The organism is Acinetobacter sp. COS3, assembly GCF_000475335.1.
GTDB classification, from domain to species: domain Bacteria; phylum Pseudomonadota; class Gammaproteobacteria; order Pseudomonadales; family Moraxellaceae; genus Acinetobacter; species Acinetobacter venetianus.
In genome coordinates this window covers 1-57,671 of the sequence record NZ_AXCD01000014.1, presented here as the reverse complement: position 1 = coordinate 57,671, position 57,671 = coordinate 1, and the positions used below count along the sequence as shown (strand labels likewise).

45 protein-coding genes and 7 pseudogenes (1 of these 52 running past the window's edge) are annotated in these 57,671 nt (G+C 36.3%); 26 read left to right on the top strand and 26 right to left on the bottom strand.

Annotated features, from left to right (window positions below; all coding sequences use genetic code 11):
• A protein-coding gene (gene putA / locus IO68_RS24740; RefSeq protein ID WP_023013272.1) for a trifunctional transcriptional regulator/proline dehydrogenase/L-glutamate gamma-semialdehyde dehydrogenase crosses the window boundary here: on the top strand, positions 1-1,206 show its 3' portion. Its footprint begins 2,559 nt before the window's first position; only the last 1,206 of its 3,765 coding nucleotides appear in the window; the start codon falls outside the window, past its left edge; the stop codon is at positions 1,204-1,206.
• Positions 1,207-1,304: 98 nt separating this feature from the next.
• On the opposite strand, the gene IO68_RS24735 is transcribed toward putA, so the two are convergent.
• Complete coding sequence (locus tag IO68_RS24735; RefSeq protein WP_023013271.1) at positions 1,305-1,565, bottom strand: DUF2164 domain-containing protein; 261 nt, start codon at positions 1,563-1,565, stop codon at positions 1,305-1,307.
• Between the two features lie 175 nt (positions 1,566-1,740).
• On the opposite strand from IO68_RS24735, the gene IO68_RS24730 reads away from it, so the two are divergent.
• From IO68_RS24730 to IO68_RS24720, 3 genes are all read left to right on the top strand, one after another.
• Complete coding sequence (locus IO68_RS24730; RefSeq protein WP_023013270.1) at positions 1,741-2,220, top strand: GrpB family protein; 480 nt, start codon at positions 1,741-1,743, stop codon at positions 2,218-2,220.
• A gap of 93 nt (positions 2,221-2,313) precedes the next feature.
• Positions 2,314-3,399: a tRNA (uridine(54)-C5)-methyltransferase TrmA gene (gene trmA, locus IO68_RS24725; RefSeq protein WP_019384309.1), complete on the top strand. Its 1,086-nt coding sequence runs from the start codon at positions 2,314-2,316 to the stop codon at positions 3,397-3,399.
• A gap of 260 nt (positions 3,400-3,659) precedes the next feature.
• Positions 3,660-3,887 (top strand): hypothetical protein, encoded by a 228-nt coding sequence (locus tag IO68_RS24720; protein WP_004879177.1) that lies wholly within the window; start codon positions 3,660-3,662, stop codon positions 3,885-3,887.
• A gap of 43 nt (positions 3,888-3,930) precedes the next feature.
• On the opposite strand, the gene IO68_RS24715 is transcribed toward IO68_RS24720, so the two are convergent.
• A complete protein-coding gene (locus tag IO68_RS24715; protein WP_031234785.1) occupies positions 3,931-4,665 on the bottom strand; it encodes a phosphodiester glycosidase family protein in 735 nt (244 codons plus the stop codon).
• 172 nt (positions 4,666-4,837) lie between these two features.
• On the opposite strand from IO68_RS24715, the gene IO68_RS24710 reads away from it, so the two are divergent.
• Positions 4,838-5,371 carry a lecithin retinol acyltransferase family protein gene (locus tag IO68_RS24710; RefSeq protein ID WP_007482380.1) on the top strand — a complete coding sequence of 178 codons (534 nt, stop codon included), beginning with the start codon at positions 4,838-4,840 and terminating at the stop codon, positions 5,369-5,371.
• 28 nt (positions 5,372-5,399) lie between these two features.
• Here the strand turns inward: IO68_RS24710 and IO68_RS24705 are convergent, their stop codons facing one another.
• Positions 5,400-5,861 (bottom strand): nucleoside deaminase, encoded by a 462-nt coding sequence (locus IO68_RS24705; protein ID WP_023013268.1) that lies wholly within the window; start codon positions 5,859-5,861, stop codon positions 5,400-5,402.
• 333 nt (positions 5,862-6,194) lie between these two features.
• Here IO68_RS24705 and IO68_RS0116905 point away from each other — a divergent pair, with 333 nt between their 5' ends.
• Together IO68_RS0116905 and IO68_RS24700 are read left to right on the top strand one after the other, a co-directional pair.
• Positions 6,195-6,452, top strand: a complete 258-nt coding sequence (locus IO68_RS0116905) for a YjhX family toxin (protein WP_031234784.1) — start codon at positions 6,195-6,197, stop codon at positions 6,450-6,452.
• 78 nt (positions 6,453-6,530) lie between these two features.
• Complete coding sequence (locus tag IO68_RS24700) at positions 6,531-7,037, top strand: GNAT family N-acetyltransferase (RefSeq protein WP_023013266.1); 507 nt, start codon at positions 6,531-6,533, stop codon at positions 7,035-7,037.
• A gap of 81 nt (positions 7,038-7,118) precedes the next feature.
• Here the strand turns inward: IO68_RS24700 and IO68_RS24695 are convergent, their stop codons facing one another.
• A complete protein-coding gene (locus IO68_RS24695) occupies positions 7,119-7,697 on the bottom strand; it encodes a YceI family protein (RefSeq protein WP_023013265.1) in 579 nt (192 codons plus the stop codon).
• Between the two features lie 222 nt (positions 7,698-7,919).
• Between IO68_RS24695 and IO68_RS24690 the strand changes: the two genes are divergently transcribed.
• Positions 7,920-8,330 carry an OsmC family protein gene (locus tag IO68_RS24690; protein ID WP_023013264.1) on the top strand — a complete coding sequence of 137 codons (411 nt, stop codon included), beginning with the start codon at positions 7,920-7,922 and terminating at the stop codon, positions 8,328-8,330.
• A gap of 15 nt (positions 8,331-8,345) precedes the next feature.
• On the opposite strand, the gene IO68_RS24685 is transcribed toward IO68_RS24690, so the two are convergent.
• Both IO68_RS24685 and tkt read right to left on the bottom strand, forming a co-directional pair.
• The gene (locus IO68_RS24685) at positions 8,346-9,107 is read right to left on the bottom strand and encodes a hypothetical protein (protein WP_023013263.1); all 762 of its coding nucleotides are present in this window, start codon (positions 9,105-9,107) and stop codon (positions 8,346-8,348) included.
• Positions 9,108-9,234: 127 nt separating this feature from the next.
• Complete coding sequence (gene tkt, locus IO68_RS24680) at positions 9,235-11,223, bottom strand: transketolase (RefSeq protein WP_023013262.1); 1,989 nt, start codon at positions 11,221-11,223, stop codon at positions 9,235-9,237.
• 382 nt (positions 11,224-11,605) lie between these two features.
• On the opposite strand from tkt, the gene metK reads away from it, so the two are divergent.
• A complete protein-coding gene (gene metK / locus IO68_RS24675; RefSeq protein WP_004879155.1) occupies positions 11,606-12,772 on the top strand; it encodes a methionine adenosyltransferase in 1,167 nt (388 codons plus the stop codon).
• A 58-nt stretch (positions 12,773-12,830) separates the two neighbouring features.
• Here metK and IO68_RS24670 read toward each other — a convergent pair whose 3' ends face one another.
• The gene (locus IO68_RS24670; protein WP_004879152.1) at positions 12,831-13,088 is read right to left on the bottom strand and encodes a hypothetical protein; all 258 of its coding nucleotides are present in this window, start codon (positions 13,086-13,088) and stop codon (positions 12,831-12,833) included.
• A gap of 243 nt (positions 13,089-13,331) precedes the next feature.
• Between IO68_RS24670 and IO68_RS24665 the strand changes: the two genes are divergently transcribed.
• Positions 13,332-13,514 carry a hypothetical protein gene (locus IO68_RS24665; RefSeq protein ID WP_023013260.1) on the top strand — a complete coding sequence of 61 codons (183 nt, stop codon included), beginning with the start codon at positions 13,332-13,334 and terminating at the stop codon, positions 13,512-13,514.
• Between the two features lie 45 nt (positions 13,515-13,559).
• On the opposite strand, the gene IO68_RS24660 is transcribed toward IO68_RS24665, so the two are convergent.
• The 5 genes from IO68_RS24660 to IO68_RS24645 all read right to left on the bottom strand — a co-directional run bounded on the left by IO68_RS24660 (position 13,560) and on the right by IO68_RS24645 (position 16,793).
• A complete protein-coding gene (locus tag IO68_RS24660; protein ID WP_023013259.1) occupies positions 13,560-14,117 on the bottom strand; it encodes an FxsA family protein in 558 nt (185 codons plus the stop codon).
• A 185-nt stretch (positions 14,118-14,302) separates the two neighbouring features.
• The gene (locus IO68_RS24655; protein WP_023013258.1) at positions 14,303-14,737 is read right to left on the bottom strand and encodes a DUF333 domain-containing protein; all 435 of its coding nucleotides are present in this window, start codon (positions 14,735-14,737) and stop codon (positions 14,303-14,305) included.
• Between the two features lie 120 nt (positions 14,738-14,857).
• Entirely contained in the window at positions 14,858-15,019 is a 162-nt protein-coding gene (locus IO68_RS33995; protein WP_007482405.1) for a hypothetical protein, read from the bottom strand.
• 500 nt (positions 15,020-15,519) lie between these two features.
• Positions 15,520-15,738, bottom strand: a complete 219-nt coding sequence (locus IO68_RS24650) for a cold-shock protein (protein WP_004879138.1) — start codon at positions 15,736-15,738, stop codon at positions 15,520-15,522.
• A gap of 458 nt (positions 15,739-16,196) precedes the next feature.
• Entirely contained in the window at positions 16,197-16,793 is a 597-nt protein-coding gene (locus IO68_RS24645) for a LysE/ArgO family amino acid transporter (protein WP_023013257.1), read from the bottom strand.
• Positions 16,794-16,941: 148 nt separating this feature from the next.
• Between IO68_RS24645 and IO68_RS24640 the strand changes: the two genes are divergently transcribed.
• Together IO68_RS24640 and ruvC are read left to right on the top strand one after the other, a co-directional pair.
• Positions 16,942-17,829, top strand: coding sequence for a LysR family transcriptional regulator ArgP (locus IO68_RS24640; RefSeq protein WP_023013256.1), 888 nt, complete (start codon positions 16,942-16,944; stop codon positions 17,827-17,829).
• A gap of 124 nt (positions 17,830-17,953) precedes the next feature.
• Positions 17,954-18,499, top strand: coding sequence for a crossover junction endodeoxyribonuclease RuvC (gene ruvC / locus IO68_RS24635; RefSeq protein ID WP_004879133.1), 546 nt, complete (start codon positions 17,954-17,956; stop codon positions 18,497-18,499).
• 2 nt (positions 18,500-18,501) lie between these two features.
• Here ruvC and IO68_RS24630 read toward each other — a convergent pair whose 3' ends face one another.
• Entirely contained in the window at positions 18,502-20,058 is a 1,557-nt protein-coding gene (locus tag IO68_RS24630) for a bifunctional ADP-dependent NAD(P)H-hydrate dehydratase/NAD(P)H-hydrate epimerase (RefSeq protein WP_023013255.1), read from the bottom strand.
• Positions 20,059-20,079: 21 nt separating this feature from the next.
• Here IO68_RS24630 and queG point away from each other — a divergent pair, with 21 nt between their 5' ends.
• A complete protein-coding gene (queG, locus tag IO68_RS24625; protein ID WP_023013254.1) occupies positions 20,080-21,189 on the top strand; it encodes a tRNA epoxyqueuosine(34) reductase QueG in 1,110 nt (369 codons plus the stop codon).
• A 94-nt stretch (positions 21,190-21,283) separates the two neighbouring features.
• Positions 21,284-22,273 carry a biotin synthase BioB gene (bioB, locus tag IO68_RS24620; protein WP_007482417.1) on the top strand — a complete coding sequence of 330 codons (990 nt, stop codon included), beginning with the start codon at positions 21,284-21,286 and terminating at the stop codon, positions 22,271-22,273.
• A 50-nt stretch (positions 22,274-22,323) separates the two neighbouring features.
• Here bioB and IO68_RS24615 read toward each other — a convergent pair whose 3' ends face one another.
• Positions 22,324-22,536, bottom strand: coding sequence for a hypothetical protein (locus IO68_RS24615; protein WP_007482418.1), 213 nt, complete (start codon positions 22,534-22,536; stop codon positions 22,324-22,326).
• Positions 22,537-22,661: 125 nt separating this feature from the next.
• On the bottom strand, positions 22,662-23,009 hold the full coding sequence (locus tag IO68_RS24610; protein WP_004879121.1) for a hypothetical protein: 348 nt from the start codon (positions 23,007-23,009) through the stop codon (positions 22,662-22,664).
• Between the two features lie 488 nt (positions 23,010-23,497).
• Between IO68_RS24610 and IO68_RS24605 the strand changes: the two genes are divergently transcribed.
• From IO68_RS24605 to IO68_RS24570, 8 genes and pseudogenes are all read left to right on the top strand, one after another.
• Positions 23,498-24,031: a fimbrial protein gene (locus tag IO68_RS24605; protein ID WP_004879120.1), complete on the top strand. Its 534-nt coding sequence runs from the start codon at positions 23,498-23,500 to the stop codon at positions 24,029-24,031.
• An 84-nt stretch (positions 24,032-24,115) separates the two neighbouring features.
• Positions 24,116-24,847, top strand: coding sequence for a molecular chaperone (locus IO68_RS24600; protein WP_023013253.1), 732 nt, complete (start codon positions 24,116-24,118; stop codon positions 24,845-24,847).
• A 61-nt stretch (positions 24,848-24,908) separates the two neighbouring features.
• Positions 24,909-27,461 (top strand): fimbria/pilus outer membrane usher protein, encoded by a 2,553-nt coding sequence (locus IO68_RS24595; RefSeq protein WP_023013252.1) that lies wholly within the window; start codon positions 24,909-24,911, stop codon positions 27,459-27,461.
• Positions 27,458-28,492, top strand: a complete 1,035-nt coding sequence (locus tag IO68_RS24590) for a fimbrial protein (protein WP_023013251.1) — start codon at positions 27,458-27,460, stop codon at positions 28,490-28,492. The genes IO68_RS24595 and IO68_RS24590 overlap by 4 nt, the downstream gene beginning before the upstream one ends.
• Before the next feature lie 138 nt (positions 28,493-28,630).
• A pseudogene (locus IO68_RS24585) lies at positions 28,631-29,596 on the top strand (DUF4882 family protein).
• A 230-nt stretch (positions 29,597-29,826) separates the two neighbouring features.
• A complete protein-coding gene (locus IO68_RS24580) occupies positions 29,827-30,120 on the top strand; it encodes a type 1 fimbrial protein (protein ID WP_023013249.1) in 294 nt (97 codons plus the stop codon).
• 204 nt (positions 30,121-30,324) lie between these two features.
• Positions 30,325-33,351, top strand: coding sequence for a LodA/GoxA family CTQ-dependent oxidase (locus IO68_RS24575; protein WP_023013248.1), 3,027 nt, complete (start codon positions 30,325-30,327; stop codon positions 33,349-33,351).
• Entirely contained in the window at positions 33,352-34,455 is a 1,104-nt protein-coding gene (locus tag IO68_RS24570; protein WP_023013247.1) for an FAD-dependent monooxygenase, read from the top strand.
• 224 nt (positions 34,456-34,679) lie between these two features.
• On the opposite strand, the gene IO68_RS24565 is transcribed toward IO68_RS24570, so the two are convergent.
• Positions 34,680-35,027 (bottom strand): hypothetical protein, encoded by a 348-nt coding sequence (locus tag IO68_RS24565; RefSeq protein WP_023013246.1) that lies wholly within the window; start codon positions 35,025-35,027, stop codon positions 34,680-34,682.
• Between the two features lie 150 nt (positions 35,028-35,177).
• A complete protein-coding gene (locus tag IO68_RS24560) occupies positions 35,178-36,110 on the bottom strand; it encodes an IS5 family transposase (protein WP_023013245.1) in 933 nt (310 codons plus the stop codon).
• Between the two features lie 72 nt (positions 36,111-36,182).
• Between IO68_RS24560 and IO68_RS34355 the strand changes: the two are divergent.
• Together IO68_RS34355 and IO68_RS24555 are read left to right on the top strand one after the other, a co-directional pair.
• Positions 36,183-36,663, top strand: a pseudogene (locus IO68_RS34355) (type I restriction enzyme endonuclease domain-containing protein); the annotation flags it as partial.
• A 322-nt stretch (positions 36,664-36,985) separates the two neighbouring features.
• Complete coding sequence (locus tag IO68_RS24555) at positions 36,986-38,233, top strand: tyrosine-type recombinase/integrase (RefSeq protein WP_019384262.1); 1,248 nt, start codon at positions 36,986-36,988, stop codon at positions 38,231-38,233.
• 155 nt (positions 38,234-38,388) lie between these two features.
• On the opposite strand, the pseudogene IO68_RS33595 reads toward IO68_RS24555, so the two are convergent.
• The 6 genes and pseudogenes from IO68_RS33595 to IO68_RS24525 form a co-directional block, all read right to left on the bottom strand.
• A pseudogene (locus IO68_RS33595) lies at positions 38,389-39,526 on the bottom strand (IS3 family transposase).
• 104 nt (positions 39,527-39,630) lie between these two features.
• A pseudogene (locus IO68_RS34350) lies at positions 39,631-39,726 on the bottom strand (transposase); the annotation flags it as partial.
• A 117-nt stretch (positions 39,727-39,843) separates the two neighbouring features.
• Positions 39,844-41,106 carry a 5-methylcytosine restriction system specificity protein McrC gene (locus tag IO68_RS24540; RefSeq protein WP_026094078.1) on the bottom strand — a complete coding sequence of 421 codons (1,263 nt, stop codon included), beginning with the start codon at positions 41,104-41,106 and terminating at the stop codon, positions 39,844-39,846.
• A 1-nt stretch (position 41,107) separates the two neighbouring features.
• Positions 41,108-42,985, bottom strand: a complete 1,878-nt coding sequence (locus IO68_RS24535) for an AAA family ATPase (protein WP_227500149.1) — start codon at positions 42,983-42,985, stop codon at positions 41,108-41,110.
• 125 nt (positions 42,986-43,110) lie between these two features.
• Positions 43,111-43,896 carry a hypothetical protein gene (locus IO68_RS24530; protein WP_023013243.1) on the bottom strand — a complete coding sequence of 262 codons (786 nt, stop codon included), beginning with the start codon at positions 43,894-43,896 and terminating at the stop codon, positions 43,111-43,113.
• A gap of 10 nt (positions 43,897-43,906) precedes the next feature.
• Positions 43,907-45,958: a hypothetical protein gene (locus IO68_RS24525; RefSeq protein WP_019384255.1), complete on the bottom strand. Its 2,052-nt coding sequence runs from the start codon at positions 45,956-45,958 to the stop codon at positions 43,907-43,909.
• Positions 45,959-46,120: 162 nt separating this feature from the next.
• Here IO68_RS24525 and IO68_RS33590 point away from each other — a divergent pair.
• Together IO68_RS33590 and IO68_RS33585 are read left to right on the top strand one after the other, a co-directional pair.
• Positions 46,121-46,622, top strand: a pseudogene (locus IO68_RS33590) (transposase); the annotation flags it as partial.
• Positions 46,623-46,711: 89 nt separating this feature from the next.
• Positions 46,712-47,821: pseudogene (locus IO68_RS33585) on the top strand (IS3 family transposase).
• 330 nt (positions 47,822-48,151) lie between these two features.
• On the opposite strand, the gene IO68_RS24505 reads toward IO68_RS33585, so the two are convergent.
• The 3 genes and pseudogenes from IO68_RS24505 to IO68_RS24495 all read right to left on the bottom strand — a co-directional run.
• Entirely contained in the window at positions 48,152-49,534 is a 1,383-nt protein-coding gene (locus tag IO68_RS24505) for a hypothetical protein (protein WP_023013241.1), read from the bottom strand.
• Positions 49,527-54,539, bottom strand: coding sequence for an AAA domain-containing protein (locus tag IO68_RS24500; RefSeq protein ID WP_023013240.1), 5,013 nt, complete (start codon positions 54,537-54,539; stop codon positions 49,527-49,529). The genes IO68_RS24505 and IO68_RS24500 overlap by 8 nt, the downstream gene beginning before the upstream one ends.
• 476 nt (positions 54,540-55,015) lie before the next feature.
• Positions 55,016-57,652, bottom strand: a pseudogene (locus IO68_RS24495) (AAA domain-containing protein); the annotation flags it as partial.
• Positions 57,653-57,671 lie beyond the last annotated feature (19 nt).

The following is a 57,671-nucleotide window of genomic DNA, read 5'->3' as shown; positions in this document are numbered from 1 at the left end:
GCTGGTCAACGTTGTTCTGCACTTCGTATCTTATGTGTACAACAAGACAGTGCAGCGACAGTCGTTAAGATGTTGAAAGGTGCAATGCAGCAATTGATCGTTGGGAATCCAGCAATCTTAAAAACTGATATTGGTCCTGTTATCGATCAAGAAGCAAAACAAACGATTGATAATCACATTCAAAAGATGAAATCTAAGGGCTACCCTGTTCATCAATTGATGTTCAATGATGCTGCAAGCCAACAAGCACTTGCACAAGGTACTTTCGTTCCGCCTACAGCGATCGAACTTCCAAACCTTGATGATCTTGAACGTGAAGTATTTGGTCCTGTGTTGCACATCATCACGTATAAATACGGTGAACTTGAGCAACTGATCGACCGCATCAACGCCAAAGGTTATGGCTTAACAATGGGTCTCCATACTCGTATTGATGAAACGATTAATACAGTCATTCAACGTGCAGAAGTGGGTAACTTGTATATTAACCGCAACATCGTTGGTGCAGTTGTTGGTGTACAACCATTTGGTGGTGAAGGCTTATCTGGTACTGGTCCAAAAGCAGGTGGTCCACTTTATATGTATCGTTTGATGGAACATTGTTCTGAGAAAGTTTTAGCAACACCGTTTGCTGTTAAATCTGAACTCTCTCAGTTTGATGCAGTATCAAATGTTGCATATCAAAACTTGTTAACTTGGGCACAAAAACATATGGCTCAAGCAATTCCAGAAACCCCAGCATTCGGTGTTGGCAAATTCTACGAGTTGCAAGGCCCTACTGGTGAGAGCAACCAATACATCATCTTACCTCGCCATTGTGTACTTTCAATTGCAAACGATGAACGTGGTCAATTGCAACAACTCCTCGCAGTTTTTGCAGTAGGTAGTTCAGCAGCTGTGTTAAAAGACAATATGTTCTTAGCAAAACATCAAGCTTCATTACCTAAAGAAGTTTTAGCGGCAATCAAAGTTATTTCTAATGTTGAAACTGACCAGTTTGATGCTGTACTTCATCATGGTTCTGTTGAGCAATTATCAGATCTTCAAAACAAAATTGCGAACCGTTCTGGAGCAATCGTGGGCATTACTCATCTTCAAACAGATGAGCAGATTCCTTTAGAACGTCTAGTCATTGAACGCGCTATTAGCGTAAATACTGCTGCTGCCGGTGGTAATGCGAGTTTAATGACTTTATCTGAAGACTAATTTAAGTCTTCAATCTCCCAGCCCGAATCATGTTCTACATGGTTCGGGTTTTTCATTTTTAGAGATTATTGTCCCAGAGTACTGTGCCTTTTCAGTATTTAAGCTTTCGACTTTTCTTTTGTTAAAACAAAAAGGTCATCATTCAAATAAGCAAAACGCTCTGCCAACCATTCATGTGTATCATTCAAAGCTTGGTTGTAAAAATAAGGCCCGAACTCCTCAACAATAAAGTCCAATAAAAACTGTGCAGGTAAATTCCCTAAATCTACATCTAACTCTTTCAGCACATATTTTTTCAATGCGTGCAGCAATTGCTCATGAGTTAACTCATCAAATTCAATAGTTTTCTTTTTCACCATGAGTTTATCTCTCATCTCGTCCAAATATAATTACAGTCAATTTAACAGCATCGTGCAATCACATAACGTCGTAAAATGACGCATAAACCTATTCTTTTCTTATTTTTAAATATATACGTTCAAAACTAGGTACATAACTTGCTGCGTTTTTATATAAATTTTTAGAGGAAGAATAATGCAGTTTTTTCCAGCAATTGAATATCAGCAGAAAGCTGCTGAGCTTTTTGAAAAATATAAAAGTGAAATACTTTCGCTAACCCCAAATGCGATTGTTGAACATATTGGTTCTTCAGCAATCCCTCATGCAATTTCAAAGGGTGACTTAGATATCTATATAGAGGTGCCCGCTCAGCAATTTTCACGAACAATAGAGCAACTTAAAACATTAGGATTTAAAGAAAAATTCAATACTTTACGCACTGACGAACTGTGTATACTTGAAAGCCAAGCATCTGATGAGGATGTTGCCTTCCAAATAGTGGTCACTGGATCAAAATTTACTAATTTTCTCATTTTTAGAGATCGCTTGAGGAATTCAGCTCAGCTAGTACACCAATATAATGAGTTAAAACAAAACTGTATGGGTTTATCGCCAGATGAATATCGACAAATCAAAGCTGAATTTATTGATCGAGTTTTAAGTACAAATCTATGAGATAAACATATGAATTTGATAATTTCCATCCACCTCATACGCCTTTTTTGATACCATGCCTTGTTTAAATTTCACCTATAGTTTTCATTATTTATGACTGTATCTTACCAACAGCAACTTCAAGAGAAAGTTGAACGAATTACCGCACAATTTGCACCGTTCAATCCACCAGCTTTAGAAGTGTTTCAATCACCAGAACAACATTTCCGTATGCGTGCTGAGTTTCGTATCTGGCACACTGAAGAAGATTTGTTCTATGCAATGTTTGAACGTGCTGAAGACGGTAAGCAAAAACAAGTCATTCGTGTAGATGAGTTTCCAATCGCAGATCGTCACATTAATGATTTAATGCCACGCTTATTAGAAGAATTAAAAGCAAACCCTATTTTATCTCAGCGTATTTTTGAAGCTGATTTTCTGTCGACACTGAGTGGAGAAATGCTTGTCACGCTGATTTATCACCGTAAATTAGATGCTGAATGGGAAGTTGCAGCAAAAGCGCTAGCTGAAAAACTAAATATTAAAATTATGGGCCGTAGCCGCGGTCAAAAAGTAATTATTGGTGACGACTACGTGGTTGAACAACTGAATGTTCATGGTCGTACATTTAAATACAAACAAATTGAAAGTAGCTTTACTCAGCCAAATGCGCAAGTGTGCCAACATATGCTTGAATGGGCATGTGATGCCGCTGAAGGAGCTCAAAAAGATTTACTGGAGTTGTACTGTGGAAATGGGAATTTCACCCTACCACTCTCATTAAAATTCAAACGTGTACTTGCGACTGAGCTTGCAAAATCATCTGTTTACGCCGCGCAATGGAATATCGAACAGAACCAAATCGAAAATATTCAAGTTGCACGTTTATCTGCTGAGGAATTCACGCAAGCTTATCAAGGTGAGCGTGAGTTTAGGCGTTTACAAGAAGCAGAGATCGACATCAAAAGTTATGCGTTCGATACTGTTTTTGTCGATCCACCGCGTGCGGGGATTGATGATGAAACGCTTAAACTGTTACAAGGCTTTGAACGTATTATTTATATCTCATGTAACCCAGATACGCTACATGATAACTTAGGGACACTAGCACAAACGCATCGCATCACAAAGTTTGCTATGTTTGACCAGTTCCCTTTTACTCATCATGTTGAATCTGGTGTTTTACTTGAAAAGATTTAAACAAATTATTTCAACGTAAATTTTATATATAAAGGGTTGCAATAACCCTTTATTTTTTCAGCAAGTTTAAATATTAAATCCGAGTAAAAAAGTCATATATATCAAAGATCAAGTCATCAAATCGTCATAATTTCGTTTATCTTCCAAATGTTTATCGAAAAAATTGAAGTTCGATTGCTGCTTTTATCACTTTAGCTGACTTGTTTTTTATTTTAAAGCGGCTATATTTCGATCTATGTTAGTTTGTGAATGAAGGCTCTATGAGTTTTTGGCAAAAAATGTTCAGTGCAGATCAACAGTATAACGAACAGAAGAATCAAACTTCTTGCGTTGAAAATGATTGTTCTTGCAAATCAAATGAACAACTATTGGATGCTTTAGTAAAAGCAACTGATGAAGATGTCATTAAGGGCATCAAGAAAGTACTAATTTCTCGCGGCTACAGCCGCAAAGAGTTACTGGCGATGATCAATCCACCAGTACAATAAGAAAGAAAGCCTTAATCTCTCCTTGAAAGATTAGGGCTTTTTACTATTTACAGGCTTTTCTATCTATTTCCGCAACAATTGGCCCTAAATTCGATCTTTTATCATGTCGTTTAGTTTTATCTAAATATAAGCTTGAAATTGAACCATCCAAATACAAAGCCTGATCAATCTGCAATTGCTGTTTAAAAAATTGGGCAAACTGATAAAAACTGACTCTCTGTTGTGAAATTACGAAATACAATTGATTATCTTTGATCCCTACACCATTTCTAATTTTTAAAGAATTTGAGTTTGGCAAAAATTGGGGATTGATCTTTCCATCATTGATTAACATCGGTCCTGATTGTGTCGCAAAAAGCGCCCTAAATTTACTTTTCTTATAATCTGCCGTGGTTTGAATCACAGCTTTTTGATGATTCCATGCCAGTACGCCATTGGGTTGCATAAAGAAGTTCCCAAAGCCAGTATCCTCATTTAACTGAGATGTTTGTTTGGCATGCTCTACATACAAACCGACAGGCCGAAAGTCCCCATGATACATTCCTGCGTTCATTGCAAAACTCATTTGAGCACAAGCTGAAAGGTCTGCTTGAAGACGAGAAAAACTTTGATAATAACGATCTAAATTTTTATTTTTTAAAAATAATTCTAACTGATCTAGTTTTTCAACTTTAATCACGTCATACGTGATCTGATCGACCCGAATACTTTGATATTGTGCTGCATGTAATTCAGCTACCGAGTACATTGATAAAAAAGCTAAAAGCCAAATCTTCATCGTCATTTTATATATGAAGCCAATTTTTATTATTTTCACATAGCAAAATCAATCCTGAAAACAGCAGATACAAACTCAACACATAATCATAGGATTCTATGTCTAAATATGCTCGATTGATTCATTATTTTTCACTAAAATAACACTGTAAATACAATATTTTTGTATCAGCATGCAGCAAAAACATCAACGCTTCCCTCTTGGTGCACACCTGATCGTAAAACACTTTGGTTATAGCCATCATGGAATTTATGCAGGTCGTGGACGGGTCATCCATTACTCAGGTTTTGCTCATATTTTCAAAAAGCATCCGATTGAAATGACCTCTATCCAACGTTTCGCACGTGGAAAAACGATCTACACAAGAGACTACCAATCACCACGCTACAAAGCAAAGGCTGTTGTTCGGCGTATGCGCTCACGTATGCATGAAAACCATTACCATTTGATTATTAATAATTGTGAACATCTCTGTACGTGGGCAATTACAGGTATAGAATCCAGTACTCAAGTTGAACGAATGCAAAGGCGTTTGGCAACAATTGGTTATGTCAGCTCAATTATGAGTTATATGAATAGTATTATGCTTACGGTTGCTACAGCATGTTTTGCTATCGTGTTATACATCAAAATCATGCTCCGTCGTCAAGCCAAGAAATCCACACCAGCATATTTATTACTGAAAGAGAAACAGACTAAAAAGTGATAATAGTAAGGTTCAAGTGCACATAAAGTTATTTCTCTTGATAGCTTTGCCATAACTTATATAAATCTAAGTTCTGCAACGGCGTAATTTGTTTAAATATTAATCCCTCTTGTTTTTCAGGCGGCATTCTCAGCATTTCAGCAAGATTTGCTGTCGATAATGAAAATGGTTCTGCATCAGCATTGGAAAATGCATAACGCACTTGGTTAATTCCTGCCATACGCATCGCAGCTAAACACATCGGACAAGGCTGCCCACTTGCATAGACGATACAACCCTCTAAATTAGGATTACCCAAAATTTTGCCAGCTTCCCGTAATGCTGATAGCTCAGCATGTGCTGTAGGATCATTGGTTAATTTGATTTGGTTGACACCTGTAGCAATGATTTCACCATTTCTCACAACCAATGCTGCAAAAGGTCTACCACCTGATTTTGCATTTTCTAATGCTAAATCTACTGCTTTCTGTATAAACAGTTGATCATCCATCTTTGTCTTACCTTAATAATAAAATTCAAGCTATATGTTTAAAGGCTTTTAATAAATAATGCTTTTATTATAAATTGATCAAGAAAATCAGACTACACATGATCATAACCACATTACAAATAAAGTAAAATTCACATAATCCTTTACTTTAAATATAAGCACCTATATATTCAAATCATATATTTCATATCCAATCTACATCGAGGATTTTATGTTGGAGATAGCAGTAATCTGATAACCATATTTCAATGAAAATTTGAAATGGGTTATCAACGCGAATTTTCAGGCTGCATGCCTATCTTTGCTTTTGATTACTTATATCAGGATTCCAACATGAACCTATCCAAGCCTGAACAACGGACTTTACACGTCTTAGCCAAAGGCGGAAAAATAGTAAAACTCAAAAATGAATCTGGACAACTCATCGCTGTAGAATGCTATAGCCGTAAAGGTTTTGTCTTATCCGATTGCACACTCGATGTTTTTCAAAAACTTAAAAAGAAACGATTGATCAAATCACAGGAAGGACAACCCTATCAAATCAATTTGAATGGGCTTAGAAACGTACGACCTCAATTCGATAATCAATAAACATCCTTAACAATCATCTGATGAAGCAACAACACAATTTTGCTTCGTCAGTAATTTAAAAACATATAGGCAATTAAAATGAATATTCATATCCGTGATGAACAAAACACTGACATCCAAGCAATTTTTGATTTAACCACAGCAGCATTTAATGATGAAGAATACTCTAGCCATACAGAGCAATTTATCGTAAATGCGCTTAGAGCAGCCAAACAACTTACTGTCTCTTTAGTTGCTGAAACTCATGGCAAAATCGTTGGTCATATCGCCTTTTCACCTGTCTCCATTTCCGATGGTACGACAGACTGGTATGGCTTAGGTCCTATTTCCGTTATTCCTGAATATCAAAGAAAAGGTATAGGCTCTGAACTTATGAAAGAAGGTTTGAATAGAATCAAGGCACTAAATGCAAAAGGATGCGTATTACTCGGTGATCCTAATTATTATGGAAAATTTGGGTTTAAGGCAGATGCTAATTTAATCTTAGAAGGTGTTCCAGCAGAGTATTTTCAAATTCTTGCTTTTACCGACCATATACCAAGTGGCTATGTCATCTATTCAGATGCATTTAATGTAACATCATAGTTATTCGCTTTAATGACATTATAAATAAAAAAGCTCACGAATATTCATCGTGAGCTTTTTTAACATTTAAGTGTATAACTATTACTTCGCTACTGTTGCTTCAGTCGTAATATTTACAGTGATCTTATCGCCAACGTTTGGTACATAGTTTCCGATACCAAATGCAGAACGATCAAATGAAGTTGTTGCATTAAATCCAATCGCAGGTACTTTTGCCATTGGGTGCTCACCCTGCTTATTCAATACTGCATCCAATACAACTGGCTTAGTAATACCCTTAACAGTTAAGTCACCTGTAATTTTGAAATGCTTTTTATCTTTGGTTTCTACTTTAGTACTTTTAAAAGTAATGTTTGGGTACTTAGCTGCATTAAACCAAGCTTCTTCTTGGAACTCTTTATCTAAAGCCGCTACGTTAGTATTTACGCTGCTTAAAGGAATTGTCACTTCTACTGATGAATTTGCAGGTTTCGCATTATCAACTTTAATAACACCTTGAATATCAGTGAAGTTAGCGCTTGGTGTAGAAAAACCAAAGTGATTCCAACTAAATACTGTTGCTGTATGTGTTGGGTCAATTTTATAGTCTACTGGGGCAGCTAATGTTACAGAACTTGCTAAAGCGAATGCTAAACCGAGGCTTAATGTTTTGAATTGCATTTTTGGTATCCTTGTTTGATATGAGTATTAGTGTATACATCAAGTATTTTTATTCACTATTCTTTATAAAACGATATGTTTCATCGGTGCAACAATAAAAGTATTACGCAGCCCAGCTAAACAACATATGATTAGACTATTCGATACTACACAATCAGTAGTGAACACTGCATGATTAGGTACAATCCTTTTTATTTTTAAAGATAAACAATAAGGTAAAACATGACTCATTCAGCACAAGCATTAAGTACAGCAACTCCCTATCGTGTAACACTTACAGATACTTCTGGTCATACATGGTATGCAGATGAGCCTATGGACAAAGGTGGGCAAGATACTGCACCAAATCCAATACAACTTGTTCTTTCCGCTCTTGGAGCATGTACCACGATTACGTTAGAAATGTATGCAAATCACAAAGGTATTAAGCTTGAGCATGTTCAAGTTGATTTAGCATTAAACCCAAATGTTGATCCTGAATCAGGACAAAATAATATTGAACGCAAGATTATACTAAAAGGTGAATTTACCGAAGATCAACATAAACGATTACTCAAAGTTGCTGAGAGCTGCCCTGTTCATAAACTACTAACTTCTAATATTTCGATTCAGAGTGAATTAAGTATCGGGTAAAATTTAAGGTGTTGCTCAATAGATCCCCTGATCAACACCCTTTTTCCATTCCAGCACATAATTGCTATTACCTCGATCAAAAGTATACCCTTTTTTCTTTAATTCATAATATTTATCAATAAAATATTGTCGAATATTTTCATCAACATTCCAAATGGATACTATCTGTTTTACTCTATGGCATCGTAATTCATTTTCTGCCAAATAATCATCATAACCACCTGTTATTTTCTGAGTTGCATAATCAATCAGACTATATGAGGATGGATGCTCTATACACAGTTTTGATAAAAGTTCAGTATCAAACAATTCATACTGAAACATTTCCAAGAAATCTTGTATATATTTTAAAGAAGTATTTTCTTCATTCCATAAACTATATTGAATATAATTTTGAGCAAATAAATTTAAAAACAATACTTCTTGCCACCCCCAATCATCTACTTTTGATTTTTCAATCATATGAAAAATATCAATATGATAATTAACATGTTCTTCTACTAATAAATCAAGAAATCGAGGTAAAAAATATTTAAACTCTTCTAATGAAATATTAGATATACAACCACCCACTCCATATCTTCTTAGTAAAATTTTAGACTTAAGATTTTTAAGTGGTGTTTCTACAAGGTATTTAAGCGTATCCATTTCATATTGGTCACATATTCGACAAATATTTATTTGATTTATTGAGATAGTCCCCCTATCAAATAATTTATAGGCGTCAATTACCAACAAACGAAGCAAGTCCAATTCTTTTTGTTGTTCAGTTCTCATCTTTTTCCATGTAAATAGCTTTTTTATAATATATTTTGAACTATTTGGCCCAATTATTCACTTATTAGATATCTTAAATACAAAAAAGCGCCCTAATTAGAACGCTTTTTTATACCACTTAATTTGATTAAGCAGTCAGTTCTTTAACCGCAGCAACAACCGCTTCAGTCGTAATACCGAAGAATTGGAACAAGTCTTTTGCTGGTGCAGATTCGCCGTAAGTGGTCATACCGATCACTTTGCCGTCTAAACCAACAAACTTCCACCAGTAATCAACATGAGCCGCTTCAACCGCTACACGCGCCCGGATGTGTGCAGGCAATACCGCTTCACGATATGCAGCATCTTGCTTCATGAATTCTTCAGCACATGGCATAGACACTACACGCACACCTTCAAGTTGTGCATATGCTTCCATTGCCAATGAAACTTCTGAACCTGTTGCAATGATGATTGCCTTCAATTCACCTTTCTCTTCAGCAAGTACATAACCACCTTTTGCAACGTTTTGAATTTGAGCTTCATTACGCGCTTGGAATGGTAAGTTTTGACGAGAGAAAATTAATGCTGATGGGCCATCTTTACGTTGAAGTGCCGATTTCCAAGAAACAGCTGCTTCAACTGTGTCACATGGACGCCAAGTATTTAAGTTTGGTGTACCGCGTAACGATGCAATTTGTTCAATTGGTTGATGCGTAGGACCATCTTCACCTAAACCAATCGAGTCATGTGTATAAACATGAATCACACGTTGCTTCATTAATGCAGACATACGTACTGCATTACGCGCATATTCCATAAACATCAAGAATGTTGCAACGTAAGGAACAAAGCCACCGTGTAAAGCCACACCATTCGCAATTGCGGTCATACCGAATTCACGAACGCCGTAATACACATAGTTACCCGCTGGGTTTTCTTGTACGCCTTGGCAACCTTTCCAAAGTGTTAAGTTAGAACCCGCCAAGTCAGCAGAACCACCTAATAATTCAGGCAGTAATGGACCAAATGCTTGTAATGTATTTTGGCTTGCTTTACGTGTAGCAATGGTTTCAGCTTTAGCATTTGTTTCAGCAATGAAAGCATCTGCTTGTGCAGCAAATTCAGCAGGTAAATCACCATTGATACGGCGTAATAATTCAGCCGCCTCAGTTGGATATTTTGCTTGATATTGAGCAAACAATTCATTCCACGCAGCTTCAGAGGTTTGACCTTTTGCTTTTGCATCCCAAGCTGCATATACATCTTCAGGGATAACAAAGGAATCTTCTTTCCAACCTAATGCTTCGCGAGTTAAAACGATTTCGTCTTTACCCAAAGGCGCACCATGGCAATCTTCTTTACCTTGTTTGTTTGGTGAACCTAGACCGATAATCGTTTTACAGATAATAATGGTTGGCTTATTAGTTTCAGCTTTTGCTTCTACAGTCGCTTGGCGAATTGCATCTGCATCATGACCATCTACACGAAGTACTTGCCAGCCATAAGCGTTAAAACGTTGCTCAGTGTCATCACTGAACCAACCTTCTACTTCACCATCAATCGAGATACCGTTGTCATCATAATAAACAACAAGCTTACCTAAACCTAAAGTACCTGCAAGTGAACATACTTCGTGAGAAATACCTTCCATTAAGCAGCCATCACCCAAGAAACAATAAGTGAAGTGATCAATAACGTTTAAGTCATCTTTGTTGAACTGAGCAGCTAATGTTTTTTCAGCTAAAGCGAAGCCAACAGCATTGGCGATACCTTGACCTAATGGACCTGTCGTTGTTTCGATACCCGGTGCATAACCATATTCTGGGTGACCTGGTGTTTTAGAATGTAACTGACGGAATTGCTTTAAATCTTCAATAGATAAGTCATAACCTGTTAAATGCAATAAAGCATATTGCAACATAGAACCATGACCATTTGACAATACAAAGCGGTCGCGGTTCGCCCATTGTGGGTTTGTTGGGTTATGATTTAAAAACTCACGCCATACGACGTCAGCGATATCTGCCATCCCCATTGGTGCACCTGGATGCCCTGAGTTTGCCTGTTGCACAGCATCCATTGCCAAGACACGAATTGCGTTAGCAATACGACGTTCATTTAAAGGGGTTGTCATAAGTCAGAATCCGATTAAATCAATGTGATAAAGAAGACGAGAAATCATCTTTCAAAAATTGAGACTATTGTCTTAAAAAAACGACATGGGGTAAAGTCTAATACACGATATTTCTTATATTTCGATCATTCATTTTCAATTATGTGAACAAATGTTCACAGCGTAAGCAAAAGTAAATATCTCTGGTTTGTAGAATCTATTCGCTTATTCAGAAAAATATTAAAAATCAATCCTCACATATAAGCTTTACTGATACACATATCAATAAAAACACAATGAAAATGCAATAAATTTATGGTTTTTAGTCAGCTTGTGCTAGTCCTATGAGCCAAGTCGATGTAACATACTCTGTCTTTTTGAAAATAACCATGATAGGACGTTCATGCGCGAGTATGCTGTTTTTACTTCAGAATCTGTAAGCGAAGGTCATCCAGACAAAATGGCTGACCAAATTAGTGATGCGATTTTAGATGCAATCCTAAGAGAAGACCCGTATGCACGTGTCGCTTGTGAAACATTAGTAAAAACAGGCGCGGTTGTTCTTGCTGGTGAAATCACAACAACGGCTAACGTTGATTTTGAAGCGATCGTACGTCAAACCGTAAATGGTATTGGCTACCACCACTCTGACTTAGGTTTTGATGGTTCAACTTGTGCCGTAATCAATATGATCGGAAAACAATCTCCTGAGATTGCACAAGGTGTAGATCGTCAAAAACCTGAAGATCAAGGTGCTGGTGACCAAGGTCTAATGTTCGGTTATGCAAGCCGTGAGACAGATGTGCTTATGCCTGCACCGATTTCTTACGCACACCGTTTAATGGAGCGTCAAGCAGAGTTACGTCGTTCAGGTGCTTTACCTTGGTTACGTCCAGATGCAAAAAGCCAAGTTACTTTTGCTTATGAAAATGGCAAACCTGTTCGCTTAGATGCTGTCGTGCTTTCGACTCAACATGACCCAGAAATTACTCAAGCTCAGTTGAAAGAAGCTGTGATTGAAGAGATTGTTAAGCCAATCATTCCTGCTGAAATGTTCCATGCAGGCACAAAATTCCATATCAACCCAACAGGTATGTTTGTAATCGGCGGCCCTGTAGGTGACTGTGGTTTAACTGGTCGTAAAATTATCGTTGATACATACGGCGGTATGGCGCGTCACGGTGGTGGTGCATTCTCTGGTAAAGACCCATCTAAAGTTGACCGTTCAGCTGCATATGCTGGTCGTTATGTCGCCAAAAATATTGTTGCTGCTGGCCTTGCTGATAAATGTGAAATCCAAGTGAGCTATGCAATTGGTGTTGCTGAACCAACCTCAATTTCAATCAATACCTTCAATACTGGTAAAGTATCTGATGAGTTGATCATTCAACTTGTTCGTGAACATTTTGACTTACGTCCATATGGCATCACACGCATGCTTAACCTTATTCAACCTATGTATAAGCAAACAGCTGCTTATGGTCACTTTGGCCGTGAAGGTTCAGATACAGCATTTACTTGGGAAAAAACTGACAAAGTTGAAATCCTTAAGGATGCAGCAGGTCTTTAATTGCTCTGCATCAATTAGTAAAAAGCTCGCATTTTGCGAGCTTTTTTTATTCCCCAATCTAATTTCCCGAATTCATATTGTCTTGCTTTAAAACTTCAAAAATAGACGTATTTTGAACAGGTTGCTCTTCTTGATGATGTTGCGAATACAAATGTGCAAGTTTTACGATAACCACAACAGCTAAACACGCAGCAACACAGAACATCCACATACCGTAAGGGCTGCGAATATGTTGAGAACCACAGTAAGGACATTCCTTATCTGTAGACGCGACCACCTTGTCGCAACATGCACAATGATATTGATATAACATCATTTGTTCCTCCCACTCGTTATTTTTTATTTTCTTTTTACAACAATTTTCACCGTTGTACTTTTATCCTATGAAAAAAAAAACGAGATTACAATGCAGTTATATGACCGATTCTTTCAAATTTACAAAGTTTTTATGTCAATTTAATGAACTACGAGTATTTTTAATTTTTTCTACAGAAGCGTATTATTTTGATCTTTCACATAATTTGCTAAAATATTGCTTTAAATTTATGGAAATAGCAGCATGACTCAATTAATCAACAAAGGTGGATTTCGTGAACGTGCCAACCGTAGTCGAAAATACAAACAGTCAGAAAATGAGGTGACCACTTTGCCACCGAGCCAATACCAACCCCAAGATAAAGAAACAGGTACGGTTCAGAAAATTAAAAACAGTCAAAATGACGAGACAAACATCAAGCCATAAAAAAAGCACACTTTTGATTGTGTGCTTTTCTATAACTAAACCGAATTAGTTTACATCTTTAAATTCAATTTTCTTTTGATCTGGTTTTACTTCACGCGCTTCACCATCAATCACCGTTGAGTCACGATATTGCCCGCCTTGTTGGTTTTGCATTTCTTGCATCTGACGCATTAAATCAGCAAATGGACTTTGTCCTGAAGCACCACCGCCCATACCACCCATCATTTGGTCCATCATCGCTTGTTGACGCTTTGCCATTGTTTTCATCAATGCATTGCGGAAAGCTGTTTGTACCGATGGGATTAACACTAAAACGGCGATCACATCAGAAATCAAACCTGGTAGCATTAAAAAGAAACCAGACATCGCTATTGCTAGTTTCTTAGTTACCGCTGGATCAGCACCTAACTGCCCTGTCATTTGCATTTGTTGTAACTGAGGCATGATACCTGACGTGCTTGAACGCAGCATATTTAAGCCAATGAAAAATGCGATAATAAACCAGAAGAATACATACCACATACTTCCAACGAGATCGCCCACGCCGATCCAAACCAACACTTCAGCAATTGTGCCAAAAACCACGATAAGAAGTAGATTCATGTTAAATCTCAAAATAAAACAATGTGCATATTGATAAAACAATGCTGACACATTTAATAAAATAAACTCAATAAATTATTTGATGGGTTCTTTTCTAAATTTATCAAGTCTGATGTTTATGTTTATTACATAAAAAAGCTCTCAGTTGAAATCAATCAATTGAGAGCCTAGAAAGAATTTATAAATTAACCACAAGTTGCATTGGTAAACTTTTTAGATTGTGGATCAATCGTTACTGTAACGCGGTTCTCTCGATAATCCATAGTTACAGGTTGATTAGGCCCAACACTACGCACGATCTCAGACTTGGTTTTTTGCTTAATTTGTTCTTCGCTAAGTCCTGATTGACCAATTAACTTTTTTGCCTCATCAGCAACACATTTCGGTTGGCTAGCACGGAATAGCTCCCACTCCTCCACCACCTGACCATTTGGCAACGTGCAGTATCCAACCTGACCATTTGTTTCATTTCTAATTTCCAACTGACCACCTTGCTCAACGCAATATTTACTTGCTGGATTCGCCATACCAATTTTTGGTGGCATATCGTCTTTATTTGGAGTTGAAGAACACGCTGCCAATGACATAACAACTGCACCTAAAAGTAAGATCTTTTTCATATTTTTGAATTCTTGCAAAAAAATTTAATATAGCAAACAAATGATAAATTTATGTCTATGAATTGAAACAAAGAACTCCAGTTATGATTAACTCATCGTTTAGTTCAACGAATTAAATCATCATTGAATAATGATGTACTCAAGCCGAATAGCCTGATCAACCAAATAATGATCTTTGATAATATAAAAATATGGTCTCGTGTTTACCCACTCATCCATTTCCAAAATGGCTTCTGTATAACCCATCACTGCTGAAAAATCTTTTACTTGTAAAATATCCATAGGCTTATCCCTTTTCTTATAGATATAAGCCTAACATAGAGTAAATATTTCCTTGTAGCTCAAAGCTCAATCTTGCCAGTCATTTTATATTTTTATAATTTGTTTTGGCTAAATTTCAAACATTAAAAAAGCACCCGAAGGTGCTTTCTTTCTCTTATAAGCCTGTTGCGATCAGAACCACAAAACTGAACAACAACGAACCTAAAGATCTTTTACAATGTACATGAACTTCTTGCTCAAACCCTTGAGAGTATCGCTCTAAGTTTTCCATAACCTAATGCTCATTTAATGTACTGCAATTATTAATTTGCCTAAATAATGTATGAAATGAAATTAGCAAAAAGTCGTAGATCAAGCTAGGGTAAAAATTTAAACATATGGTCAATTAGTGACAAAATTAAGCAATTTCACTTAAATTTCTAATGGTTTTTTGCAATTTTTCTAAATTATTAATATTCAAATAAAAAAGCCCACCAAAGTGAGCTTTTTTATATTTATTCTTAGTTTTGAGCAACTACAGTAATAGCAGTTGCTTGAGGTCCTTTTTTACCTTCAGCTACAGTAAAAGATACACGTTGTCCTTCATGAAGAACTCTAAAGCCGTTGCTTTGGATTTCGCTAAAGTGAGCAAAAACATCTTGTCCAGAATCAGCATGAATAAAACCAAAACCTTTAGTTTCATTGAACCATTTAACTGTACCAGTCACAGTGTTAGACATAAATTTAACCTATTTGAAAATTCGTAATACTTAGCAGCAAATAACTTGGAATAATAAAACTATGACACTAAAATCTGATAAAACGAGAAGTTTGGACAAACATACGAAATTAGAGATTTGCTGAATCAACAGAGTTATTCTTCTAGTTAACTATCACTATACACGACTTTACTTTTTATAAGCAATCCCTATTGCTTCAACCACTCATATAAATGGATGACATAACATTCAAAAACTAAGATTGAGCTACGAAAACCATTTCCAAAATTATTTAACTTCAATACTTTTCAATAATATAGATTAAGAAAAACAAGTCAAATAGATAAGATTTTCAATTAAATTCTCTTACATTTTTCTTCTTATGCAATTGATCAAGTTTCAGCAACCTATTTTGAATAACGAAAAAGTAAATATGATTAAAAATCATCCCACACATCAATTTTTAACCCGTTCCAATTTTAAATAATTAACATCGTAGCAATTGTCCACATTGTGATCCCAATTAAAACGTCTAAAATTTTCCAAGATGTCGCTCTTTTAAATAAAGGAAGTAACATCTTAGCCCCGTAGCCTACTGAAAAGAAAAATATCCAAGAAGCGAGTATTGTGCCTGCCGCAAACTGATACAGTTGATCCGAAAATTGCACTGAAATTGATCCGATCAAGATAATCGCATCCAAATACACATGTGGGTTTAACCAAGTGAATGCTAAGCATATTCCGATACTTTTGAGTAACGAATCTTTTTCAATATCACTTGGGTTTAGCGAAGAAGAATTTTTTATAGCTGAATAGAAATTACGCAATCCGTAAAAGAATAAAAATGCTGCACCAAAATATTTGCTCACGGTAAGGAGAAGTGGAAAGTTAGCAATAACTTTGGAGAATCCTGTTACGCCGAAGTAAATCAAAATAGAATCAGATAATGCACAGATAAAACAAACCCAGAATACATACTGCTGCTTTAAACCTTGTTTTAATACGAATGCATTTTGCGCCCCTATTGCTAAAATCAGAGAGAAGCCAATTCCAAGCCCATATACAAATGCACTCATTCAATTTTTCCACAAACTAAAAATATTAAAGGGATTTATTTCTTTACACATTCAGATCACGCTGAAAGATTGTTATTATCTTTTTTTTAATTTTTAATTCAGTAAAATTAAGTTTCTTTCAGTTCAACTAAGTTTTTTTAAGGAAATTATGCTCGATAGCAAACAATGTGAAGCTTTCTTTGCTGTTGCAGAGACAGGTAGCTTTGAACATGCAGGCCAAAGACTGTGTATTACCCCATCTGCTGTGACATTGAGGGTTCAAGCACTTGAGAAGCATTTAGGTCAGCTCTTGCTGGTACGTGGCAGACCTTGCGTTTTAACTCAATCAGGTCTACATCTATTTGAATATTTACAACATAGTCGGCGTTTAGAACAAAATTTGTTATATAGTCTCACAGGCAAATCTGAATCTAATTATTTTAAAATGACAATCGCAACGAACGCTGATTCATTAGCAACGTGGTTGCTTCCCACACTGAAAGATGTGCTCATCCAAGAAAAAATTATGGTTGAATTTAATTGTGCCGATCAGTCGCATACTTATTCATTACTGGAAAATGGAACAGTCAATGCATGTATTTCTATCGAAAGTGCAGCCATGAAGGGTTGTAATGCCATATATTTGGGATCTATGCGCTATAAAATGGTTTCAACGCCATTGTTTCAAAAAAAATGGTTTAAGAATGGAATCACGAGAGAAAGCTTAAGGACTGCCCCTGCAATTATTTTCAATCACAAAGATCACACCCATTTTGACGTACTTGAAAAAATGTTTGGGTTAACAAAAGGCACTTATCCATGTCACCTTATCCCATCTTCAGAATCCTTTGTCACGGCAATCCAGCTTGGCTTGGGATATGGCATGGTTCCAGAACTTCAACTCGAACAATCCCTTAAAGATAAAATTTTAGTCGAGATTTTACCCGAAGCTGAAACAGATATTGCTTTATATTGGCACCATTGGAATCAACAATCTGCTCCTCTTCAAGCCTTAACGACACATATTGTCCAAAAAGCGAAAATAGTTTTGAGGTAGCTCAAAATATGAGCTGCCTACAAAACTACCTATTTCTTTAAAATTCAAAATAATACAAAAAAAATATACAGCTAAAAGCCTTATATGTAACAATATCAACAATCTTTTATTCTTATAGTGCTGCATGTCATTAATTATTGGTATTGACCCTGGTTCACGCTTAACAGGTTACGGAATTATTGAGAAAGATGGCAACAAGTTACGTTTTGTCGATGCAGGCACGATTCGTACTGAAACACAGGAAATGCCCGAACGTTTGAAACGTATTTTTGCAGGTGTAGAGCGTATCGTTAAATTTCACGGGCCAACAGAAGCTGCGGTAGAGCAAGTCTTCATGGCACAAAATCCTGATTCTGCACTAAAGCTTGGTCAAGCGCGTGGTGCAGCCATCGCGGCATTGGTGAATTTGGATTTACAAGTGGCAGAATACACAGCGCGTCAGATTAAACAATCTGTCGTGGGTTATGGCGCGGCAGATAAAGAACAAGTCCAAATGATGGTGATGCGCTTGTTAAACTTGAGCATTAAACCCCAAGCAGATGCGGCCGATGCCCTTGCTGCTGCTATTTGTCATGCACACGCTTCAGGAAGTATGAGCAAAATGGCTGTGCTGAATGCTTTAGGTGGGATGGCAAGAGGAAGAAGCCGCTCCAGTACTAGAAGGCGTTAATATTAATGATTAACGACTTCACAAATCACTTTCCCCATATCATGCGCTTGCAAACCCCTCATACCTTTTTCAGCCAGTAAATCTCCTGCCTGTGCATGTAAGCTAACAATTGCATGTAATGCAATTTGTTCATGAAATTGAGCTTTTAAACTCGCAATCATGCCAGCCAATACATCTCCCATGCCTCCTGTCCCCATACCTGCATTACCTTGAGTACAGATAAATAATTCGCTTTCCAAGATTAAACTACCAGCACCTTTTAGCACCCATTGCCCGGCATATTTTTGCTGTAGTTGGTGAATCGCTGCAATGCGATCTTGTTCAATCTCTGCTGCTGTACAATCTAATAAAGTTGCTGCTTCGCCTGAATGTGGAGTCGCATAGATATGATCATTTAATTGTTGCGGATGCTTTGCCAAAAACCAAAGTCCATCTGCATCAAGCACAACTTCTAAATGTGTGTTTTGATTGAGTAAATCGAACCATTGCTGATAAATCCGCTCTGCCCATTGATCACGTCCTAAGCCCATTCCAAAACAGACCGCATCGACTTGCTTTAATAGTTGTTGAATCAGGTCTTGATCTAACGCATTAATATCTCGAACCATAATATTGGGCGAACGTGACAAAATCGCTTGATGATGTTTGCTATGACAAATCACAGTCACTTTGCCAGCACCTGCATGAAAAGCGGCTTCAGCTGACATAATCACTGCTCCGCCCATATCCGCATGACCGCCAACAACGAGTACATGCCCGTAACTGCCTTTGTGACCAAATGCCTGACGTTTCGGCAATACAATTTTTTCAGGTGATAAATAGGCAAGTGGTTTTAATGCTGTATCAATTGGAATCAGGCTGACTAAGTGCAATTGACCGACATATTCTTTGCCTTGTCCCGTAAATAAGCCTGCTTTATACCCCAAAATGGTAAAGGTATGATCCGCTTGTATTGCACAAGGTAAAACTTGTCCTGTATTGGCATGTAGTCCACTGGGAATATCAATCGAGATTTTTAAACCTGTTTGTGCATTAAAACACTGAATAATTTTTTGCCAACCTTCATTTAGCGCTCTATTTAAGCCAATCCCAAATAACGCATCGATATGACAATCAACCTTTCTTAGCATCTCCTTATAGGGATGAGGGGTATACTCCACAAGATCACCAATGACATTGCTATTTAAATCTGTAGACGACTCGTTCTGAAAAATAGAAGCTGCAATATCATTTATTGGCTTCATTTCAACTTGCTGAGATTCAGCATACGCATAGGCATGTTTTAAATCAGTAGAACTTCCCATTTCAGTTGAGAGTACCGTTACATCGAAACCTGATTGCTTTAAAAATGCAGCAATATAATAACCATCACCAGCATTGTTCCCCTGCCCACACCACACAGCGATATTTTGGATATTTTGTTGATGAAATTGCTCAATCAGTTGCTGCGATATTGACCAAGCTGCTTGTTGCATTAATCCTAAAGAGGAATTTTGCTGAGCAAACCAACGCTGCTCCCATGCTTGAATACTTTGGCTATGGTAAACTGAACGTTGCATATTATCCCCTATTATTGGTTTATGGCTTCATCCACACCTTCAGGAAAATCGCTTGATAAAATCGAGCTGCAACAGCTTGATCCTCAAGAACTTAAAACATGGATAAAAGCTCAGGCTTTGGACTTGGGCTTTTCTGATTGTGTCATTGCCAAACCAGATGCTCAAGATCAAATGCCTCGTTTTAAAGAATATTTAGAACGCGGCTATCATGCAGATATGCACTATTTAGAAGAAAACTTAGAAAAACGTGCTAATCCAACTTTATTAGTTCCAGGAACTAAAAGCATTATTTGTGTGCGCATGAACTATCTTGTTGCGTCCCCCCAGCCCCGTTATGTACCATTTGAACCAAATTCTGCCATTATTGCTCGCTACGCACGCGGTCGTGATTATCACAAAGTGATGCGTGGGCGGCTCAAAACGTTAGCAAGCCGAATTAAAGAAAAAGTGGGCGATTTTGAGTCACGCCCATTTGCTGATTCAGCACCTATTTTTGAAAAATCCCTAGCTGAAAGCGCAGGTATGGGGTGGACAGGAAAACATACTTTACTGATTCATAAAAAATCAGGTTCTTTCTTTGTATTGGGGGAGCTATTTACCTCTCTCGAACTTCCTTTTGATCAGCCTGCAACGGCACACTGCGGTTCATGTACAGCCTGTATTGATATTTGCCCAACACAAGCGATCGTTGAACCTTATATGTTAGATGCAAGGAAATGCATTGCATATTTGACCATTGAATATAAAGGCATTATTCCAGAAGAACTCCGCCAAGGTATTGGCAATCGTATATTTGGTTGTGATGATTGTCAGTTGATTTGCCCTTGGAATAGTTTTGCTAAAATGGCAACAATCCCTGATTTTGATGCGAGACATGGCTTAGATAACATAAGTTTGCTCGATATTTGGCAATGGGATGAAGTAACTTTTTTGGCCAATACCGAAGGCAGTCCGATTCGTAGAACTGGCTACCAATCTTTTAAACGCAATATTGCAATCGGGCTTGGAAATGCGCCATACTCGGTTGATGTAGTCACACAATTGCAAGAAGCAAAACCTTTGCACGATGAGATTGTCAATGTACACATTGATTGGGCAATTCAACAACAATTGCAACGAGCCAATGTATAACAAATAGAAAATTGATGTTTTTTGCCCTTTGGCTTTGGCACGATTTCTGTATGATTAATCTCAATGTTTGTAATCAATCATCATGGATATAACAATGACCTTACGTAATGACTGGACTCGTGATGAAATCCAAGCTTTATATGATCAACCTTTTTTAGACTTAGTATTTGAAGCGCAAAGCGTTCATCGTCAACATTTCCAAGCAAATACGATTCAGGTCAGCACCCTTCTTTCGATTAAAACGGGTAAATGTCCAGAAGATTGTAAATATTGCTCTCAGTCAGCACATTACGACTCAAAATTAGAAGCAGAAAAACGTATTGCGGTTGATAAAGTGATTAGCGAAGCACAAGCTGCAAAAGAATCAGGTTCATCTCGTTTCTGTATGGGTGCTGCATGGCGCAACCCACATGAAAGAGATATGCCTTATGTCTTAGAAATGGTTCGTGAAGTAAAAGCCTTAGGTCTAGAAACTTGCATGACGTTAGGTATGCTCAACCAATCGCAAGCTGAGCGTTTGAAAGATGCTGGTTTGGATTATTACAACCACAACTTAGATACATCACGCGAGTATTATTCGCATATCATTAGCACTCGTACTTTTGATGATCGTTTAAATACACTTGATCATGTACGTCAAGCGGGTATGAAAGTGTGTAGCGGCGGTATTGTCGGTTTAGGTGAAAGTCGTAATGACCGTATTGGTCTATTGCAAGAGCTTGCTACGATGCCAGTACACCCTGAGTCTGTGCCGATCAACATGCTTGTACCGATTGAAGGCACACCACTCGCTGAAGTGGAAAAATTAGATGTGACCGAGTGGATTCGTACAATTGCTGTCGCACGTATCATCATGCCACATAGCTATATTCGATTATCAGCAGGTCGTGAATCCCTTAGTGACTCGGATCAAGCACTTGCATTTATGGCTGGTGCAAACTCATTGTTCTCTGGTGAAAAACTGTTAACAACTCCAAATGCTGGTGAAGGCAAAGATCAAATTTTATTTGCTAAACTCGGCTTAACTGCTGAAAAAGCAAAGCCTACAGTTGCAGAACTCTCAGTAGATGCCATGAGCGCATAAATATAAAAGCCTTGTCGATTGACAAGGCTTTTTTCTTGGAATAATTACACTTATATAGATGTGACTAAAATCCCATATTTGGCAGTAAGAAACATTCCAATTCTAATCACATCCACTCCAGCTGCATGCGTAACAGATAGCTCCTGCGTATGTACATCAAAATGGAATGAATCAAATATCTCTTGATGATGCATTAACCATAAAATGGTATCAGCGACATGCTCATCAACTGTATACGTTTCCGACTTAAAATCCTTATCCATAATGCTTTATTGAGATAAATTGATTTAAACATCATAACCAAATCATCTATCAAAAGCAGTAGGATAAAAAAACACTTAGTCAAAGGAGATAACTAAGTGTATTAACGAGGAATAAAACTTAGCGATTAGGCAGCTTTAGGATTAATCAATGTCTGACCTGCTTTTAAGCTATTTATGGCCTTTGGATTAAACTCTAATGTCAGGACGTGATTGTCTAAATGAACATGATAAGAACGAATCAATGACTGTGGTCCATCTTCTGTATCTAACACATACTCATCCGCGATATTTAGGATACCTTCGAGATTGGTTGTACTAGACGCACGATCATGGCTGAACAAGTCGTAGATTGTCTGTAAATTAAAACTTGTATGTTGTTCTGTAGGATGACTTTTTAAGTGTTGCTCTAAGAACAATACAAATTTATGTGCGAAGAAATAATAGTTAGGTTTATGTGTATAAAGCATGTTCATTTATAGCTCCTTTAGATGATTTTTTCATCAAATCATGACTAAAACACTAAGGATTGAATCTTAAAAAAATCTTAAAAAAAGTTTGGCGTTTTTGTTAACGAACTTAAAAATCTTCTGCTTTTATTTTTAACAAAGGTTCAATTTTTTGATGATTACTGAAGTCTTGTCACAAAAACTTCATATAAAAAAACCACTATTTTGTATAAAAAATAAACAAACAATCCACTATTTCTTAAAAAATAAATCTTAAGAACAACATTTTTTGTTGAAAATTCACATAATCAGGAAAGCAATTTCAGAAAAACTAAAAAATAAACAACAAGTTATTTCAGCCAGCTTAATAATTATTTAAGAATTACTAAAAATGTGATGAAGTTTGCATTTTATTTATTAACTGGTATATTTCGCACATTACTTATTCAGCGCAAAAACTTAACTGGAAAAGTAATCTAATTCAAACTTTTAGCTGATGTCTTAGAGAAATTATTATGAAAAAACTTGCTTTGCTCGCTACTCTTTCAGTTGTTGGTATTGCTAGCGCTCACGCTGCAGATGGTACTATCACAATCAATGGTTTAGTGACTGATAAAACTTGTAACATCGTTACTCCAGCGGGTAAAGATTTTACAGTTACGCTTCCAACAGTTTCTAGACAAACTCTTGCGAATGCAGGTGATGTTGCTGGCCGTACACCATTCCAAATCAACTTAGAAGATTGTTCAGAAGGTAAAGTTGCAACTTACTTCGAACCAGGTGCAACTGTTGATTTCAACACTGGTCGTTTAATCAACCAAGCTGCTAGCGGTGCTCAAAACGTTGACGTTCAACTTTTAGGTAGCAACAACCAAGTAATCCCAGTTTTAGCTGCTGGTGCTTCTGGTGCTCAAGCGAACTCTCAATGGGTTGACGTTGTTGACGGCGGTAGTGCAGATCTTAACTACTACGCTGAATACTATGCAACTGGCGCATCTACTGCTGGTGAAGTAACAACTAACGTTCAATACACAATTATTTATCAATAATTTGTTGATCGCTGAGTTTCTATGTTCTAGAGCATAGAAACTCTTTTTATTTAAATTCATCTGCCTTTTTTGAGAATGTTGAGCATGTCATTTAACGGTCGTAAATTTTTGTCTGGTTTAGCACTTTGTTCAGTTATGGCGACTGCCGCTAACGCTGAGATAATCATTCATGGCACACGCGTGATCTACCCTTCTGATGCACGTGAAGTAACTTTACAACTAAGCAATAATGGCTCAAAACCTGCTCTCGTCCAAGCTTGGATCGATGAAGGTGATCCTAAAAGCACACCAGACCAATCTAAAGTGCCTTTTATGATTACACCACCTATTTCCCGTGTAGAGCCAACTAAAAGTCAAACACTTCGTATTACGGCTTTACCAAATGCGTTACAACTAGATCAAAAACAAGAAACTGTACTTTGGTTAAACGTTTTGGATATTCCACCGAGACCAACAGGCAAAGGTACAGAAACTGTTCCAGATAACTTTTTGCAACTTGCAATTCGTTCAAGAATTAAATTTTTCTATCGTCCAGCAAGTATCAAAGAAGATGCCAACTTAGCTGCTGACAAATTGCAATGGCGTCGTGTTGGTCAAAACATTGTTGTTAAAAACCCAACCCCTTTTCATATCACGATGACTTCAATTTATCAGGCCAATGGTGATAAGAAAGTTGATTTATTGCCTAAAGGTTTAATGTTAAAGCCTTTTTCTGAAGATCAAGTTCAGTTAAAAACATCGAACACTGAAAAAATGAGTTTTATTAATGTTAATGATTACGGTGGCCGTGTCGAAAGACCGATCAAATTCCAATAATCATTATTCGTTTAGATAATCAATAATTTTAAGTACCTATACCATATAGGCGATTTTTAATATGTCAAAACAGCACGCAACATACAGATTATTAAAGCGTCATATTTGCTTTTACCTTACCTCAGGCATGATCAGCATGACCCTGCCTGTAATGGTACATGCAGATGAATCTACACAAAAAAAAGCTGTAGAAGCTGAGTTTGACTCTTCTTTTTTAATCGGTGATGCACAGAAAATCGATATTTCACGATTCAAATACGGTAACCCTGTTTTACCGGGTGAATATAACGTCGACGTATATGTAAATGGTCAGTGGTTCGGCAAACGTCGAATGATGTTTAAAGCTGTAGACCCAAAAGAAAATGCAACAACCTGTTTTAATTCAAGCACCTTACTTGAGTATGGTGTAAAGCAAGACGTTCTTTCGCAACATATTGCGAATCAATCAAAAAACAGTTGTTTAAAAATTGAAGATTGGATTGAAGATTCTTTCTATGAATTTGACACTTCAAAATTACGTATTGATATTTCAATTCCTCAAGTTGCTTTACAAAAAAATGCGCAAGGTTATGTCGATCCAAGTATTTGGGATCGCGGTATCAATGCTGGCTTTTTATCGTATAGTGGTAGCGCCTATAAAACATTTAATACAACTGGCGATAATAAAGAAACAACCAATGCATTTATGGCAGTTACTGCTGGGGCAAATATTGCAGGCTGGCAATTACGCCATAATGGTCAATGGCAGTGGCAAGACAATCCGACTGAAAACCAAAGTAAGTCAAACTATCAGTCAACAAGTACCTATTTACAACGTGCATTCCCACAGTATCGTAGTGTATTGACACTAGGTGACAGCTTTACCAATGGCGAAATTTTCGACTCTTTTGGTTATCGTGGTGTTGATTTTTCTAGTGATGACCGCATGTTGCCAAATAGTATGTTGGGCTATGCCCCACGCATCCGTGGTAATGCAAAAACCAATGCGAAAGTTGAAGTTCGCCAACAAGGTCAATTAATTTATCAAACCACGGTTGCTCCGGGTAGCTTTGAAATTAATGATCTCTATCCAACAGGTTTCGGTGGTGAACTTGAGGTTTCTGTAATCGAATCAAATGGTGAGATTCAGAAATTTGCTATTCCTTATGCATCTGTGGTTCAAATGCTCAGACCTGGTATGAGCCGATACTCATTAACTGCTGGTGAATTCCGCGATCGTGATATCGAGTTAGATCCGTGGGTTGTACAAGGTAAATATCAACGAGGAATTAACAACTACCTCACAGGTTATACTGGCTTTCAAGCCACTGAGAAATACACTTCGGTTTTGGCTGGTGCTGCTTTTGCAACACCAATCGGTGCGATCTCGTTAGACGTAACACATTCAGAAGCTGATTTTGAAAGAAAAGAATCTCAATCAGGTCAAAGTTACCGTTTAAGTTATAGCAAATTAATTACACCAACAAATACCAACTTAACCTTAGCAGCTTATCGCTACTCGACTGAAAATTATTACAAATTACGTGATGCGATTTTAATTCGTGATTTAGAAGATCGTGGTATGAATAGTTACGCTGTAGGTAAGCAACGTAGTGAATTCCAAATTACCTTAAACCAAGGTTTACCTGATGGTTGGGGTAATTTCTATATGGTCGGCTCTTGGGTTGACTATTGGAATCGCAATGAAAGTACTAAACAATACCAAATTGGTTATAGTAACAATTACCATGGTTTAACCTACGGCCTATCGGCGATCAATCGCCAAGTTGATTATGGATCAAGTAATCAAACACGTGATACTGAATATTTGATGACATTGTCATTCCCGCTCAGCTTTAAAAAGCATTCTATGAATGTGAATGCCAATGCATCTCAAGACAGTAGAACAGTTGGTGTAAGTGGAACTGTAGGTGATCGTTTCAGTTATGGTTCATCAGTAACACATCAAGATCGCAGTAATCCAACCTTCAACGTCAATGGACGCTACCGCACAAACTACACAACTGTTGGTGGCTCATATAGTGTTGCCGATTCTTATCAACAAGCCATGGTTAGCTTAACTGGTAATATCGTTGCTCATAAAGACGGTATTTTATTCGGCCCAGAGCAAGGTCAAACGATGGTGCTGGTATATGCACCTGATGCCGCAGGCGCCAAGGTAAATAACACAACTGGTTTAAGTGTAAACAAAGACGGTTATGCTGTTATTCCATATGTAACGCCATATCGTTTAAATGACATTACTTTAGATCCTCAAGAAATGTCGACAAATGTTGAATTAGAAGAAACAAGTCAACGTATCGCACCTTATGCTGGTGCGATTGCTAAAGTCGATTTTTCTACGAAAACAGGTTATGCAATTTATATTGCTACAAAAACAGCAAATGGTGAAAACCTACCTTTTGCAGCACAAGTATTTGACCAAAATAATGAAGCTGTAGGTATTGTTGCTCAGGGTAGTATGGTCTATCTCCGTACCCAGAAAGCACAAGATCATCTCGTTGTGAAATGGGGTGACGATAGTGCTGAACAATGTGCAATCTCATATGATGTCACAGCTGAATTGGCTAAAGATCAACAGAACTTAATAATGACTGAGGCGGTTTGTAAATGAAGAAAATACTAATAACTGGTGCTTTATTCACAGCTGGTCTTGGAGTCCATAACGAGGCTAATGCTGCTTGTGCACCAACTTCCGGGTTCACAACAAAAGTAATCAGTATGGCTGTTGGTCGAGTTGTAGTGCGTCCAAGTGATGAGGTTGGAAAAATCCTACGTAAAGCAACTTTTTCAATTGACCCAAACAACTCAACAATTAACTGTACAAGATATTCCACAGGCACAGTTCGGGCAGATTTAACTCAGAGCTATCCTGTCAGTTCACTTGGTAACAATATTTATAGTACTAATATTCCTGGTATTGGTATTCGTTTATATCGTGAGGCACAAAATAACTCCAACTTTTCAGGGTATTACCCATATTCTCGAAATATTAGCGGTGGCTCTGGTTGGGGTGGTACAAACTATTCATTAGATACTGGCTATTTTGTTGTTGAAATAGTTAAAACTGCTTCACAAACAGGTTCAGGCGCTTTAGTACCAGGACAATATAGTAGTTATTATCTTACCTCACATCCCAATCAACCTATTTTAACTAGCTTTGTATATGGAAATGCCATCACGATTGCTTCTTCTTCATGTGAATTGCAAGGTGATATTAATAAGGTCGTAACTTTACCAACAGTAACAAAATCAGGATTCTCTGGAGTAGGCTCGACACAAGGAGCACAAAGATTTGATCTAAATATTTTATGTAATGGAGGCCAAAATCCTACAGGATATGAGGAAAAGAATCTTATTAGTCTAAGTTACGATTACATTCAGGATGGCTCCAATAACCAAGTATTATCAAACATTGCTCCAGCTTCAACCAAAGCAAATGGTGTTGGTGTTCAACTACTGTGGAACTACAACAATAAAAATCAAGTCATTAAAAAAGGCGATAAATTAGAGCTGGGTACAGTAAGCTCCAATAATACCGTTCAATACAATGTTCCAATGACCGCACAATACTATCAAACTGCAACGAATGTTACCGCTGGTACTGTACGAGCAATGGCAACCGTTACGATCGAATATGACTAATCATAAATAATGGGTCTCCTAAAAATAGGAGGCCTCTTTTATATATAGCTGAATAATAAGATTTTTAAATTACTTTTTCAAAATAAGTAAATACTTTTTGATTAACAAAACTCAAATCACAATACAGAGGATCAATCAATGAAAAAACTGAGCATACTTACAGTCAGCTTAGCATTATTTGGTTGCGGAGACGATTACAATCCTTCGTAAAGTAATGATAGTAGTACTCAAACAGCAGAAACAAATGCGAGAACTTTAAACTTAAAAACTTTTAATCAATCACAAGTTTGTCAATACAATTTTGATGCAACTCAGGAAGATTATGATGTTTTATGGAACAATCATAATCCTGAGTATTTGATTAGATCATTCCCTTCTATAGATGGGCAAAAGTTTAATTTTACTGTCACCCCTCCCTATTTTTCTAATAATGATCCTGAATATGGCTCAGTCAATTATTTACAATACTTAGCTTCTAGTAAATCTAGACTATATGCTGCAAAGGATTTTTTTGACTTTCCGTCACTGCAAAACAGTTTAGGTGATTTTATTCTACCTATTACAGGTATTCTTGTTTTTGAAATGCAATTAGATATTCCTGACTCACCATTAAATGGTGGTTACTATGGAGATCCTGCTTCTTCGTATATTACAGACATCAATTTCAGTGGCGTAACTAGCAGTGGTAATATGGTCAATGCTCTATACTCCTACGGAGCAGGAACAGCTGATCCTGATTTTGGAGAAACCCCTCCTTATGTACTCTACACAGTTAATTACCAAAATAATAATGGTGAACATAATTCTGTGGCTTATTACTACAACCAAATGGATGGCTATCAAAACAAAGTACATCGACTAGGTATTTACATAAACCAAGCCACAAAACAAGTTGGTTATATTTTCAATGGAGTCGATCAAGGATATCAGTCTAGTTTACCTGCTGCATTACAAAAACTGAGTTTTACTATATCAAGTGGAGTCGCAATATATTCAAATCATCTTAGTGGACAAGAATTATCATCTGAGCTAATCACAGACAGAGGCTCTCTACAATTCAACTATCCTCAAGGCACAACGGACATATGTGGCAACACAATCTAGAATCAATAACTCTATTGAGCCTAATCTTTTGATTAGGCTTTTTTATATCTTCTTCCAAAAATGTTAACTAGTTAACAAACCAAAACAATAAATTAATCATCAATTTTAAAATAAAACAAAAACCACATCACATTTTAAAAAAATATTTTAATCAAAACCAGTATAAATATTGCCTTAATAATAATTTTCATGCAGATTAATAATAATTACATTAAATAAAGGTAATAATCATGCATAAAAATCTTTATAAATTCATATTACTTTCATCATTAATGGCTATTGCTTCGGTGAGTTATTCATCGGGTACAATTCAAATTAATGGAAATATTGTTGAAGATACCTGTTCAACAATCCATTCAGACAAAGACTGCCAAGTAATCAACACTATAAAACAAAACATTGAATCAAAAAGCGTATCTTTAGAAGATTTGAGAAACAGCCCACAAAATAACAATGTAACCGAAATTAGTATTGAGAAAATTCCTGAACATAACAGTGCTGTAATTATTGCCAGTTATTATTAATATTTTTACTCACCATAGATTATTTTTTAATAGCATTTAATCTATGGTGTTATTAAATTATGATTAAAAAAATATTTAACTAAATTTAAAATACATTCTTTTAAAAAAATAAATTTAAGCATAAATATTGACCAGACATTTTATTTTCTATAGTTTTATATCCGTTGTAAAAATTAAAAAACTTTAAAATAATAAGGACAAAAAATGGATCATATGAATTCAGACTCACCCACAAATAAAATTTGTGTTGATTGCAGTACTGATCCCATCGAATCGCTAAAAACAATGTTTGTCGATATGGTACAAGCGGGGAGAATCGGCAAAGGTCAGTGCCCTGCTATGCGACCTGTTTTTTTAAAACCACATGGCATAGCTGCTGCTGAATTTATTATTCGAGAAGATTTACCAGAAAACTTACGTATTGGATTATTTGCTCATTTAGGTAAGCGCTATCCAACATGGATTCGATTCTCATCAGATACTACGCCTACCAGTACTGATTTCAAATCTACTTTAGGGGTAGGCATTAAACTATTTGAAGTTGATGGTAAAAAGCTACTAGGAAATCCCGATGCAGGTACTTTTGACTTCCTCATGCAGAACTTCGATGCATTCTTCGTCGATACGGCTAAAGACATGTGTGAATTCACGAAGGCTGGCGTTGTTGATGGCAACTATGATCCCTACTTAAAAGATCATCCAAAAACCTCTGAATTACTTGATGCAATGGCAAAACCAGTTGCCAGTGTTTTATCTTCGGCATATTGGAGTGGCTTACCTTTTAAATTTGGTGAGAGCCAGTTCGTTAAATATAAATTAGAACCCAACTTTTATCTTGATCCACCAAATCACTCTCCCAATGACCCTTCTTATTTAGGTGCAGATTTAGTTGCTCGGTTAAAAAAAACAGAAGCGCGATTCCGCTTTATGATTCAATTAAGAACCGATCCAGACCAAATGCCATTAGATGAAGCAACTGTTGTCTGGTCAGAAGATTTGAGTCCGCCTATTCATGTCGCAGATATTGTTATCCCTATTCAAGATATAGAAGCTCGTGGTCAAGCTGAGTATGGTGAAAATCTTGCCATGAACATATGGCACGTAACAGCCGATCATGAACCTGTTGGTTCTATTGCCGATGCTAGGCGTGAGGTTTATGCGGCTTCTGCTGAATTAAGACGTAATGTAAATGGAATACCTTTAGGTGAACCAAACTCCCCTCGTCCACTTATTTCACCTGCTGCCTGTGTCGATACTCATATTGTCCGTGCAGCAATACATCCAGCGATTGGTATCGCTCGAGTAGGTGATAGTGAAAATGAGTTTTTCATTGGGCCTGAAATAGTTGATGCCCCTGCTGATCTTACTCAGCAACCAAATTTTTACCGAGACTCAACAGGTGCTATTAAAAGACAAGCAGCTCGTTTTCGACTCTATGGATACAATGCAGCTGGTAAAGTTGTCCGTGAACTGACCCCAGATAATGCAGATATCGTTTGGACCGTGCATGTCGCCAACCGCAAATCTCAATGGTATGAGTTTCAATATGCGCTAGATATCCCTGAGGCTGTCAATGCACCAGACAATGCATTTGCTTTACGCAACCCTAAAGTCAAAGCAGAAAATCGAATTAAATTAGCAATTGATCCAGGTCCAAGAAGTATTTGTGGTCGAAATATTTCAGGTGGTGCTGAGCATCGCTTTGATACAGGAACATTTCAAGCTGCATCTGATCGGCCTGTTACTGTGCTCTTAGGTGAAATACAAACTGATGAAAATGGGCGACTATTATTTTTAGGTGGCCATGGAAAGTCTGCATCACCAACCAATGCACCAGTATTCGATCCAGATAATCCGCCAGGCTTTAATAATGCAAATGATTGGTACGATGACACCTCAGATGGTACTGTTGATGCGACCGTAAAAATCAATGGCGTAAGTATCCCTGTTGAATCTGCTTGGGTTGTTGTCGCACCACCCAATTATGCACCTGATGTCGTCAGTTGGCGTACAATGTATGACTTAATGTGCGATGTATACGTAAATGCTGGCTGGATGACAATGCCAGAAAAACCATCATTTACCCATGATATTTTGCCATTATTAAATCGTTTGGGCGGGCTGCAATGGGTGAATAAAGGTTTTGCAGCTTATTTTGGTAAAGGCTGCCCTATGGATTTTAGCAATCCGCAGTTACTCGCCAAGTTGTCATACAAACCCAAAGATCTAAATCAAGCAGATCCTTATAGCGAACTTCGCCGAGCAATCTTTCATAACTTCAGACCATCAAGACCAGTTGTAGCAGAGCCAGTTCAATGGCCACATATTTGGCCTTGGATTTATGGTGATGCTTTTGGTAGTTTTCCAGAAAATGGTACAGGTAATATGTTGACCATGACTGGGCTACAAGAAGGCTTACTACATCATTGGGTTGAAGGGAACTTCATTGATGATTGGTCAGATCAAGAGCTAAAAGGCTTCAGCTCTTTTGACCAAGTTCCATTAAAAGACCAACCACATACGCTCGATAAAGCAGCATTGCATTATTGTTTAGCTGACACTTTCCATCCTGGATGTGAAATGACATGGCCTATGCGTCACGCCAGTATGTATAGTTCACCTTTTAGAATCAGACGACGTTCAGATTCTGATCCTGAACCAGATTATGGTGCTACGATGACACCTATCAAAGTTCAACAAGTAGATGGGCCACTTTATGCTCAAATACCAGGAAGTATCACTCGTTGGATGGCAATTCCTTGGCAAGGAGATACAGCATTCTGCCGTTCGGGCTATGATCCTGACTTTGATCCTTATCTACCTACATTCTGGGCTGCCCGTGTTCCCAATCAAGTGTTAACAGAACAAGATTATCAAAAGGTTATTAATCTAGATTTGCCTAGAGAAGAACGGATTGCAGCCTTTAATCAACGACGTAGTTGGTTAAGAGCTATTCAAGATGCAAATACGGCAGACGTTATGATGCGTATGGTTGCACACTTCAATGAACTTGGTATTGTTGAGGTTCGTGAAGGTATTAAAGATGATACAGATATTCCCGAATATCTATATGTTGAAACGTTGATAGCAGGAAAATTAAAAGCTGCTGCTGAATATGCAACACATTTACTCGAAAGTAGCACTGAACCACTGACAAATCTCGATAAAGCAGGTTGGGCTAGTCATGAACAACTGCTCGCGTTTAGAGCAGTAAGAGTTCAGAAACGTTAAATGCTCAATTATGATTTTGATGTGTGCGTAGCTGGTAACGGCCCTGCTGGTATGATTGCAGCAAGGCAGCTCTCTTTAGCTGGGCTATCAGTAATTATAATTGGTAGCCCAAATCATCAAATGCATAAATTTGGTGAAACCTTAGCTGGGGCAGCAATTCGACTACTTCTGAAGTTAGGTCTTAAAGAACTGGTCGAAACACTACACAATACTTCAAATGGCGATAATTCTTTTCCCCCAAAAGTCACAGGAAATATGGCTTTTTGGGGAACTGAACAAGCATCTATAACAGATGCTATTCATGATCCTTATGGCTTAGGTCTTCGAATTGATCGTCAACGATTTGATACGCTCTTAAAACAATATATTCAACTGAAAAACATTACACATCTGAACGCGAGTATCACAAATTTAAACAAACAGAATGGTCTATGGAAAATTACCTTAGACGGTAAAATGCTTATTACTTCAAAATGGATTATCGATGCGACAGGCCGCAGTGCCAAAATTCTTAAATTACTGGGTGTTCAACGTTATCGAGGAGCTCCATTAGTAGCCCTTTATCGTACCTGTGTACCTGAGAAAAACATATCACTGAATAAAACAATAATTTCATCCAATGAAAGTGGATGGCTATATGCAGGAAAAATCTCTGAGGAAAAATGGGTATTAGGTTTTCATACTCTTCCTAAGTTTGCATTTAATCTAAGGAATCACGCATCGCATTGGGATGATGTAATTAATAAAAAAAGTGGTATTACGGATCTTCTAGGTCAATTAGAGTTAAGCGCTGATATTTACACTCATGATGTCCGCACAACATGGTCATCCAATAGCTTTGGTGAAGGTTGGGTTGCTTGTGGTGATGCGTTATTGGCTTTTGATCCAATCGCAGGACAAGGCCTATTCAATGCAATTTATACTGCAATAAAAGCTTCTGAACATATTTTATCTGCTGAGCAAAAAATAATGCTAGAAAGTAATTATTTAAGAGAAATTCAAAAGATTATTAAAGTATATGAACACCGAAGATATTCATTATATAAAGAGGAACAACGATGGTTAGATAATGCTTTTTGGAAAGTACATCAGTATTATCAATGACGAATGATATAAGGCTCATGCAACAATCTTTTCAGTTGTATTTTGAAGCATTAGAGCCTACTTTCGCTATCAAATTCTTGTTAAACGACAATCAAACTTAAAACAATTATTTCATTAATCTAAACTTATTTTAGAGCATAGATTCTGAAAAAATTCTAAACCTTCTTAAAACCATACCGAAATAGTTCTTACCTAATTAAGGCTAAATCAGCTATTTCTAAACATTAATAATCAGAATCATAGAAATATCTTAAAGATTCCTGTTCCATTAAATGCCGATTTTCTGAATATCCATCTTCTTCAGCTTGCCGTTCATATTGCATGTATTTTTCTGATTCACGTTTAGCCTTAGCATTTTCATCTACACGTTGTCGCTCTTTTCTTTCTCTATCGATAGCTTCCTGAGCTAGTTTTGCTCGGCGTTCAGTCTCAAGTTCAGCCATTTTTTGCATATGTTGTAAAGCTTTTTGTTGATATTCTTGTTCTCGCGCTATCCGTTCAGAATTTGTTTTCCAAACAATAACGATCATTAAAAGGACTACACCACCCAAAATAATATAAAGTTTATTCATTAATTACAGATCTGAACTGTTTGTTTTTCTGATCAATTTTAAACTAATTAATAGCCATTATAATTTAACTATGAACAAAAATTTGATAATTTAAAATGGCTTTGTTGCACAAAGGCTTGAAATGCACAGCTGCCCCTAAGTGATCCAAATTTAAGTGGCAACTTGTGTATGAGGTTGACCTAATTCTGTAAATTTATTTAAGACTGCCACACGTGCATGAATCTCGTTGACTTGATTGTTAAAATTTTTAGCGCTGAGTTTATCCCCTAATAATTTGATGCAATGCATCTTGGTTTCCACCAAACTTCGCCGATGATAGCCTGACCATTTTTTCCATAGTGTTCTGCCTAAACGTTTAACTGTTCGAAGTAATTCATTTCGCTCCTGAGAATGTGATTTTGTATCTTTCCAAGGTCTTGCATTTTTTCTAGGAGGAATCACTGCATGCGCTTGTCGATCTGCAATGACTTGACGGCATCTTTTTGTGTCATAAGCTCCATCGGTATAAACAGAGTCTATTTGCTCATCCAATGGAATCTGATCAAGTAAATCACTAAGTACCTGTGAATCGCTGACATTATTTGTGGTGAGTTGTACTGCACGTATTTGAAGGGTTTCAGCATCTATAGCAATATGAAGCTTATGCCATTGGCGACGATATTCAGATCCATGTTTCTTGCGTTTCCATTCACCTTCACCTAGAAACTTTAAACCAGTAGAGTCCACGAGCAGATGTAGTTCATCGCTGCTTTTTTGATAGCTAATCACAATATCAATATGCTTTTGTCTTCTGCATATGGTCGAATAATCTGGTGCTGTCCAATCTAATCCGCAAAGTTTAATCAGGCTCTGAACAAAACCTGTAACCATGCGTAAAGAGAGTCTAAATAGAGATTTGATCATTAAACAGCATTGAATAGCTGTGTCTGAGTAAGTTTGATTTCGACCTTGCTTGCCTTGTGGTTGTGCATACCACTGAGTCTTTGGATCAAACCAAATGGAAATATTACCTCGGTTAATGAGGGCTCGATTATAGGAAGGCCAATTGGTTGTGCGATAGGTTCTAGGGGCAGGTTTATTCATTTTGAAATTATATGGCTGAATAAATCTTCGTGGCTAGGTTTATGCAACAAAGCCATTTAAAATCAATAAACTGATGAAATCAAAATAAGAGGTCAACATAGCGTAAACCAAGGCAAGAAGCTCGTGGATATGCTAAGTACTGCCATTAAGGGCTATCAGAATAAAGTACTTACTGCCGCTGAAGTGATTGATAAACTCATCAAGCTTGCAACATTCTGGAGTCTAACAAGCTTGCTGCCGAACTCAATCTAACTGAATATGAGTATGCCTTTTACTTTGCTGTCGCTGAAAATGACAGTGCAAGAGAACTCATGCAAAAAGATATCCTTAGAGAGCTTGCAATGGTACTTACTGAATCCATTCGCCAAAATGTCACGATGGATTGGACAATTAAAGAAGCAGCACGTGCAAAGTTAAGAGTAATTGTGAAATGGTTGCTAAAAAATATGGCTACTCACCCGATATGGCACTATTAGCGACTGAAACGGTTATAGAACAGGCCGAACAATTAGCAAATAAACTTGCGGAAATGTCGAATCTAGAAGAGGTTTGACCATAAATTGGTCCATCGGACTTTTGAACTGATGAACCATCAAATAGACCGTTGGTCTAAACACTTTTTCTTATTTTCGACATTGAAAAACCCTCTAAACTCATGGTTTAGAGGGTTTGATATATGGTGGGCCCACCGTGACTTGAACACGGGACCAACGGATTATGAGTCCGTTAACATAGCAATTAAAAATCAACAAGCTGCAGATATAAAATTAATACTATCATATATTTATATAATTTTAAAATTTTATTATTCACTCTTTTTGTTGATTAATATATATTGATTTTGCTTACTACTTGCTTACCAGACGCTTACTAGAATGAAACTAACAAAACCCACAATTGATAAAATTGATTGCTCAGACCAAACTAAACCAACTTTCTTTTGGGATGAGAAAACACCTGGATTTGGTGTTAAAGTTACACCTAAAAATAATAAAAGCTACATTTTCCAAGGTCGTATTGGTCTTCAAAACCGTCGTATCAAAATTGGTGACGTTGATATATGGAAATTAGATGATGCTCGTAAATATGCACAAGAATTGGCGATTATGTGCCATAAAGGGATTGACCCATTAATCGAGCGTAAGAAAGCTTTAGCTGATAATAAAGAACTGCTAAAACAAGAAAAGCGTAAAACTATTAAATTTAAAGATGTATGGTTTGAATATTTAAAAGCAAGACAACCTAATTGGCGACCAAGAAGCTATCAGGACCACATCGAATTATCTAGAGGTGGTTACGATCCTGAAAATAATAGTGTTTATACTAGTCAACCCATTTTTCAACTGTTTGAGTATAAACTTTCTGAATTGACTGCAGATGTATTTTGCGATTGGCTTGATCACAATAACTTCCGTCCAACAACATCAGCTAAAGCATACCGACTTACACGAGCTTTCCTAAATTGGTGTGAGGAACATGAGGATTATGAAAACTTAGTTCCTCTAAAATCATACAACTCTAAAAAAGTTAAAGATAAAGTGCCTTCTCCCAAAGCCAAAAATGATTGTTTGATGAAACAACATCTAAAACCATGGTTTGAAGAGGTAAATAAGTTAACCAGTAGAAAAATTGCGATTTTTTTAATATGTAGTTTAATCACTGGTTGCCGAAAGAATGAGCTGCTTTCATTAAAATGGACAGATGTTGATTTTCGTTGGAAAACAGCAAAAGTCAGAGATAAAATTGAAGATGAAGGTCGCCTAATCCCTCTAACTGGATATGTTGAAAGCTTATTATTAGAACTAAAGAAAAATTCTGATTCTAAATTCATATTTAGCAGTAAGGGCGCTGAATGTGGCCATATTGTTAATCCTTACGATAGCTTAGAGAAAATATGTAAAAAACTAAATATTGAACTTACTCCCCATGGATTGAGGAGATCATATAAAACGTTAGCTATTTGGGCAAAAATCAATGAAGGATCTTTAGCACAGATATCAGGTCATAAACCAAGTGCATTAGTTGAAAGACACTATATCGTACGACCTATGGATATGCTACGAGAAACACTGCAAGAATATGAGGACTGGATTTTGCAACAAGTGCGAAATGGCATTAATTGAAATACCTCGACACGGAATTAGGTCGACCACTTGCCCAAGTTACGCCTTAAATTCGGCTCAATTAGGGCGCTTTGCATTTCAAATCTTTATGCAACAAAGCCGTTTCCAAATCATCATTCTGGACTGCTCCCAGTATCCTAGACATTGAAGTAGCCTCATTTTGAAGCTACCTCGAATGCTTCTGGACTCATCCCATCAAGATGCGAATGGCGCCTGATTCGATTGTAAAACATCTCGATGTAATCAAACACATCCGCACGCGCCATTTCGCGTGTTTTATAAATTCTCTTTTTAATTCTTTCCTTCTTTAAGCTACTAAAAAAGGATTCTGCAACGGCATTATCCCAGCAGTTTCCTCTGCGGCTCATGCTAGGTATTAAGTTATGCTTCTGACAGAATTTTTGCCAGTCTCCGCTACTGTATTGTGAGCCTTGGTCTGAATGTATGATCACAGGTTCATTAGGTCTGCGTCACCATACTGCCATGAGTAGAGCATCAAGTACGATATCTTTGGCAAGCGTAGATTTCATTGACCAACCGATCACTTTCTTTGAATATAAATCAAGAACCACAGCCAGATATAACCAGCCTTGCCATGTGCGAATATAAGTAATATCAGACACCCACGAAGTATCAGGTGTATTTACAACAAACTCTCGATTTAAATGGTTGGGTGGCACAATCTGAGGACGGCCTTGACCATAGCTTTTATGTTTCTTATACCCCGTACAGCTGTAATACCATTGTTTTTCATGATCTTTAGTACACGATTAGGGCCACAAGCATCACCTAATTCTTTAAGGTCTAAAGTAATGCGTCTGTAACCATAGATACCATAGCTGGCATCATAAGAAGAACGAATGAGCTGTAATAAACGCTTGTCTTCAATGGTTCTGCTTGATTCAGGTTCATGTAGCCAAGCGTAATAACCAGCGCGAGCGATCTTTAATACCCGACACATCGTTTTAATCTTAAATTGATGGCTGTATTCAAGGATGAATTGATACTTCACTCGGGCTGGCTTGCAAAGTACCTTGCGGCCTTTTTTAAGATATCTCGTTCCTCTTCTGTCTGTTTAAGCTGACTTTTAAGGCGTAGGATTTCTTTCTTTGCTTCAAGCAGTTCATGTTCATCATGATTGTTGTGTAATGGATGTACAGCTTTAAGCCATTTATAAATACTGTGCTGTGATACACCTAAACGTTCTGCCACATCACTGACAGAATATCCTCGTTCAGTAATCAATTTTACAGCTTCATCTTTAAATTCTGGGGTATAACGTTGTCCACTCATAATGTTTTCTCCTATGCAAAAAGAATAGACCATATTTGTCTAGGAGAGTGGTGGCAGTCCATATCTAACTTAAAGGTGTCTACAAAATCGGTGGCTATTCACTCTCCATGTTCGCGGCACAAGTTCGGTATAGGTGTTCCTGCTTCAGCTTGCTTTAAAATACTCATGATTAGGCTGTCTGAATACTTAGATGTTTTCATAGAAAATCTCCTTAAATCAAGGTTATTCGATTTTCTACTTTTAAACTCAATTATTTTTTTGGGGGATTACCAAAGAGTTTCCTTGTATAAGGAAACTCCTGTACTCAAAACACAAATTTATAGTGTAGGTAACTTTACAGGAATCTTATAAAATTTCGTAAATTGATCAATTGAATGAACTTTTAAATTTTTAGGTAAGATTCTAGAAGAATTTTGGTCTGGGTAAATGATTAAGCAATCCACAACAATATCTTGCATATTTTCATCCGTGTAACCCAAGCGTTTTAAAATTTTTCGATCTCTAGCATATCCACATATCTGTCTTATATCATCAGAATTAAAACGATTTTGATATTCATCATTATTCTGATAAATACGCTTATATTTGGTATCTATCACCATCTTTTCAGATTCAGTAATTAAAAGAAAATCCGGTTCACCATAATTTCCCTTCGCCTGAAACTGGATTTTACTGCCATATTGTTCTTTCAATAACCCCAATACATAAAGTTCAAAAAGCTTCGGCATATCAATCCAGAAAGGTGGAACTCTTACTACCTTTTTATCCATTTCTCGAATGTTATAACCGAATCTCTTTATAATCATTTCTGCTAAATCAAGTGCTTCTTTATATTCCTTAAAAAAAGCATTAATTTTTATTTTTTTTATCGAATTAAGATCAAAAAACGAGTCATCCACCTCATAGAATGCAGGTTTACAAAAGCTTAGGAGTGGCAAAAAACAATCTGAGAATTGCCTATATTTCGCTAAGTAAAATTCTACAAATTTTAAAGCAGATTTTAAAATTTTATTTTCAATAGAATCTACACCATAGACTTCAAAATTACATATAGTCTTATTAAGTCTGTTCTTTACGATATTTTGTTTTAAAGTCTTTGAAACAAAAACTTTGCCTTTGATCTTAGAACTTAAATTCTGTTCTACTCGGTAATATGACTTTTTTAACCCTTTTCGAACTACCGATTTTAGAACTTGCAGATACCTGATCATTAACAGTGGTGTAATTAAATCCTGTTTCTGATTTATCTCGATATATTGTTCATCAAACTTAATTTCGTACAAATCCTTTGAATGTGCTGATATATCGGAATGTTTCATACATGAGAATAACATATGAAAATAGTCAGTTTCTTTTCTCTCCTCATTCAATTTTGGAGCTACATAAATAGCTATGTCATTCTTTTTAAGCCAATCAACACCGACATAATAATTAGTATGTAACGTAATAACACCTTGACTAAATTTAAACTCTATACACTTTTTTTCCTTATTATTACAAAAAATAATTTCTTTCATATTTGTCAAGTTATCTACTGAAATATCAATAGGTAAATGTTCATATGTTTGATGTAAGTTCACTTTAGACCTTTAAATTTTCAATATGTACTGCAGCGGACTCTAGTAGAATTCCATCTTTCAAATATTCTTTTAATATTGGTTTAATTTCGAAATCCAACTTAACTTTTAACTCATTTTCATCTTTGGTTAAGAAGTAACTATGCCCAATCATCACATCATTCGGTTTAAAATCTGGAGATAAGTAATCATTACCAAAAATTAATTTAACGTCATTAAATAATTGTTTGGCTTTGAGATTATTGATAATACTTTCATCAGGAAGAATATCGACAAATGCAAATCGTCTCCTAATCGCATAATCAATATGTCCTACAGATCGGTCAGCTGTATTCATTGTGCCAATGATGTATAAATTTTTAGGTAAAGTTATATTTCTTTCTCCCTCAAACTCATACATAGACGTTACTGCGTCCCCTCTGTACTCTAGTGCATAAATAAGTTCACCTAGTACTGACGGTAAGTTAGCCCTATTAATTTCATCAACAATTAATACATATTTTCCATTCGGATTATCTTGTGCTTTTTTAGCAAACTCAGCTAATACTTTATTTTCTACCTTATAGGTTATATTGCCACTGTCATTCGTTTCAGCAACAATCCCTCTCACAAAGTCTTCATAAGAATATGCTGGATGGAATTGAATGATCTGATATTCCCCCTGGCTTATCACTTCATGTTCTTGGTTAATGTCTTCTCCAGTTTTCAAATTAAAATTTGAAGATAATATATTTGAAAACTCAAAGGCTGTAATGTCTAAATTAAACTTGGTTTTCTTATCTACATAAACTTCATAAAGCTTTTTATTTTTTTCGAATACATTTAGCCCCGTATAATTTACTTTAAAAATTTTTAAGGAGTGATCAATCATTTTTTCACTATTGATTGGAAAATATTCCTCAGGAAAGTAAGTATTTAAGATTTTTAAAATTAAACTGTCACCAAAATACTTTGCAGTTTTATCAACATTTTTTTGATTTACTAAGCCATGAAGTTCCTTCGCAACGTCCTTCATTGCTTCTTCATCATTGGCTACTTCCTTAACAAATCCATGCTTACTATATTCTTGAGCACTCTTTTTCCAATAAATTTGGTATGAGCGAGACGTACCTGGGAAATAATAACCTAAAGGTTCAAGCCCTCTCTCGAGCCACCAGCAGAAATTATCTCGCTCACCTGTACCCGTACAATATTTATCTAAGGTTAGATTCTTTAGATTTTCTTTAGGAAATTGTTCTAAAAAGTCATTACGAAGACGTTGATGAAGTTTTCTAGTTGCTTGAATATGATCACTAGTCGAATCAAATTTCATTAGTTCACTATCAATAATTTCTTCTGGATGACCAATAGTTTCTGGCTTAATCAAATCTTCTGCTATTAACTTTGCTAATCGAGTTTTTCCAGTTCCTGGAGGACCTTGTAATATGATTTGATGTTTGTATTTGAGCAAACTAATAGTAGTATCCATTAAAACTTTTCCAATTATTGTTTTATACCAAAAATTTATAAATGCTGAATTATTAGCAACTTCTAGAGTAGTAGGTAGATATAATGAATCATACCAATTTGAATTGAATTTCTTTTTAAATTGAACTTTATAAAAATTACCTTCCAAAGATAATATTTCAACCTTTCTTATAAGATCAAACCAAACGCTATTATCTTGATTGTTATAACAATTACTTAAGACTTTTACTAAAGCTAGAGGTCCATCACTTCTAATTAAGACAACATCGCCAACTTTGACTTCTTTCTCAAATTTTTGTGGCTGTCCTTTATCATTTTCCCATTGAACTCCTAACCCTATAACACCTTTTTCTAGAAGAATTCTTTTTACCTCATCACGATTAACTGCTTGACTATCACTAGGATGAAGTTGCATATGCCAAAAATTCATTTTTAACAGAAACTCTTATAAATAACTTATTCCAAAAAAGACATATCATCATCGATTAGGTATGTCTTTACCACTTTATGAAGAGCACTCGGTAAGTGCTCTATTTTGCATTAAGACTTCTGCTCAATTTTCAATTGATCACCACTACCAATCTGCGCCATTGCATTATAAGGAAGCTGGGAATTCACTCGCATCACTTGCTCGATATGCTCAATACGCTTTGTAATAACAGTATCAATGTGATGTTGCATTTTCTCTTTACTAGCAACTACGGATGCAACCACAATCTGACAACGTGCATTTAAGTTCTTTAACTGTTCAGTTTTGAAGTCAAAATGCTTTGCCATTTCACGATCAATTCCACTCATATAAAGTTTTCGACTATCCGAACCCTCTGGGAATTTATTTGCCAGTTCTAACATCTGTGGAACTTTAGCAAACATAAAGTCATCATTATCCATGTCTTTACTTAGATCAGCATACATAGATTCAACTTTCTTAATCTGCTCTTGGCTACCGTTCTCCAGTAAAACCAAGCGCTCTTCCGCTAAATAATTAACCTCTTTCAGCATTTGCATCATTGAGCCCTGCATTGCTTGAAAGCCTTTACATCGTGCTTCAATCATTACTGCTTCAAGACGTGCATTGACTTCCATTAATTCAAGCTGAGCATTTTTGACCAGATCAACACGTTCATTTTCTAGTTTAGCAACTTCAATTTTGTCTGGATCATAGGTAGTTACTGTCGAACTTGTAGATGTAGATGTGGAATACGAACCACCATCGTAATCACGCCCGCCTCCGTAACCACCACCTGATGCAACGCCACCCAAATAACTCCCTACTGCACTTGCCGCCTTACTCACAAAGCCACCAATTGAACTAAACAGCCCCATATTTTTCCCCTTATTTCATTAATGCTTTACGCATTTTAAATATCAATGTATTTACGTCTTTTTCTCGCTGCGCCAATGCTTCGCTATAGCTTTGTGCATCTTGCAGACAGGTAGCTAAGTTCTGTTGCTGAACCTTACGTAGTTCTTCGCTCATAATTTGAACAACATCATCACGTTCAATAAGCTGCTCTTTAGCTAAAAAGTCTGTAATTTCATTGACTACACCTTGCTGCCAAACCTCACTGAAGCGTATAAGCCAAATCTTTTGCGCCGTTGTTTTAGTATTGAATATCACTTTTTCTAACTGTTGCATGAACTGATGAACAAGCTTAGTGTGTTCCTGTTCTTTTTCTAGCTTCTCTTGACGTTGTCCATTCGGCTGGAATGCATAAGTGGTATGAATGCCTAGACGTTTCTGCAAATAAAATTGATCCAATTCAGTTCGGTATTGCTCAATGCATGGCAACACATCAAGGACAGTATTCTCATCTATGACTTTATTTAATCCAGCATCTAGCAAAGGTAGAATTTGCTTTAATAGAGATAAGCGCTCACTGCGCCACTCAGCAAACCACTTGGTAATTTCTTCAATTTCAATACTATTATCCAGACCGATTTGAACTAAATCTTGCTGATACTTATCTACGAGAATGAGATAGTCTTCTACTGATTTACGCAAAACAGATACAATAGTTTTTACAAAATCTAGAGAACCATCTAACCATTCCATTTCTTTCAATGTCTTGGTACAAAGTATTGCTGTATGTTCTGCAAGCAATTCAAAACTTGGACGTACTTGTTGTTCAAGCTGTGCTAATCCAAATAATGTATTGGTCTGTTCTAAATTAGAAGAAATCTGTTGTGACTCTGAGAATAGGTTTATTAAATTCGAACGCAACGGAGTTAAACCTAGATCAAGTCGTTTTTTAATCTGTTGTAATTGTGATTCAAGTAACTGCTTTTCTTCCGTAGTGACATTGATACTTACAGGTAACTTTTTGTCTAGCTCCTGCTTTAATTCGAGGGCAGTCTTCACTAGATCTAGATTGTCATTTTCCCATTCATCAATTTTACCTAAAAGACTATTCAGCCATTTTTGTGCAGAAAGACTGTACTGCCACACAGATTTATTGATTTCATCAATATTATAGTTTTGTATTTCAACAAGAAAGTCATAAGACACTTTACCCACATTTGATACCGCCGCATTTGACAGATCATCATAAGTTAGACCAAGACCCAAAAGTTTTTTCTCTAATTGTCTTTTTTCATAGTAAATTTCAAAAATACTATTGTACTCATCACATTGTTTCTTAGCTATATTGAATCTGTACTGATAATCATCATTGGATTCATTGTGAAACTGATCCAAGAAGGGCTCAAAAATCGGCATCCATCCTTTATCTATAAAGAAATTCAAAATTATTTTGCTTTTTTCCTTTCCGATCATACTCGGATGATCTGGTAATAATTTTGGATTATTCAATACCCTCAGTACAGGGAATACACTATGGTTTAAGTAATTCTGATAATTTCCTGTGACATACCAAGAAAAAGAATCATTTGTGCTGAAGCCTGTTATATAGTTAATCTTTTTTAATTGGCCTAATTTATCTATATGCTTTGAAATAAATATTCCAGTCGCCTTAGATCCTCTAAATTTTTTTGGATAGTCAAATTTTAAATTATGTGAGCCTTGTTTAAAAAAATATGAACCTTTAGTTCTATCAGTTTTCTCATCATAATAAAAAATCTCAGATAAAATTTCCCATCGCCCTTTTTCAATATCGTTAGGTCCATAAGATTTTTTTACCTCGTTCCATTCACGATAGGCAACATGTTTAACGTGGTTAAAATTTGGAAATAAAAAACCAGTTCTACGATCAAATACAACAAATGGCTTATTTTTAAAAGTAAACCAATTCTGCTCTTCTATAGCCTCATATAAAGTATCCTCTACATCACCATAGGCAAATAGTTTCTGATTTACTTCGATCAACTGCACTTTTAATCCATTTATTTCTTTTTGATCGTCATATTTGATTTTAGAAACTGTATTCACATTACCCCCCTAACATTTAAACTATTTTTTAAAAACTCTTCTGTTCTTTATTCACCGACCCATCATAAATAACCCGAATCGCGGATAAGAAATTGACTTGAAAAATAAGAGGACTAGAGCCATCAGTTGAGTTACCAGACCAAACTCACAACTCTAGTCCTGATGTTCAATAGTACCGAATTATTTTGCGTAATTGATGATTTTTTCTTAAATTTGAAGCAACTTATTGGGAGTTTCTCAAACAAAACCGTGATTCCCTAAGCATCAGAAATGCTCAACTTACAATTTCAGAAATCTGATTTATTGCCATTTGGTACAAATGCTCTCATTTCAATAATTTCACAGCCTTTTCACCTGGTTAAAAGAAGATAAAAGCCATTTATTTAAGTACTCGTCTTGCTATCAAAGGATGATTCATCTGATCAAAAGGCATGAATTAGCACTGCATGCCCTACATGTGGCACTGATGAAAGGCCAAAGTACACAATATTTATGGATTGATTCAACAACTCTGCCAGTTTGTAAAAATCAACGTATTCAGCGTCATAAATCATTAGTCCAAATTGCATCACGTGGTAGGAGCTCAATGGGCTGGTTTTATGGCTGTAAATTACATATTGCGATGAACCAATTTAGTGAAATTGCCTGTTCTGCTTTATCGAATGTGATGTGGGTCTAGGATTTTAGACCAGGCCTATAAGTGATAATCTACTCCCCAATAAGCATGGGAAATGCTTGTTTTTGGAGTCAATCATGACACGAAGAAAACGTCGTAATCATTCAGCAGAGTTTAAAGTTAAAGTTGCTCTGGCAGCAATTAAAGGCGACCACACACTCGCTCAACTTTCTACTCAATTCGATTTACATCAAAACCAAATCATTGATTGGAAAAATCAACTGCTTGAACAATCGTCAATATTTTTTCACGACCAACAGCACAACAAGAACCAGAGATTCACCTCAAAGCTTTACATGCCAAGATAGGACATCAGGCATTGCAAATTGATTTTTTAGAAGGTGCGCTCAGAAAAATAGGGCAGCTGAGCGGCAAAAAATGATCGATAAGACCCGTCAACTTTCGGTACGACAACAATCGCAGTAGGTTGTATTACAAGCCCAAAGAGATTTCATCAACTGATTTGAGTTTGATGCGTCTGATCGATGAAATTCATCTCGACTACCCATTTATGGGCAGTCGAATGATACGAGATATGCTACAGCGTCAAGGACATCAAATAGGTCGGCGTAAAGTCCGACGTTTAATGCGCTTGATGGGAATACATGCCTTGTATCCAAAACCCAATACCAGTAAGCCTAATCTTGCACACCGTATTTTCCCATATCTGTTGAAAAAAAATGCTCATAGATCACTCTAATCAAGTCTGGTGTACAGATATCACGTACATTCCTATGGCTAAAGGCTTTGTCTATCTGTGTGCAGTTATAGATTGGCATAGTCGTAAAGTACTGGCTCATCGTGTATCGATCAGTATGGTAACAGACTTTTGCGTAGATGCGTTGCAAGAAGCAATTGTGAAATATGGTTGTCCTGAAGTCTTTCATACAGACCTAGGCAGTCAATTCACAAGCGAGGCATTTTTGAATGAGTTAAAATTGCGAAATATCCGTATAAGTATGGGTGGGAAAGGACGATGGATGGATAATGTGATGATTGAGCGGTTATGGCGCAGCGTGAAGCATGAGGAAGTCTATTTGAAGGCTTACGATACGGTTAAACAAGCGAAACAATCAATTGCTGAATATTTGGATTTTTATAACATGATACGTCCTCATTCAAGTTTGAATAAGGCAACACCGAATGAATTTTATGATCAACATTTACTAAAAGTCATGGCAGCATAATTTAAATATTTAGAGCGGATTTATCACTTATAAAACTGAATTGAGTGGTCTAATTAACGGAACCACATTAGATATATTGAGATTTACGCGAATTGATTACGCTCGTACAAAGATAAATGCTATCAACACAACTAGAGTCAGTTTTGTCTCAATGCATCGTAATACGTGTGAAGTCCTTTAACCTTTACTTTCAACATCGGTTTCTTATGGACGGAATGTCCAAAATTTTAAATCCCGCATTGATCACGGGATTTAAAATTTTGAATAACCGCCGTTTTAAGATTCTCGCAAATACATAAATCAAATAACTTTTGCATCATCCAACTGAATCTACTTCTTAAACATTGGACCAAAACTTATCCCATTTTCCTCTTTTGGTCGTTGCCAAGCATCAAACAAATTCACCAAGCTGTTTACCATACTCTTATTGGTACTCATTGAACCTATTGGAAAACTGGTCAGGTATTCAGCTTCAGAATCTAAGACATGCAAAATTACCACTGCAAATTCGTTTTCTACAACAAGCATTTCAAAGTTTCCTGCTAGCAAACCCTCTTTAATTCCATAGAAATATTTCTGATGGTCTTTTGCAATGATTTTGCGGTAATTAATAATGGATGCTTTATCTTGCTCATTATTCATAGGCAAAAAGCACTTTAGCTTTAATTCAACATTTTGTTTGTTCTTGAGCTGTCCCAAAGCACCAACAAAAGTGTTAAATCTAAGTGATTTTCCCCAAAAGGCATCATCCGGTGCCAACCAATAAATATTCTGAATTAGACGACCAGTTGCAATAATCTCGTTAATTTTATTGAGAATAAGTTTTGCGTTACCTTGGCTATAACATGGTCCTATAAACTGATGATTACTTTCATCTCCTGAGCTTTCAATAATATTTAAACTATTGAATAATGCTACCGATGCCAAGAAACGCCCATCTTTAAAATATTGTTGTAAGTTAAATTCTTCAAATCCATCTAGATTATCTACGATGTCTTTAATATTGTTCCCTTTCTTACTTTGACCTAAAACCTGATAAGTTTTTTCTCTAAGTTCTTCACTCATAATAGAGTCAAAAACTTTAATTGCTTGTGGTTCTGCATTGGCATCAATATTAAGGTCAAGGGATTTACGTACCGTACAGTCTTTGACTTTCTTAACCGTACCCATCTTATAGATGCTTGGTCTACCATCCATTTTTTTTAGTGTTATGACCTCATCTTCTACAAGTTGGTAAAATTGCTTCTGGAATCTATCACGCACAATGTTTTCACTGTTTGCAGCATTCAAGTTTGAAGCGATTAATTTCAAACCATACATATTATTGTCAGGCTTTTCCGGAATGAAATTGAAATTAGTTAACTCATACATCAAATTTTGAGTATGCTCCAGAATTGATGCCACTTTAGGTATTGAGTCTACAGTTGTGAAATATTTCATTGATTTATTTGTTAGATAGAATAAATCGTCCTTTTTTAGTTCAATTTCATTATTTGTAATAAGTTGATCCAATACTATTCTGGATTCTCTTTGATTCAACCCTAAAAAATTGGCAACACTATCTGCTGACATTGGGCTAATACGAAGTAATCTCATAATCATTGAGTCAATGAAATTTGGCATTTGACTTGATGTATAATTAAACTTAACTTCAAAGCGTTGCGCAGGGATTAGGATATCCACATCATGATATGGAATGCTGTAATTAGTCATGAGTGATTCCTCTACGTGAATTATTTGCAGTCTTAACGTGTCGTCTTGTTTCTAATTTAGGATCAGCAATATATTGATAGTGATCTTTATCTCCTAATCGCTCATTGATATAGATAAAAACTTCACCCAATGGAGTTTCTTGATGCTTTGGCATATTCCACAATCTTGATGCACCAAATATAACTAATCTATCCATAGCTCTTGATAAGGCAACGTTGATTCGATTTGGCATTTTCATGAAACCGATTTTGTTATCTTCACTGTTACGAGTAATGGACAGAATGATTATTCTATTCTCTTTACCCTGATAGCTATCTACCGTATCAATTTTCACTAGGTTCCTAAAATCCTCATTCCAAGACTTAGAGTTGAACTGCTTCCTCAAATGACGTTTTTGTTCCCCATACATACAGATAATGCCGATCGGTGGCTCATTCGGCTTAGATCTGTCTTTTAGCTCTTTCAATAATTGTTCATCTGCATGTATACGCTCTAACAAATCAATAATTTTACGAGCTTCGTGTTTATTGAAGAATGTAGTACCCACTGCATCACTGAATTTCTCTGAAGTATCTACCCATGTGACAGTAGAGCGTAATTCTTTAACGGTAGATTGCTGATAGATATGTGGCACCATGCGTACCATATCTTTGTGGTGAGAATGACCTAAAGGTTCGATAACGCCAGTATTTAATTCATCATCATAGAAACAAGCCGATACCATTTCCCCAATTGCCGGTGCCATACGGTATTGAACTAAAAGTTTTCCTTGAACTGTCTTACCATAAGGAGAGTTAAACAATCTCTCAAAATCACTTTTTAAATTAGCCTCAATACGATTTTTAGAGACCCCTAATTTACGACCAAGTGCTTTTGCATGTTCCGGTGAATAGAGTGGCGGTAATTGTTTATGATCACCAACTAACAGGATTCTTTTAGCCGATTGCATTGCAATAGCTAATTCAGATGAAATTGATCTCGCTGACTCATCAATAATGACCCAATCAAATGATTGGTTAGCGATGTCTATCGAATGATGTCCTATTCCCACACATGTACCACAAACAAATTGACGGGTTTTTGAAAGATATGTTTCGTAATTTGCATTTGGACTATCTATTAACTCATCGTAATCAAACGCAATTTTTACAAGTGCTTTAGCGTTACTGGCAGCTTTACCATGCACTTCAAAAGCATCATCTAACATCTGCCAAATTTGATTTTCACGATCTAAAATTTGACGGCTATTTAAACCTACCAATGATGAATACAGCTCAGGTGAATAGCCCTTGAGTCTTTCAATAAGCTTGTCGGCTAGTTTATTCCACTCAGTTTTTGAGATTAGATTTTCTTCTGGTAATTCGCTTGAAACCAACAATCTTGATAAATGCCCAAATAATTGTACTTTTAGGAACAAGGCACATGCTAAGTATTCTCGATCAACACCAATGGACTGACTTAAAGATAAAACCCGTTGTTCCATTTCACTTAAAAACAGATTTTTATGTGTTGAAATGATTGAGTCTGAGTAAACATCTTTTAAGTTATTCGATACTGCACTTTCTCTATTACTGAAACGAACAATCTCAAACGGCGTATTCAAGCGGTTAGAATGTTTTCTAATTCGCTCAGCAGCTGTATTCACAGCTTCGTGTGATTGACTAACCATCAATACATTATTGACATTCTGCTTCTCGAATAGGTAATGAACGAATGCAGCAATAAACTCCGTTTTACCTGTACCTGGGGGACCTTGGAGAATAGAAACTGGACCATAGTTGATAAGTTTACGAAAAGCTTTTCGTTGTAAATCATTCAGACTAACAACCACCTTGCCCGTTTGATCTGTTTGATCATATCTCTCAAAATCTTGGTCTGTTACCTCAATGTCATAACAAATAGGATTTATATTTGAGTCAGGTTCAAAATAATCAACTAAATTCGGTATATCCGATTGCCGTCTGAGAATCTGTTCTAGAGCATTTTTTCTTTTTAAGAATGATGACTTATCCGCTTTCGTGCGTAGGTATAAGACCTCACCTACTTTAATTTTATCCGCATGTTTAACACCCTTTACTCGCAACTCACCTGCTAAAGAGTGTTGAATATCAATGTCCCCTACACGGAATTCCCTGTCGTCACCATTAAAATCAATAGTTTTATGGATCAGGCTGATAATTGAGTCTTTAGGGAATTTGTCTAATACATCATTGTCATCTTCATAGCGTGCGATATAAATTTTATTATCAACAAACTGTAGTGGTTGAGATAAAATGATATAAGGTAACGCCTCTGTCTCCGTTTCTAAAATTGCTTTCCATAGCTTTCTAGTGTCAATATTCAATGCAGCTAAATTTTTAACCTCATCAGTGAGGTCATTTGAATAATGATCTAAGATTAACGGTACATCAGGATTAATATTTTGTTCTAAACCCGATAAAATTTGAGAATCAACACTTTCTTCTTGATCATTTAATTGACTTGCAAGAACATCATCAATAGCAGTTACAAATTCTTCACGTTCAAAAAGAAAATTAGAAAGATCTGAATAATCTGAACGGCCAACTGCATGTTGTACATCTAGAGCTACATTAATCTCAAGTACAGCTTGATCTACAATGTAGTGTGGCACCACATCCGACTCACGGACACCAGTGATAAATTTAATACTTTTACTTTCAGGATTTAAAATAAATTGTATAGAGCCACCAATACCTTGCATTTTAACAACAATGTCTTTGGCATTACGCCCCTTTTCTAATGACACATATACACGTTTATTGTCGCCGTAAATTGTAAGTTCATTAAACTTATCTGGCACAGGCACTCGAATAGTTGGCGTATCACTATTACCTTGGGCGGTTTCAATGCTATCCAATAACCGGTTAAGATCCCCTAGAGGATATTCATTTTCTTCAAGCTCTAATTTAACAGCGTCACTAATCCATCTAAAGTCAGTGCTATCTTTACCAATCTCGAAATCTAGGATGTCACATACTAATTTCATGATTGCGAAGTTTTGGCACTGTTCACTCGTTGGGTTATCAATGTGATCAGGATAGTATTCACATTCAGGATCTACTGTATGGTTTATATCTATGATGTCGTTAAAAACAAAACTGTTTTCTTCTAAATTGAATAGAACATTGAAACTAGAAATTCTACCAATAGGTAAACCAAGTTTCTGCAAATGAAGAATTGCTTCAATTAAATTGGCAGCCAACAATAGTCGGGTCTCATTTGTCGTATTAATTTCATTGGCTCTAAAACCATCTTGATAATCATTGACGATAAACAAGGATCTCGACTTAGTAGAAATGCCAACTCTTACAAGCTTTGGTAAATAAGGTAAATTCTGCTCGACTGTCTCATTAATACGTTCAAAGAAATGCTGATATTTGAGAATGTCACTCGATGTAAAATCCTCTATATGTACATCCGACCATTCTTTAACGAGCAAATCACCTGAGCGATATAAAATAACGTCAGGTTCCTCATCTTCATACAGCTCATAATCCTCTGGATAAGCTTTATGTATTCTATCCGTCGTAATGTATTGTTCTAATAATTTCGGATCAGCGCTAAACTCAACTGATTGTACTGGTCTATTGGTATTGAACAGGCGTAGCAATTGGGTTGCATCTTCAACTTCTAGATTGATAGCCTTTTTAACTAGATCACCTATCCAGTGTGAACTTTCAACACTAATATTGCTCAGTGACTTAGACGTTAACCGAATATTCGACCATAAATGCCATGCTAAAACAGCAAGCATATAAGCATCTTTCTTAAACATCGAAACATTCTCAAACTTTGAGCAAGACGTATCATTTAAAAAAGACAGTTCGGGTTGTAATTCTCGAATATTATTATCAATACTTTTAGTATCAGCTGTTAAAAAGTGAGAAATTCCTACCTCTTTTTGAGGTGAGATCCAAATACAATGTGCATTAATATCTCCATGTGAAACGCCAATTTTGTGCATTTCAGAAAATTTGCTTAATAAAATTTGTATTAAATCTAATTGGTCTTCTTCACTTAGATTGTGGCTAATTGTAGTTATGAAGTCATTGAATCGAAGATGACTTTGGCGATATTCAACCAACTCATTGTATTGTTGAGTGATTTGATCTTCCTCTGGCATGATCAAAGGAACAAGTGCCGTGTTATATAAATGGTTACTTTGCTTAAACTCAGCACTGATAACACGCTCATGATTCAGTAAATGAGCTCTAAGTTTAGGAGATTGAATACTCAAATTATGAAAATTTGCGAATTGCCATTGTCTTATAATCGCTTTGTCAGAACGAGATATTGTAGAGGTTGCCTCATACTCCACATAAAGCTTCTTAGGGTGAAAAATAAGCTCATCGTCCTGTTTATATTTATGCACAACAACCTTTTTAGGAGGGTTGTTTTTGCTTGTGAAAATCTTATCGATTAATTCAAAATCTTTGTATAAATGTTGAGCTTGTGGGTGTGGTTTGAACTCTTTATTAAAATTATTTTTGGTGGCAAATTTTAGAAACTTTTCTAGACTTATTACGTGATTTAGATCTTCATCAGGCAAGCCAGAGAAATTGACTTTTCCGCACATAACAACATAAAAATGAACTTTAGGTACAAAACCTGGATTACCCTGAAATTTGTTTTTTAATACCTTTAATTTATTTATAAGAATGAATTGTTTTTGGCGTGTTAAAGAAACTGGTGACACCCCCATATCACGATCATCCATATACCAATTGCCCTCAGCTGTCTTGATCGACTTTCCATTCCAGTCTTTGAGTTCAACAATAATCAGGACACTATTGGTCACTAAAATTAGATCGAATTCCCCCTCTTTTTTTGAGATCTGATCCACCAAGGTATAGCCTGCATAACCATACCAAGGACTCACTTTTCTCATTTCATCTTCTACGCTAAAAGCTTCTCTAATCTTAGTTAATGCTTTAGTTTCGTGTTGATGAATACCATTTGCTTGAGTTTTAATAATTAAAGACATAAATATCCCACAAAAAACACAGAAAAGATCAATCAAATTCAATAATTTAATTAGATTTATATAGTTCTGAATATAGATAAAGTTTGGTATATGGTTATTGGCTTAGAGCAATACATATTGCTTTAGCTCAAAAAATAGGTGGTTTTTTTAATATCAGCCCTCAACCCTACTGGGTTTATTTTTTGTATGTGTGAAAAATATTCAAAATCAAATTAAAAGTAAAGTGTTATTTTAAATATCTTTTATTTGTGTTATCAAATTTTAACAGATTTGGTAATCCTCCCATAAAACACCGAAGTTAAAAGTAAAAGTGGTGGAAGTAACAATCAAAGCTGGTTTCTCATATAGGCTGATGACAATTAAAATGTTTAACCCATTTCAACCCGAATGAAATTTTAGGAACTAAAGATTACTACTGTAATCTTTAGTTAGGTAAGTGTCCGCTAGCGAATCCATTTAAATACAAGCTAGTACAATTAAAGAATTAACAAATCTTTCTCGATGTCACTTTCCGCACTCATTTCAGATTCGGCATCTACCCACACTTTGTGTTCTACATCTTGAGTTAAGCTACTCATTCCATGTGTAGGTTTTATACCCATTGCATCAAGTTTTTCCTTTAATGACATAATCATATTTTCACGTTCAATGGACCAACTCGATGCAAAGCATCTCCAGAATGTCCATCCTGCGCGTTCTAAAGCACGTTGACGAGTCATGTCATCATGCCATTGTTCCGGCCCATGATAGCTATCACCATCACATTCAACAGCCAAACGCTGATCACCATCTGACTCAACGACTAAATCGATTCGATAGCTTCCAACCTTAACCTGTGGAGTAACTGTGTAACCCATTTCATGGAGTGTCGTAAACACAGATTTTTCAAACTCCGATTCACACAAGTCTAATTTTGCTTCAAATGATGCTTTTTGATCTTCTTGCAAATCATAAAAATGATTGAGTAAATTCAGCCTTAGATCTTTTGGAGATATATGATCACGATTCACGGAGTGGACAAGATACATCCTTTCACGAGCACGGCTTGCAGCCACGTTAAATCTCTGTTCATGATCAGATCGACTCAAAGCATGACAATTCTCAGGATCTGCTACCATAGATAAGAAAATAATATCTCTTTCTGCACCCTGAAATGCTGAAGCATCTCCACAAGCAAATTGAACCTGAGTAAGAGTTCCTGCGCCAAACTCATTCAAAGCTTCTGATTGAATGAACTCAGCCTGTGCTGGACCTAGCAACGAGATCACGCCAATTGATCTATTCGTATATCGTTCATCTTTAATAAGTAGCTTCATTTCCTCAATAATTGCTTTCGCTTCTATTCGATTAATATGTTTGCTGTTTTTAGATTCTCTATACCCCTGCGGTGTATAAATTGCGACTAAAGCTGGGCTTAACTGCTCAGACTTCTTCGATAGTCGCATTGGCTTAATACGGTTACCATAAAAGTTTTTATTACTATAACTAATGATTGCAGGATGACAGCGGAAATGCTCTAGAAGCATCACACTTGACTCATAGATAGAAGAAGCCATGTCGTATAAAGACATATCTGGTGTTAAATATGCAGCATGCGGCTGACCATGTAGATAACGATTCCTTAATACATCAATTTGAGCACTTGCTAGGCCGACATTACTCGGAGAAACCTGCTTATTATCCCCCACAACTAATAACTTTTTAGCACGCATTAAAACGGGTAATACGTCAATTGATGATTGTGATGCCTCATCCACAATCACTAAGTCAAAGAGACCTAATTCAGCAGGCATAGATTCAGATACCTGGAGATGTGACATGACCCAGCAAGGAATAGCTGCCGTTGCCTCTTTAAGGGCTACTTGAGCATCTTTTCTATAACGTGGAGCATTCTTACCTGTCCCTTTTCCATAGTGTTGTACAGCAATTTTATAACGCTGTAATGCAACTAAAATTTTATCTGAGGCATTTTCCTTTAATGCCAGCCATGTCTTGTTTGCTGCCAATTGAGCGTAATTTTGAGATAGATTCTTCTCGTGAATACGACGGCGCTCATACAAATTTTCAATTTGACTTGTATTACTGATGGCCATTACAAAAATCTCAAGACGTTTCCATTCCCAAGCCTCTAGCAATGTATTACGTAATACAGGATCTTCAATTTCTTCAGCGTACGGAACTTCCAGAATATGTTTACTAAGAATCAAAGCATTTGTTTTACTCAATCTAATACTGGCGGATTTAACTCTTTCAAAATCTTCAGTTAGATCTTTTAAATGTGATAATTTTTTTAATAGATCAGCATACTCTCCAAGTTCACTTTCATGTAATGAATCGGAATCAATCAGAGATACAATTTTCTTTAACTGATTTGATATTTTATTACCAAACTCTGATAAATAAAGGATTTGATCAGCCAGTTGTTGTTGATAGACTTCTAAATTAAATATTTTTAACTTCTGCCCTAACAATTGAATCAAGTCATCAATATTTTTAGGTAATCCGTAGAAATCAAAAGATTTAGCTCTCTTAAAAACTTTTAAATAATTCGCATTAAATTGATCCAAATATTTATTTTTTAAATCTAGGCATTTTTGGGTTCTACTGATGAGCTGCGTGAACTCTTTTAATATTTCATCGATATTACGATTATTTAACTCAATTAAAGGAATGTCTAATTGTGCGGCAATACTATTCCACTTGCTCATAAAGATATTAAGAGTTTGCTTTCTATCAAGATATTCTTTAAGTCTTTTCCATTCATCTGATGTATCAGGATATTTTCCAGAAACTTTAATTGACTTAAAAAGGTCTTGTAATTCAGCAGTACCAAAATGATACCAATTAAATGGCTTACCTGTATCAACAGCACGTTGAACAGCTTGATATTCTTTTGAGTTTGGTTGTATCTCAAAATTCAGCTCTATGGGATCAATTAGTAGCGTTTTCCTGTATTCCAATAAAGGCTGAACTTCTTGAATAAGGTTACTATAGATATCAAGTTCCATAGCCTTATCTTCTGCATTTATCTTCTTGAAATAGCTCAATAACCATGGTTCTGCATGATCAAGAACAAAGTTTAGATCTTCTAGATAAATCTTTAACCAATCTCTTTGATATGTGCTGAATTAG

Excerpts from the sequence above, each read along its gene's own strand:
- metK (WP_004879155.1), top strand. The coding sequence starts at position 11,606 with ATGCGCGAGTATGCTGTTTTTACTTCAGAATCTGTAAGCGAAGGTCAT.
- IO68_RS24735 (WP_023013271.1), bottom strand. The coding sequence starts at position 1,565 with ATGGTGAAAAAGAAAACTATTGAATTTGATGAGTTAACTCATGAGCAA.
- IO68_RS0116905 (WP_031234784.1), top strand. The coding sequence starts at position 6,195 with ATGAACCTATCCAAGCCTGAACAACGGACTTTACACGTCTTAGCCAAA.
- IO68_RS24575 (WP_023013248.1), top strand. The coding sequence starts at position 30,325 with ATGGATCATATGAATTCAGACTCACCCACAAATAAAATTTGTGTTGAT.
- IO68_RS24655 (WP_023013258.1), bottom strand. The coding sequence starts at position 14,737 with ATGAAAAAGATCTTACTTTTAGGTGCAGTTGTTATGTCATTGGCAGCG.
- IO68_RS24700 (WP_023013266.1), top strand. The coding sequence starts at position 6,531 with ATGAATATTCATATCCGTGATGAACAAAACACTGACATCCAAGCAATT.
- ruvC (WP_004879133.1), top strand. The coding sequence starts at position 17,954 with ATGTCATTAATTATTGGTATTGACCCTGGTTCACGCTTAACAGGTTAC.
- IO68_RS24685 (WP_023013263.1), bottom strand. The coding sequence starts at position 9,107 with ATGAGAACTGAACAACAAAAAGAATTGGACTTGCTTCGTTTGTTGGTA.
- IO68_RS24570 (WP_023013247.1), top strand. The coding sequence starts at position 33,352 with ATGCTCAATTATGATTTTGATGTGTGCGTAGCTGGTAACGGCCCTGCT.
- IO68_RS24595 (WP_023013252.1), top strand. The coding sequence starts at position 24,909 with ATGTCAAAACAGCACGCAACATACAGATTATTAAAGCGTCATATTTGC.
- IO68_RS24500 (WP_023013240.1), bottom strand. The coding sequence starts at position 54,539 with ATGTCTTTAATTATTAAAACTCAAGCAAATGGTATTCATCAACACGAA.
- IO68_RS24590 (WP_023013251.1), top strand. The coding sequence starts at position 27,458 with ATGAAGAAAATACTAATAACTGGTGCTTTATTCACAGCTGGTCTTGGA.
- IO68_RS24730 (WP_023013270.1), top strand. The coding sequence starts at position 1,741 with ATGCAGTTTTTTCCAGCAATTGAATATCAGCAGAAAGCTGCTGAGCTT.
- IO68_RS24660 (WP_023013259.1), bottom strand. The coding sequence starts at position 14,117 with ATGAATCTACTTCTTATCGTGGTTTTTGGCACAATTGCTGAAGTGTTG.
- IO68_RS24715 (WP_031234785.1), bottom strand. The coding sequence starts at position 4,665 with ATGAAGATTTGGCTTTTAGCTTTTTTATCAATGTACTCGGTAGCTGAA.
- IO68_RS24670 (WP_004879152.1), bottom strand. The coding sequence starts at position 13,088 with ATGATGTTATATCAATATCATTGTGCATGTTGCGACAAGGTGGTCGCG.
- IO68_RS24690 (WP_023013264.1), top strand. The coding sequence starts at position 7,920 with ATGACTCATTCAGCACAAGCATTAAGTACAGCAACTCCCTATCGTGTA.
- IO68_RS24695 (WP_023013265.1), bottom strand. The coding sequence starts at position 7,697 with ATGCAATTCAAAACATTAAGCCTCGGTTTAGCATTCGCTTTAGCAAGT.
- IO68_RS24645 (WP_023013257.1), bottom strand. The coding sequence starts at position 16,793 with ATGAGTGCATTTGTATATGGGCTTGGAATTGGCTTCTCTCTGATTTTA.
- IO68_RS24605 (WP_004879120.1), top strand. The coding sequence starts at position 23,498 with ATGAAAAAACTTGCTTTGCTCGCTACTCTTTCAGTTGTTGGTATTGCT.
- bioB (WP_007482417.1), top strand. The coding sequence starts at position 21,284 with ATGACCTTACGTAATGACTGGACTCGTGATGAAATCCAAGCTTTATAT.
- IO68_RS24615 (WP_007482418.1), bottom strand. The coding sequence starts at position 22,536 with ATGGATAAGGATTTTAAGTCGGAAACGTATACAGTTGATGAGCATGTC.
- IO68_RS24505 (WP_023013241.1), bottom strand. The coding sequence starts at position 49,534 with ATGACTAATTACAGCATTCCATATCATGATGTGGATATCCTAATCCCT.
- tkt (WP_023013262.1), bottom strand. The coding sequence starts at position 11,223 with ATGACAACCCCTTTAAATGAACGTCGTATTGCTAACGCAATTCGTGTC.
- IO68_RS24610 (WP_004879121.1), bottom strand. The coding sequence starts at position 23,009 with ATGAACATGCTTTATACACATAAACCTAACTATTATTTCTTCGCACAT.
- IO68_RS24555 (WP_019384262.1), top strand. The coding sequence starts at position 36,986 with ATGAAACTAACAAAACCCACAATTGATAAAATTGATTGCTCAGACCAA.
- trmA (WP_019384309.1), top strand. The coding sequence starts at position 2,314 with ATGACTGTATCTTACCAACAGCAACTTCAAGAGAAAGTTGAACGAATT.
- IO68_RS24535 (WP_227500149.1), bottom strand. The coding sequence starts at position 42,985 with ATGCAACTTCATCCTAGTGATAGTCAAGCAGTTAATCGTGATGAGGTA.
- IO68_RS24720 (WP_004879177.1), top strand. The coding sequence starts at position 3,660 with ATGAGTTTTTGGCAAAAAATGTTCAGTGCAGATCAACAGTATAACGAA.
- IO68_RS24665 (WP_023013260.1), top strand. The coding sequence starts at position 13,332 with ATGACTCAATTAATCAACAAAGGTGGATTTCGTGAACGTGCCAACCGT.
- IO68_RS24630 (WP_023013255.1), bottom strand. The coding sequence starts at position 20,058 with ATGCAACGTTCAGTTTACCATAGCCAAAGTATTCAAGCATGGGAGCAG.
- IO68_RS24565 (WP_023013246.1), bottom strand. The coding sequence starts at position 35,027 with ATGAATAAACTTTATATTATTTTGGGTGGTGTAGTCCTTTTAATGATC.
- IO68_RS24650 (WP_004879138.1), bottom strand. The coding sequence starts at position 15,738 with ATGTCTAACACTGTGACTGGTACAGTTAAATGGTTCAATGAAACTAAA.
- IO68_RS24530 (WP_023013243.1), bottom strand. The coding sequence starts at position 43,896 with ATGGGGCTGTTTAGTTCAATTGGTGGCTTTGTGAGTAAGGCGGCAAGT.
- IO68_RS24560 (WP_023013245.1), bottom strand. The coding sequence starts at position 36,110 with ATGAATAAACCTGCCCCTAGAACCTATCGCACAACCAATTGGCCTTCC.
- IO68_RS24640 (WP_023013256.1), top strand. The coding sequence starts at position 16,942 with ATGCTCGATAGCAAACAATGTGAAGCTTTCTTTGCTGTTGCAGAGACA.
- IO68_RS24710 (WP_007482380.1), top strand. The coding sequence starts at position 4,838 with ATGCAGCAAAAACATCAACGCTTCCCTCTTGGTGCACACCTGATCGTA.
- IO68_RS33995 (WP_007482405.1), bottom strand. The coding sequence starts at position 15,019 with ATGGATATTTTACAAGTAAAAGATTTTTCAGCAGTGATGGGTTATACA.
- IO68_RS24705 (WP_023013268.1), bottom strand. The coding sequence starts at position 5,861 with ATGGATGATCAACTGTTTATACAGAAAGCAGTAGATTTAGCATTAGAA.
- IO68_RS24600 (WP_023013253.1), top strand. The coding sequence starts at position 24,116 with ATGTCATTTAACGGTCGTAAATTTTTGTCTGGTTTAGCACTTTGTTCA.
- IO68_RS24580 (WP_023013249.1), top strand. The coding sequence starts at position 29,827 with ATGCATAAAAATCTTTATAAATTCATATTACTTTCATCATTAATGGCT.
- queG (WP_023013254.1), top strand. The coding sequence starts at position 20,080 with ATGGCTTCATCCACACCTTCAGGAAAATCGCTTGATAAAATCGAGCTG.